Origin of the sequence: Haladaptatus sp. QDMS2 (genome assembly GCF_029338295.1) — an archaeon.
Lineage (GTDB): Archaea > Halobacteriota > Halobacteria > Halobacteriales > Halococcaceae > QDMS2.
In genome coordinates, this window is sequence record NZ_CP119791.1 from 1,705,784 (window position 1) to 1,758,549 (window position 52,766).

66 protein-coding genes, 1 tRNA gene and 1 other RNA gene (2 of these 68 running past the window's edge) are annotated in these 52,766 nt (G+C 62.2%); 33 read left to right on the forward strand and 35 right to left on the reverse strand.

The window, feature by feature from the left end:
• The 4 genes in view from P1M51_RS09265 to mnhG are tightly spaced (each overlapping or abutting the next) and all read left to right on the forward strand, a layout consistent with a single transcriptional unit that may run on beyond the window.
• On the forward strand, positions 1-1,383 hold the 3' portion of the coding sequence (locus tag P1M51_RS09265) for a complex I subunit 5 family protein (protein ID WP_276274403.1). Its footprint begins 189 nt before the window's first position; 1,383 of the gene's 1,572 nt are visible here — the last part of the coding sequence; its start codon lies beyond the left edge, outside the window; the stop codon is at positions 1,381-1,383.
• Entirely contained in the window at positions 1,380-1,940 is a 561-nt protein-coding gene (locus P1M51_RS09270; RefSeq protein WP_276274404.1) for a Na+/H+ antiporter subunit E, read from the forward strand. Before P1M51_RS09265 ends, P1M51_RS09270 begins: the two co-directional genes overlap by 4 nt.
• On the forward strand, positions 1,930-2,229 hold the full coding sequence (locus P1M51_RS09275; RefSeq protein ID WP_276247920.1) for a monovalent cation/H+ antiporter complex subunit F: 300 nt from the start codon (positions 1,930-1,932) through the stop codon (positions 2,227-2,229). The genes P1M51_RS09270 and P1M51_RS09275 overlap by 11 nt, the downstream gene beginning before the upstream one ends.
• Positions 2,226-2,567 carry a monovalent cation/H(+) antiporter subunit G gene (mnhG, locus tag P1M51_RS09280; RefSeq protein WP_276274405.1) on the forward strand — a complete coding sequence of 114 codons (342 nt, stop codon included), beginning with the start codon at positions 2,226-2,228 and terminating at the stop codon, positions 2,565-2,567. The genes P1M51_RS09275 and mnhG overlap by 4 nt, the downstream gene beginning before the upstream one ends.
• Here mnhG and coaBC read toward each other — a convergent pair.
• Together coaBC and P1M51_RS09290 are read right to left on the reverse strand one after the other, a co-directional pair.
• Positions 2,564-3,718 carry a bifunctional phosphopantothenoylcysteine decarboxylase/phosphopantothenate--cysteine ligase CoaBC gene (coaBC, locus tag P1M51_RS09285; protein ID WP_276247922.1) on the reverse strand — a complete coding sequence of 385 codons (1,155 nt, stop codon included), beginning with the start codon at positions 3,716-3,718 and terminating at the stop codon, positions 2,564-2,566. The two genes, mnhG and coaBC, sit on opposite strands and share 4 nt — an antisense overlap.
• Positions 3,719-3,769: 51 nt before the next feature.
• Positions 3,770-4,522, reverse strand: a complete 753-nt coding sequence (locus tag P1M51_RS09290; protein ID WP_276274406.1) for an FAD-dependent oxidoreductase — start codon at positions 4,520-4,522, stop codon at positions 3,770-3,772.
• Between the two features lie 79 nt (positions 4,523-4,601).
• Here P1M51_RS09290 and P1M51_RS09295 point away from each other — a divergent pair, with 79 nt between their 5' ends.
• On the forward strand, positions 4,602-5,126 hold the full coding sequence (locus tag P1M51_RS09295) for an SRPBCC family protein (RefSeq protein WP_276274407.1): 525 nt from the start codon (positions 4,602-4,604) through the stop codon (positions 5,124-5,126).
• Here P1M51_RS09295 and P1M51_RS09300 read toward each other — a convergent pair whose 3' ends face one another.
• From P1M51_RS09300 to P1M51_RS09310, 3 genes are all read right to left on the reverse strand, one after another.
• A complete protein-coding gene (locus P1M51_RS09300) occupies positions 5,127-5,726 on the reverse strand; it encodes a plastocyanin/azurin family copper-binding protein (protein WP_276247925.1) in 600 nt (199 codons plus the stop codon). It abuts the gene before it with no gap.
• 90 nt (positions 5,727-5,816) lie between these two features.
• Positions 5,817-6,881 (reverse strand): M42 family metallopeptidase, encoded by a 1,065-nt coding sequence (locus P1M51_RS09305; RefSeq protein WP_276274408.1) that lies wholly within the window; start codon positions 6,879-6,881, stop codon positions 5,817-5,819.
• 32 nt (positions 6,882-6,913) lie between these two features.
• Positions 6,914-7,978, reverse strand: a complete 1,065-nt coding sequence (locus P1M51_RS09310) for a polyprenyl synthetase family protein (protein WP_276274409.1) — start codon at positions 7,976-7,978, stop codon at positions 6,914-6,916.
• 86 nt (positions 7,979-8,064) lie between these two features.
• Between P1M51_RS09310 and P1M51_RS09315 the strand changes: the two genes are divergently transcribed.
• The 3 genes from P1M51_RS09315 to P1M51_RS09325 all read left to right on the forward strand — a co-directional run bounded on the left by P1M51_RS09315 (position 8,065) and on the right by P1M51_RS09325 (position 10,684).
• Positions 8,065-9,369: a M28 family peptidase gene (locus P1M51_RS09315; protein ID WP_276274410.1), complete on the forward strand. Its 1,305-nt coding sequence runs from the start codon at positions 8,065-8,067 to the stop codon at positions 9,367-9,369.
• A gap of 96 nt (positions 9,370-9,465) precedes the next feature.
• A complete protein-coding gene (locus P1M51_RS09320; RefSeq protein ID WP_276274411.1) occupies positions 9,466-10,203 on the forward strand; it encodes an ATP-NAD kinase in 738 nt (245 codons plus the stop codon).
• Positions 10,204-10,243: 40 nt separating this feature from the next.
• Positions 10,244-10,684, forward strand: a complete 441-nt coding sequence (locus P1M51_RS09325) for a hypothetical protein (RefSeq protein WP_276247930.1) — start codon at positions 10,244-10,246, stop codon at positions 10,682-10,684.
• Positions 10,685-11,049: 365 nt separating this feature from the next.
• On the opposite strand, the gene P1M51_RS09330 is transcribed toward P1M51_RS09325, so the two are convergent.
• From P1M51_RS09330 to P1M51_RS09365, 8 genes are all read right to left on the reverse strand, one after another.
• Positions 11,050-11,322: a hypothetical protein gene (locus P1M51_RS09330; protein ID WP_276274412.1), complete on the reverse strand. Its 273-nt coding sequence runs from the start codon at positions 11,320-11,322 to the stop codon at positions 11,050-11,052.
• Positions 11,315-11,641, reverse strand: a complete 327-nt coding sequence (locus tag P1M51_RS09335) for a hypothetical protein (RefSeq protein ID WP_276274413.1) — start codon at positions 11,639-11,641, stop codon at positions 11,315-11,317. The genes P1M51_RS09330 and P1M51_RS09335 overlap by 8 nt, the downstream gene beginning before the upstream one ends.
• Positions 11,642-11,664: 23 nt before the next feature.
• Positions 11,665-12,423 carry a cytochrome bc complex cytochrome b subunit gene (locus P1M51_RS09340; RefSeq protein ID WP_276247933.1) on the reverse strand — a complete coding sequence of 253 codons (759 nt, stop codon included), beginning with the start codon at positions 12,421-12,423 and terminating at the stop codon, positions 11,665-11,667.
• 4 nt (positions 12,424-12,427) lie between these two features.
• A complete protein-coding gene (locus tag P1M51_RS09345; RefSeq protein ID WP_276247934.1) occupies positions 12,428-13,222 on the reverse strand; it encodes a cytochrome bc complex cytochrome b subunit in 795 nt (264 codons plus the stop codon).
• A 2-nt stretch (positions 13,223-13,224) separates the two neighbouring features.
• Positions 13,225-14,088 (reverse strand): ubiquinol-cytochrome c reductase iron-sulfur subunit, encoded by an 864-nt coding sequence (locus tag P1M51_RS09350; protein WP_276274414.1) that lies wholly within the window; start codon positions 14,086-14,088, stop codon positions 13,225-13,227.
• Between the two features lie 3 nt (positions 14,089-14,091).
• Positions 14,092-14,490, reverse strand: coding sequence for a hypothetical protein (locus tag P1M51_RS09355; protein ID WP_276247936.1), 399 nt, complete (start codon positions 14,488-14,490; stop codon positions 14,092-14,094).
• A gap of 3 nt (positions 14,491-14,493) precedes the next feature.
• Entirely contained in the window at positions 14,494-15,147 is a 654-nt protein-coding gene (locus P1M51_RS09360) for a plastocyanin/azurin family copper-binding protein (RefSeq protein ID WP_276247937.1), read from the reverse strand.
• A gap of 145 nt (positions 15,148-15,292) precedes the next feature.
• A complete protein-coding gene (locus P1M51_RS09365) occupies positions 15,293-16,231 on the reverse strand; it encodes a hypothetical protein (RefSeq protein WP_276247938.1) in 939 nt (312 codons plus the stop codon).
• Between the two features lie 100 nt (positions 16,232-16,331).
• On the opposite strand from P1M51_RS09365, the gene P1M51_RS09370 reads away from it, so the two are divergent.
• Positions 16,332-16,823: a hypothetical protein gene (locus P1M51_RS09370; protein WP_276247939.1), complete on the forward strand. Its 492-nt coding sequence runs from the start codon at positions 16,332-16,334 to the stop codon at positions 16,821-16,823.
• 10 nt (positions 16,824-16,833) lie between these two features.
• On the opposite strand, the gene P1M51_RS09375 is transcribed toward P1M51_RS09370, so the two are convergent.
• From P1M51_RS09375 to P1M51_RS09390, 4 genes are all read right to left on the reverse strand, one after another.
• Complete coding sequence (locus P1M51_RS09375) at positions 16,834-17,040, reverse strand: hypothetical protein (protein WP_276247940.1); 207 nt, start codon at positions 17,038-17,040, stop codon at positions 16,834-16,836.
• Between the two features lie 47 nt (positions 17,041-17,087).
• On the reverse strand, positions 17,088-17,771 hold the full coding sequence (nth, locus tag P1M51_RS09380; protein ID WP_276247941.1) for an endonuclease III: 684 nt from the start codon (positions 17,769-17,771) through the stop codon (positions 17,088-17,090).
• Between the two features lie 43 nt (positions 17,772-17,814).
• On the reverse strand, positions 17,815-19,380 hold the full coding sequence (locus P1M51_RS09385) for a DASS family sodium-coupled anion symporter (protein ID WP_276247942.1): 1,566 nt from the start codon (positions 19,378-19,380) through the stop codon (positions 17,815-17,817).
• 117 nt (positions 19,381-19,497) lie between these two features.
• Positions 19,498-19,749, reverse strand: a complete 252-nt coding sequence (locus P1M51_RS09390; RefSeq protein ID WP_276247943.1) for a hypothetical protein — start codon at positions 19,747-19,749, stop codon at positions 19,498-19,500.
• Between the two features lie 103 nt (positions 19,750-19,852).
• Here P1M51_RS09390 and mvaD point away from each other — a divergent pair, with 103 nt between their 5' ends.
• Together mvaD and P1M51_RS09400 are read left to right on the forward strand one after the other, a co-directional pair.
• A complete protein-coding gene (mvaD, locus tag P1M51_RS09395) occupies positions 19,853-20,824 on the forward strand; it encodes a phosphomevalonate decarboxylase MvaD (protein WP_276274415.1) in 972 nt (323 codons plus the stop codon).
• A 31-nt stretch (positions 20,825-20,855) separates the two neighbouring features.
• On the forward strand, positions 20,856-21,980 hold the full coding sequence (locus P1M51_RS09400; RefSeq protein ID WP_276247945.1) for an NAD(P)/FAD-dependent oxidoreductase: 1,125 nt from the start codon (positions 20,856-20,858) through the stop codon (positions 21,978-21,980).
• An 11-nt stretch (positions 21,981-21,991) separates the two neighbouring features.
• Here P1M51_RS09400 and P1M51_RS09405 read toward each other — a convergent pair whose 3' ends face one another.
• The gene (locus P1M51_RS09405; RefSeq protein WP_276247946.1) at positions 21,992-22,339 is read right to left on the reverse strand and encodes a hypothetical protein; all 348 of its coding nucleotides are present in this window, start codon (positions 22,337-22,339) and stop codon (positions 21,992-21,994) included.
• Positions 22,340-22,454: 115 nt separating this feature from the next.
• Between P1M51_RS09405 and P1M51_RS09410 the strand changes: the two genes are divergently transcribed.
• Positions 22,455-23,480, forward strand: a complete 1,026-nt coding sequence (locus tag P1M51_RS09410; protein WP_276247947.1) for an NADP-dependent oxidoreductase — start codon at positions 22,455-22,457, stop codon at positions 23,478-23,480.
• A gap of 87 nt (positions 23,481-23,567) precedes the next feature.
• Here P1M51_RS09410 and P1M51_RS09415 read toward each other — a convergent pair whose 3' ends face one another.
• The 4 genes from P1M51_RS09415 to P1M51_RS09430 all read right to left on the reverse strand — a co-directional run bounded on the left by P1M51_RS09415 (position 23,568) and on the right by P1M51_RS09430 (position 26,042).
• Positions 23,568-24,203 (reverse strand): hypothetical protein, encoded by a 636-nt coding sequence (locus P1M51_RS09415; protein WP_276274416.1) that lies wholly within the window; start codon positions 24,201-24,203, stop codon positions 23,568-23,570.
• A 305-nt stretch (positions 24,204-24,508) separates the two neighbouring features.
• Positions 24,509-24,853 carry a hypothetical protein gene (locus P1M51_RS09420; protein ID WP_276247949.1) on the reverse strand — a complete coding sequence of 115 codons (345 nt, stop codon included), beginning with the start codon at positions 24,851-24,853 and terminating at the stop codon, positions 24,509-24,511.
• Between the two features lie 117 nt (positions 24,854-24,970).
• Positions 24,971-25,249: a hypothetical protein gene (locus tag P1M51_RS09425; RefSeq protein ID WP_276274417.1), complete on the reverse strand. Its 279-nt coding sequence runs from the start codon at positions 25,247-25,249 to the stop codon at positions 24,971-24,973.
• A 1-nt stretch (position 25,250) separates the two neighbouring features.
• Positions 25,251-26,042 carry a succinylglutamate desuccinylase/aspartoacylase family protein gene (locus tag P1M51_RS09430; protein ID WP_276274418.1) on the reverse strand — a complete coding sequence of 264 codons (792 nt, stop codon included), beginning with the start codon at positions 26,040-26,042 and terminating at the stop codon, positions 25,251-25,253.
• A gap of 106 nt (positions 26,043-26,148) precedes the next feature.
• On the opposite strand from P1M51_RS09430, the gene P1M51_RS09435 reads away from it, so the two are divergent.
• Positions 26,149-26,475, forward strand: coding sequence for a hypothetical protein (locus P1M51_RS09435; RefSeq protein ID WP_276274419.1), 327 nt, complete (start codon positions 26,149-26,151; stop codon positions 26,473-26,475).
• On the opposite strand, the gene P1M51_RS09440 is transcribed toward P1M51_RS09435, so the two are convergent.
• Together P1M51_RS09440 and P1M51_RS09445 are read right to left on the reverse strand one after the other, a co-directional pair.
• The gene (locus P1M51_RS09440) at positions 26,472-26,840 is read right to left on the reverse strand and encodes a VOC family protein (protein ID WP_276274420.1); all 369 of its coding nucleotides are present in this window, start codon (positions 26,838-26,840) and stop codon (positions 26,472-26,474) included. The two genes, P1M51_RS09435 and P1M51_RS09440, sit on opposite strands and share 4 nt — an antisense overlap.
• A 114-nt stretch (positions 26,841-26,954) precedes the next feature.
• A tRNA-Arg gene (locus tag P1M51_RS09445) sits at positions 26,955-27,029 on the reverse strand.
• Positions 27,030-27,121: 92 nt separating this feature from the next.
• Between P1M51_RS09445 and P1M51_RS09450 the strand changes: the two genes are divergently transcribed.
• The 3 genes from P1M51_RS09450 (at position 27,122) to P1M51_RS09460 (ending at position 29,191) form a co-directional block, all read left to right on the forward strand.
• The gene (locus P1M51_RS09450) at positions 27,122-27,967 is read left to right on the forward strand and encodes a geranylgeranylglycerol-phosphate geranylgeranyltransferase (protein WP_276247954.1); all 846 of its coding nucleotides are present in this window, start codon (positions 27,122-27,124) and stop codon (positions 27,965-27,967) included.
• A 125-nt stretch (positions 27,968-28,092) separates the two neighbouring features.
• A complete protein-coding gene (locus P1M51_RS09455; protein WP_276274421.1) occupies positions 28,093-28,713 on the forward strand; it encodes a recombinase RecA in 621 nt (206 codons plus the stop codon).
• A gap of 70 nt (positions 28,714-28,783) precedes the next feature.
• Positions 28,784-29,191, forward strand: coding sequence for a CoA-binding protein (locus P1M51_RS09460; RefSeq protein WP_276247956.1), 408 nt, complete (start codon positions 28,784-28,786; stop codon positions 29,189-29,191).
• A 13-nt stretch (positions 29,192-29,204) separates the two neighbouring features.
• On the opposite strand, the gene P1M51_RS09465 is transcribed toward P1M51_RS09460, so the two are convergent.
• The 4 genes from P1M51_RS09465 to P1M51_RS09480 are packed head-to-tail and all read right to left on the reverse strand — an operon-like array spanning position 29,205 to position 31,273.
• Positions 29,205-30,185: a PLP-dependent cysteine synthase family protein gene (locus P1M51_RS09465; RefSeq protein ID WP_276274422.1), complete on the reverse strand. Its 981-nt coding sequence runs from the start codon at positions 30,183-30,185 to the stop codon at positions 29,205-29,207.
• Between the two features lie 46 nt (positions 30,186-30,231).
• Positions 30,232-30,552: a DUF5798 family protein gene (locus P1M51_RS09470; RefSeq protein WP_276247958.1), complete on the reverse strand. Its 321-nt coding sequence runs from the start codon at positions 30,550-30,552 to the stop codon at positions 30,232-30,234.
• A 49-nt stretch (positions 30,553-30,601) separates the two neighbouring features.
• The gene (locus P1M51_RS09475; RefSeq protein WP_276247959.1) at positions 30,602-31,003 is read right to left on the reverse strand and encodes a PIN domain-containing protein; all 402 of its coding nucleotides are present in this window, start codon (positions 31,001-31,003) and stop codon (positions 30,602-30,604) included.
• 3 nt (positions 31,004-31,006) lie between these two features.
• Positions 31,007-31,273: an AbrB/MazE/SpoVT family DNA-binding domain-containing protein gene (locus tag P1M51_RS09480; protein WP_276247960.1), complete on the reverse strand. Its 267-nt coding sequence runs from the start codon at positions 31,271-31,273 to the stop codon at positions 31,007-31,009.
• A gap of 172 nt (positions 31,274-31,445) precedes the next feature.
• On the opposite strand from P1M51_RS09480, the gene P1M51_RS09485 reads away from it, so the two are divergent.
• Together P1M51_RS09485 and ffs are read left to right on the forward strand one after the other, a co-directional pair.
• The gene (locus P1M51_RS09485; RefSeq protein ID WP_276247961.1) at positions 31,446-31,895 is read left to right on the forward strand and encodes a hypothetical protein; all 450 of its coding nucleotides are present in this window, start codon (positions 31,446-31,448) and stop codon (positions 31,893-31,895) included.
• 45 nt (positions 31,896-31,940) lie between these two features.
• An RNA gene (gene ffs, locus P1M51_RS09490) (signal recognition particle sRNA) lies at positions 31,941-32,253 on the forward strand.
• A 149-nt stretch (positions 32,254-32,402) separates the two neighbouring features.
• Here ffs and P1M51_RS09495 read toward each other — a convergent pair.
• The 3 genes from P1M51_RS09495 to P1M51_RS09505 all read right to left on the reverse strand — a co-directional run bounded on the left by P1M51_RS09495 (position 32,403) and on the right by P1M51_RS09505 (position 33,895).
• On the reverse strand, positions 32,403-33,275 hold the full coding sequence (locus tag P1M51_RS09495) for a mechanosensitive ion channel family protein (protein WP_276247962.1): 873 nt from the start codon (positions 33,273-33,275) through the stop codon (positions 32,403-32,405).
• Positions 33,276-33,521, reverse strand: coding sequence for a YhbY family RNA-binding protein (locus P1M51_RS09500; RefSeq protein WP_276247963.1), 246 nt, complete (start codon positions 33,519-33,521; stop codon positions 33,276-33,278).
• A 98-nt stretch (positions 33,522-33,619) separates the two neighbouring features.
• Positions 33,620-33,895: a ribonuclease P protein component 4 gene (locus tag P1M51_RS09505; RefSeq protein WP_276274423.1), complete on the reverse strand. Its 276-nt coding sequence runs from the start codon at positions 33,893-33,895 to the stop codon at positions 33,620-33,622.
• 176 nt (positions 33,896-34,071) lie between these two features.
• Between P1M51_RS09505 and P1M51_RS09510 the strand changes: the two genes are divergently transcribed.
• Positions 34,072-35,124, forward strand: a complete 1,053-nt coding sequence (locus P1M51_RS09510; protein WP_276247965.1) for a glycosyltransferase family 4 protein — start codon at positions 34,072-34,074, stop codon at positions 35,122-35,124.
• 27 nt (positions 35,125-35,151) lie between these two features.
• Complete coding sequence (locus tag P1M51_RS09515) at positions 35,152-36,273, forward strand: glycosyltransferase (protein WP_369685100.1); 1,122 nt, start codon at positions 35,152-35,154, stop codon at positions 36,271-36,273.
• Here P1M51_RS09515 and P1M51_RS09520 read toward each other — a convergent pair.
• Positions 36,261-37,118: a 3-hydroxyacyl-CoA dehydrogenase family protein gene (locus P1M51_RS09520; protein ID WP_276247967.1), complete on the reverse strand. Its 858-nt coding sequence runs from the start codon at positions 37,116-37,118 to the stop codon at positions 36,261-36,263. The two genes, P1M51_RS09515 and P1M51_RS09520, sit on opposite strands and share 13 nt — an antisense overlap.
• 122 nt (positions 37,119-37,240) lie before the next feature.
• Here P1M51_RS09520 and P1M51_RS09525 point away from each other — a divergent pair, with 122 nt between their 5' ends.
• The 5 genes from P1M51_RS09525 (at position 37,241) to P1M51_RS09545 (ending at position 41,650) form a co-directional block, all read left to right on the forward strand.
• Entirely contained in the window at positions 37,241-37,555 is a 315-nt protein-coding gene (locus tag P1M51_RS09525; RefSeq protein ID WP_276274424.1) for a hypothetical protein, read from the forward strand.
• A 74-nt stretch (positions 37,556-37,629) separates the two neighbouring features.
• Positions 37,630-38,415, forward strand: coding sequence for a class I fructose-bisphosphate aldolase (locus tag P1M51_RS09530; protein WP_276247969.1), 786 nt, complete (start codon positions 37,630-37,632; stop codon positions 38,413-38,415).
• Entirely contained in the window at positions 38,412-39,263 is an 852-nt protein-coding gene (locus tag P1M51_RS09535) for a class 1 fructose-bisphosphatase (protein WP_276274425.1), read from the forward strand. The genes P1M51_RS09530 and P1M51_RS09535 overlap by 4 nt, the downstream gene beginning before the upstream one ends.
• A 66-nt stretch (positions 39,264-39,329) precedes the next feature.
• The gene (locus P1M51_RS09540) at positions 39,330-41,048 is read left to right on the forward strand and encodes an acyl-CoA carboxylase subunit beta (protein WP_276274426.1); all 1,719 of its coding nucleotides are present in this window, start codon (positions 39,330-39,332) and stop codon (positions 41,046-41,048) included.
• Positions 41,049-41,254: 206 nt separating this feature from the next.
• Positions 41,255-41,650, forward strand: a complete 396-nt coding sequence (locus P1M51_RS09545) for a DUF5658 family protein (protein ID WP_276247972.1) — start codon at positions 41,255-41,257, stop codon at positions 41,648-41,650.
• Positions 41,651-41,654: 4 nt separating this feature from the next.
• On the opposite strand, the gene P1M51_RS09550 is transcribed toward P1M51_RS09545, so the two are convergent.
• Positions 41,655-42,107: a MaoC family dehydratase gene (locus tag P1M51_RS09550; RefSeq protein WP_276247973.1), complete on the reverse strand. Its 453-nt coding sequence runs from the start codon at positions 42,105-42,107 to the stop codon at positions 41,655-41,657.
• Between the two features lie 187 nt (positions 42,108-42,294).
• On the opposite strand from P1M51_RS09550, the gene P1M51_RS09555 reads away from it, so the two are divergent.
• The 7 genes from P1M51_RS09555 (at position 42,295) to P1M51_RS09585 (ending at position 48,690) form a co-directional block, all read left to right on the forward strand.
• Positions 42,295-42,735, forward strand: a complete 441-nt coding sequence (locus P1M51_RS09555; RefSeq protein ID WP_276274427.1) for a hypothetical protein — start codon at positions 42,295-42,297, stop codon at positions 42,733-42,735.
• Positions 42,736-42,746: 11 nt separating this feature from the next.
• The gene (locus P1M51_RS09560) at positions 42,747-43,373 is read left to right on the forward strand and encodes an IS607 family transposase (RefSeq protein ID WP_276247975.1); all 627 of its coding nucleotides are present in this window, start codon (positions 42,747-42,749) and stop codon (positions 43,371-43,373) included.
• Entirely contained in the window at positions 43,366-45,150 is a 1,785-nt protein-coding gene (locus P1M51_RS09565) for a transposase (RefSeq protein WP_276247976.1), read from the forward strand. The genes P1M51_RS09560 and P1M51_RS09565 overlap by 8 nt, the downstream gene beginning before the upstream one ends.
• A 39-nt stretch (positions 45,151-45,189) precedes the next feature.
• On the forward strand, positions 45,190-46,041 hold the full coding sequence (locus P1M51_RS09570) for a CoA ester lyase (RefSeq protein WP_276247977.1): 852 nt from the start codon (positions 45,190-45,192) through the stop codon (positions 46,039-46,041).
• A gap of 63 nt (positions 46,042-46,104) precedes the next feature.
• A complete protein-coding gene (locus P1M51_RS09575; RefSeq protein WP_276247978.1) occupies positions 46,105-47,361 on the forward strand; it encodes a Glu/Leu/Phe/Val dehydrogenase in 1,257 nt (418 codons plus the stop codon).
• A gap of 65 nt (positions 47,362-47,426) precedes the next feature.
• Positions 47,427-48,008, forward strand: a complete 582-nt coding sequence (locus P1M51_RS09580) for a hypothetical protein (RefSeq protein ID WP_276274428.1) — start codon at positions 47,427-47,429, stop codon at positions 48,006-48,008.
• Between the two features lie 115 nt (positions 48,009-48,123).
• Positions 48,124-48,690, forward strand: coding sequence for a hypothetical protein (locus tag P1M51_RS09585; protein ID WP_276274429.1), 567 nt, complete (start codon positions 48,124-48,126; stop codon positions 48,688-48,690).
• Here P1M51_RS09585 and P1M51_RS09590 read toward each other — a convergent pair.
• Both P1M51_RS09590 and P1M51_RS09595 read right to left on the reverse strand, forming a co-directional pair.
• Positions 48,684-51,092, reverse strand: coding sequence for a DUF4350 domain-containing protein (locus tag P1M51_RS09590; RefSeq protein WP_276247981.1), 2,409 nt, complete (start codon positions 51,090-51,092; stop codon positions 48,684-48,686). The two genes, P1M51_RS09585 and P1M51_RS09590, sit on opposite strands and share 7 nt — an antisense overlap.
• Before the next feature lie 99 nt (positions 51,093-51,191).
• Positions 51,192-52,334, reverse strand: coding sequence for an acyl-CoA dehydrogenase family protein (locus P1M51_RS09595; protein WP_276274430.1), 1,143 nt, complete (start codon positions 52,332-52,334; stop codon positions 51,192-51,194).
• A 150-nt stretch (positions 52,335-52,484) separates the two neighbouring features.
• Between P1M51_RS09595 and P1M51_RS09600 the strand changes: the two genes are divergently transcribed.
• On the forward strand, positions 52,485-52,766 hold the 5' portion of the coding sequence (locus P1M51_RS09600) for an RIO1 family regulatory kinase/ATPase (protein WP_276247983.1). Its footprint extends 516 nt past the window's final position; only the first 282 of its 798 coding nucleotides appear in the window; the start codon lies at positions 52,485-52,487; its stop codon lies off the right edge, out of view.

Sequence of the window (52,766 nt, forward strand, 5' to 3'; positions counted from 1 at the left end):
CAGCTTTCTGACTGGGCTGCACCGTTCGGTATCACGCTCGTCGCGGACGCGCTCTCCGTGTTCATGCTGGGGCTCGCCGCGCTCGTCAGCCTCGCCGCGCTCGCCTTCTCCGTGCGCTTCATCAGCGATTACGGCCAGCGCGTCTCGTATCACCCACTGTACCACCTCATGATGGTGGGCGTGACCGGGTCGTTCCTCACGGGCGACATCTTCAACCTGTTCGTCTGGTTCGAAGTGATGCTCATGTCGAGTTACGTCCTCGTCGCGTTCTACAGCGGGAAACAACACACCCGTGCGGCGCTCACCTACGTCGTGCTCAACCTGCTCGGCAGCGCGGTCATGTTGCTCGCCATCGGCGGCCTCTACGCCACGACGGGCACGCTGAACATGGCAGACATGGCGCGTCGCCTCGCAGACCACACGGCCTACGGCATCGACCCCGCACCCGTCCTCGGCCTCTCGGCGATTCTGTTCACCGTCTTCGCGCTGAAGGCGGGGATTGCCCCGTTCCAGTTCTGGGTGCCTGCCGCGTATCGCGCCGCACCCGCGCCGGTCGCCGCGATGCTCGCAGGCGTCGTGAAGAAAGTCGGCGTGTACGCCATCATTCGACTCTACTTCACCATCTTCGCCGCGGCCACCCTGCCTGCAGGCCTCTCGTTGCCCGGCCTCTCGGGGACCGCGTTCCTCGACTTCTTCGGGCCGGTGTTCTTCATCATGGCCGCCGCGAGCATCCTGCTCGGCGGCTACGGCGCAGTCGGTCGCAGAACCTTAGACGGGATGCTCGCCTACTCCTCGATCGGCCAGGTGGGCTTCATCCTGCTCCCACTCGCGGTGGCGGCGACCGTCCCCGAGGTGCGCACCCTCGGCATCGCCGCCGCGCTCATCTACTCGCTCAACCACGGCTTCGCGAAGGCACTCCTGTTCCTCGCGAGCGGTGTGATAGAGCGCATGACGGGCACCCTCGAATTCGCGAACCTCGGCGGCCTGACCGAACGCGCACCCGTCCTCTCGGGTGGCTTCTTCCTCGGCGCGCTCGCCCTCATCGGCATCCCGCCGCTGACGGGCTTCTTCGGGAAGTTGCTGGTGTTCGACACGGCCGCACGCGCCGGGGCTGACCTCGCGCTCGCCGTCGCGCTCGCCGGGGCAATCCTGACCATCGCCTACTTCTCTCGCGCGTGGAACCGCGGCTTCTGGGGCGACCCGGTCGAAATTCTCGAACAGCCCTCGGGCACACTGACCGTTGCCGTCGCCGCCCTCGCCCTTGGCGTGGTCGTCCTCGGCATCGGCTTCGACCCCGTCATGGACGCCGCGAACGCCGCGGCGGGCGCCGCCTTAGACCGGGCGGGCTACGTCGAGGCTGTCGCGCCGGAGGTGGTCCAATGAAGCGTTGGCCAGTTCTCGGCGTCGCACTCGCCGTCCTCTGGCTGTTCGTCCGCGGCGCACCGTTGTTCGAACCCGTCGCGCTGCTCGGCGAGTTCCTGCTCGGTCTCGCGCTTGGCGTCCCAATCGCGTTCGCATTCCGTCGGTTTTACGCCGACGACGTGAAACTGGGTCGCGCCACCCGGGCCGTCCCGTACGCGTTGCTCTACCTGCTCGTGTTCGTCCGCGAGTTGGTGACGGCGAACGTGGACGTCGCCTATCGGGTGCTCTCGCCGTCGATGCCCATCCACCCGGGCGTCGTAGAGGTGCCCCTGCGCGTCACGTCCGACCTCGGCATCACCACCATCGCAAACAGCATCACCCTGACACCGGGGACACTCACCATGGATTACGACGAGGAGAAAAACGCCCTCTACGTCCACGCCATCGACGCCCGCGACCCCGCGGCCATCGTGGCACCCATCCGGACGTGGGAGGACTACGCACTGGTCATCTTCGACGAAGAACTGAGCCCGGACGACCCCGTCCCGAAACTGGGAGGTGAGCCAGATGGCAACTGAGGCCGCGACCGTGCCCGGCTTCGTCACGCTCGCGTTGCAGGCTGGCCTGATCGTCGCAAGCGGCGTCACGCTGCTCGCGGGCTACCGCGTCATCCGTGGACCGACGACGCCAGACCGCGTCGTCGCCCTTGACACTATCGGAACGAACGTCGTCGCCATCGCCGTGTTGTTCGCACTGCTCTCTGCAGAAGGCCTGTTCATCGACGTGGCGCTGGTGCTCGCCATCATCGGGTTCATCAGCACGATTGCCGTGGCGCGCTACGTCACGGAGGGGGATATCATAGAATGACCGCCGCTATCTCCACCCTGCAGGGCGTCGTCATCGTCGCGCTCGTGGCCGTCGGCGCGTTCTTCCTCACCGTCGGGACGGTGGGGCTGATTCGCCTGCCGAACGTCTACAACCGGATGCACTCGACGAGTAAGGCGTCCACGCTCGGCGCGGTTTCGTTGTTCCTCGCCACGTTCGTCTACTTCGGACCGCGGGCGGAGGGACTGACCGCACTCGTCGGGATTGGCTTCCTCTTCCTGACCGCACCCACAGGTGCGCACATGATTTCGCGGGCGGCCCAGAAGATGGGCATCCCCTTCTTAAACGACATCGCCTGGCCGGGCGACGAAGAGAACTAGCGTTCGCCGGCCACTTCTTCTGCGACCCGCATTCCGAGGTCGAGTTTCGACCCCTCGAACACGCGTGCGCTGTGCTCTCGGACGATGAGCGCTCGCGTCTCGTCTTGTCCCATCACGCTCGCGTCGTTCGCGACAACGAAGGAGAGATCCGCGCGGGCGAGAATCTCGCGAGCCTTCTCGATGAGCGCGGCGTCGTCCCCGTTCGATTCGGCTTTGAAGCCGACGATGGTGAGGTCGGGGAACTCCTCGCGGATGGTGTCGATGAGTTTCGGCGTGGGAACGAGCGAGAGCGAGAGGTCGTCCTGGCGGGAGCGAATCTTCTCGTCGCTCGACTCGACGGTGTAGTCGCTGATGGCGGCCACCGAGACGAGCGCATCTGCACTACCCGCAACCGCGCGGACGGCGTCGAGCATTTCCGCGGCCGACTCGACCTGTTCGACGTCGGCGTAGGGCACGTCCGGGCCGTCGTGGACGAGCGTCACGTCCGCCCCGAGGACGAACAGCGCGCGGGCGACGGCCCGCCCGGTCTTTCCTGAGGAACGATTCGCGATGACGCGCACGGGGTCGACGGCCTCCGACGTGCCTCCACTGGTCACGACGACGTGCTTGCCAGCGAGGGGGCTGTCGGTCGTGTACCGGGCGACGTCGAGGACGATGGCTTCCTCGCTCGCGATTTTCGCCTTCCCCTCCGCTATGCGCGGTGCGACGAAGTGGACGCCCCACGATTCGACCTTCTCGATGGCTTCTAAGACGCCCGGGTGGTCGTACATCGGTTCGTGCATGGCCGGGGCGACGATGACGGGAATGCCCGAACCGAGGGCCGTCGTCGCGCACGTCGTGACGGGCGTGTCGTCTACGGCGTGGGCGATTTTCCCCACCGAGTTGGCCGTCGCGGGCGCGATGAGGAGCACGTCTGCCCACCCATCGTAGCCACACAACTCGACGTGTTCGACCGCGCCCGTGATTTCGGTGACCACGGGGTTGTCGGTGGCGTATTCGAGCGACCACGGGTGGATGATACCCTGTGCGCTGCCCGTCATCACCCCCCGAACGTTCGCGCCCTGCCTGCGCAACTCGTGGGCGAGTTCCACCGTCTTGACCGCCGCGATGCTCCCTGTCACGCCCAGCGCGACGTTCACTCCCTGTAGCATTGCTCGTATCTCCGTCACCCGGGGGTAAAAATGTGGGACTGTCGCGGGTGGTTACTCGTCTGTCTCGCGGCGCTTCGCGACGACGCTCGGATGCATCGTCGGTTCGTCGGGGTGTGGCTCCTCGAAATACGACTGCATCAGTTCGAGCGATTGGCGCTCGCGGCGCTCGCGTTCGTCTTCCGAGATCTCCTCACAACCGGGTGGCACCTCGCGGCCGCGCTCGGTGAAGTAGCCTTCCGGGGCCACCCAGTCGTTGTAAAAGGGCACGTCCGAGTCGTGGATGAGCGTCAGCGCGACCTCTGCGCCGTGGCCAGCGGAGACCACCGTCTGGTGGTACTTGGCGGCGATGCGACCGGCGGCGTACAAGCCCTCCTCGTCGGTGCGCCCCTTCTCGTCTACGCCGACGTACTGCTTGCTCCCGCGTTTGTCGAGTTCCACGTCGAGCCCGTCGAGGTACGTGCTGTCCGGCCACGAGGCGACGATGACGTACGTCGTCTTCAGGATGCCCTCGTCGGTGTTCACGACGAAGCCTGCATCGTCGCGTTCTACGGCGAGAACTTGCTCGTCGGTGAAGACACAGCCGTTTCGCGCGGCCTGTGCGCGGGTCATGTCGAGAAAGAGCCGTGAGTTGACGCCCGCCGGGAAGCCGGGGACGTTTTCGAGGTGGGAATTGCGGTTCAGAATCGACTCGCCGTGATTGACGACGAGCGTGTCCAGATTCGCGCGGGCGGTGAAGATGCCTGCCGTCAGGCCGGCGACCCCACCGCCGACGACGAGCACGTCGTGTCGGGGTGCTTCGGTCATTGCCACAGACTTCGTGGGTCGGGGTAAAAACGACTGTGTTCGGGCACACCTTCATAGCCCCGCAACCCGAATCGAGCGTGTGGACGAAATCGAAGTCAGCACGGTGGTCTACCTGCCTCCAGCGGAAGTCTACGACTTTCTTATCGACTTTCCGCGATACACCCGCTACTCGAAGCACCTTCAGGACGTCCGGCGACACGGCGACGGCACCCCGGGCACGGAGTACGACCTGCAATTTTCGTGGTGGAAACTCTCCTACACCGCCCGCTCGCGGGTGACCGAGGTGGACCCACCGAACGAGATTCAGTGGGACATCGTCAAAGACATCGAGGCGACGGGCTACTGGCGTATCGACGAAATCGACCCACCCGATGGCGAAGACCACGCCTGCCGGGTCTGGCTCTACGTCGAGTACGACCCCCACTCCGCCCACGTCGGCGCGCTCAACCTGCCCAGATTCGTCTCGTTCGACTGGGTCGTCAGAAAGGTCAAACCGCTCATCCTCAAAGAAGCAGAACGCGTCGTCGAACGAATCGTCGCCGACATCGAAGGCCGACGTCGCGAGGTCGAACTGACGATTCACCAACCGCCCGACGCTATCTGATCACTCGTCGATTTCGTAGTTGCCGCCGTACTTCATGAAGAAGTAGACGAACCCGAGCACCGTAGAGAGGCCGATGGTCGTCGCGATGCCGATGGCCTTCGCGCTGTCGGGAATCGGTGAGACCGCTCCACCGCCTGCGGGGGCCGCACCGGACTCGTTGATGACGATTTCGCCGACCATGCCGGAGGCCTTGTGTGGCTGGCAGTGGTACGCGTAGGTGCCGAGTTCCTCGAAGGTGAACTCCGTCTCGAAGCCCTCGTTTTCGAGCGATTCGTGGCCCTCCCAGCTGGAGCCGGGCTGGCTGTCGACGACGATGTTGTGGTTGTCCGATTCCCAGACGAATTTCACGGTCGTCCCGGGCGATGCGTAGAGTGGCTCTTCGGTGCCGGGGCTGAACACGAGGTCGCCACCGGGGCCGACGGCAACCTCTTTGCTCCCGCCGCCACCGCCACCACCACCGCCCGAGGAACTGTTGTTCCCGGAACCGCCTTCTTCCTGTGCGCTTGCGTTCCCCGCAGCGCCGGCGACCGCTGCGGACCCTGCGGCGGCCTGCAGGAAGCCCCGACGGCTCACCGCCTTGTCAGATTTGTCACTGCTCATGCGCGGGGCTAAGAACCAGCCCGTACTCAATACTTTGGTTCGCGTTCGCCATCCCTTATAAATGACCGGGCGGAACGACGGACAGTCAGTCTATAGTGAGTAGTCGTGGTCGCCAGTTTCCGAATCGAGGAATGCGACAAGCAGGTCGATGGTCGCGGCGACGTCCCCGTGGTGGGCGCACTCGGCGACGGTGTGCAGATAGCGCGTCGGAATCGAGAGCGCGCCGACCGGCTTCGCACCGTGGGAGTTCTGTAGGCCACCGGTGTCCGTGCCGCCCGCGGGCAGGATTTCCAGCTGGAAGTCGATGTCTGCGTCCTCGGCCACGCGGCGCATGCGACGGTGGACCTTCGGGTTCGTGATGACGCTTGAATCTTTGAGTTTGATAGCCGCACCCTCGCCGAGCGTCGTGACGTAGTCGCCGGGCTCGAAGCCGGGAACGTCGTTCGCGACGGTCACATCGATGGCGAGCGCGAGGTCCGGGTCTAAGTCCACGCCGAGGGCCGTCGCCCCGCGCAGGCCGACCTCTTCCTGGACCGTCGCCGCGAAGTGGATCGTCACGGCGGGGTTCTCGATGCGGCGGGCGGCTTCGAGCATCGCGAACAGGCAGACGCGGTCGTCGAGCGCTTTGCCCGTGATGTTGTTGCCGACCACCGTCGTCGTCTGTTCCATCGAGACGAGGTCGCCGACGTTCACGCGCTCGCCGGCCTCTTCGCCCGAGAGCCCGAGGTCGACGTACACGTCCTCGACTTTCGCCTCCTTTTCCTTCTGGGCGTCCGTGAGCGTGTGTGGCGGCACAGAGCCGATGACGCCCGTCAGGTCGCCGTCCTCGGTGTGGACGGCCACGCGCTGGGCCTTGAGCACGGAAGCGTCCCAGCCACCGAGGGCGTCCAACTGGAGGAAGCCCTCGTCGGTGACGTGGCGGACGATGAATCCGATTTCGTCCATGTGCGCGGCGACGACGACTTCGTAGTCCGTCTCACCTTCGATGGTCCCGACGACGTTGCCCATCGCGTCGGTCTGGATGCGGTCGACGCTCGCCTCGAATTCCCGACGGACGATGTCACGAACCTCGTCCTCGTAGCCGGGCACGCCGTGGGCCTCGGTGAGTTCTTTCAGGAGCGGGTAGTCGAACGGAAAATCCGGAGTTGCGGTCATGCCTACTCGTCAGGGCCGACCGACTATAAGGCCTAGACGTTTCGCTCGACGACGAACCGGGTGAAGTCAGCGAGCAACTGCCCCGTCTCGGGGTCTACGTCAACCTTCGCCAGTTCCTCGCGGGCGGCTTCAGAAAGCGCGAGTGCCTGTTCGCGTGCGTACTCGACGCTCCCCGTTTCGAGGAAGATGTCGAGCACTTCGGCGATTTCCGCCTCGGTGTTCTCCTCGGCCCAGAGAATCTCTTCGAGGCGGGCGACGGCTTCGGGGTCTGCCGTCTCCGCTGCGTGAATCACCAGCAGCGTCTTCTTGCCTTCGCGGATGTCGTTGCCGAACTCCTTGCCGAAGTCGCCGCCGTCTTCTAAGGCGTTTTCGGCGTCGAGGATGTCGTCGCCAATCTGGAAAGAGATACTCATGCGCTCTGCGTAGGCGGCGAGGTGGCGTTCGACCTCGGCGGACTGACCCGTCACGATGGCCGCGAGGCGGGCGACGATGCGCCCGAGACACCCCGTCTTGCACGCACACATCTCCAAATACTCGGGTTCGCCGACGCGAATCTCCTGTTCGTTGTGCCAGTGAATGTCCATCCCCTGACCCAGATGCGTGCGGTTGAGTTCGTACATCAGCATCTCGTAGGCGGCGAGTCGTCGCTCGGCGTCGAGGTCGGCCGGATTGTGGGTGAGAATCTTCAGCGGCAGGAAGTACATCGCGTTGCCCGCGTTGAGTGCGATGTCTTCGCCATAGACGTGGTGGAGGGCAGGCCCGTCGCGGCGCAGTGTTGCGCCGTCTTCGACGTCGTCGACGATGATGGTCCCGTTGTGGAGAATCTCCGGAATCACCGCGTAGGGGAGGTACGGCTCCGGGTCCTCGCCGAGTGCCTGGACGAGCAGTACGAAGATGACCGCACGCCAGCGTTTGCCACCGCGGTCGAGCAGCTCCCAGAGCGGCGTCGAAAGCGCCTGCTGGAGGGCGACCGAGTCGTAGCGGTAGGTCGGTTCGCCGAAGAACTCCTCGAGGTAGGCTTCGTCTACGTCGCGGGGGAGGTGTCGGGCAATCTCGTCGTCGATAATCGGGCGCCACTCCTCGAGTACATCCCGCATACTGTGGTCAGTGGCAGTCGCGGAATAAAGTTCTATTCCCAGGGGAACCCGATGCCCCTATGGCCCTGTGCTGTGTGATGACCAGTATGACTGACTGGATCGGCGAGACCTTCACCAGCACCGTCGGCTGGGACCATCTGGAAACGCTCGTAGACATCGGCAACCGACAGGCCGGCAGCGTCGGCGAGCGCGAGGCTGCAACAGCCACGCGCGACGCCCTCGAAGCCGCTGGCGCACGCGACGCCCACCTCGAGGACTTCCCGATTCAGGGCTGGACGCGCGGGTCGAGCAGCATCGAAGCCGGCGACACCACCCAGCGGTGTATCGCCCTCCCACGCAGCCCGAGCGGCGAGGAAACCGCAGAACTCGTGGACCTCGGTTACGGCCTCCCCGAGGACTTCGAAGACGCCGACGTCGAGGGGAAAGTCGTCATGGTGTCGACGAACGTCCCGAGTTGGTATGAGCGGTTCCCCCACCGTCGCGAGAAGTACTACCACGCCGTCGAGGGCGGCGCGGCGGCCTTCGTCTTTAGAAATCACGTCGAAGGCGGCCTCGCACCGACTGGCAGCGTCGGCATGGACGCCGCGCCCATCGGCGAGATTCCCGCCGTCGGCGTCTCGAAAGAGGTCGGCGCACGCCTCGCCCGCCGGTTCGACGGCGAGGAAGTGACCGTCTCCGTCGAGGCAGACATCCACGAGGCGACGAGTCAGAACATCCACGCAGACCTCGGCCCGGACACCGAGGAGGCAATCCTCATCACGAGTCACGTCGACGCCCACGACATCTGTGAGGGCGCGATGGACAACGGCGCGGGCACGGCGATGGCCGTCGAACTCGCCCGGACGCTCGCAGCCCGCGAGGGCGAACTCGACACCCGCGTCCACTTCCTCATCTTCGGCGCGGAGGAAGTCGGCCTCGTCGGTGCGAGTTACGCCGCAGAGCGCATGGACCACGACCACATCAAAGCCATCCTCAACAACGACGGCGTCGTCCGCGGGCGCGACCTCAAGTTCTACACCCACGGCTTCCCCGAACTGAAAGAAGCGGTGAACACGATTTCCGAGCGATTCGAGCACCCGATGACCGTGACCCCGCGCCTCGGGCCACACTCTGACCACTGGGAGTTCGTCCAGTGGGGCGTGCCAGGCTACCACGTCACCTCGGAGACAGGCGAAGCGGGCCGCGGCTGGGGTCACACTCGCGCCGATTCACTCGACAAACTCGAAGTGCGAAATTTCCGCGAGAGCACGATTCTCCTCACCGAACTCGCCGTCCACCTCGCGGCAGACGAGTTCAGCGTCGCACACCGAGACCCCGAGGCCATCGCAGCAGACCTCGAAGCCGAGAATCTGGACACCGCCCTCAAACTCACCGGCGACTGGCCGTACTGAGTCCGATTCGTTGTCGAATCCCGCAGTCTTTTGGCAGCCCGGTGCGTGATTTCAGTCAATGACTGGTCGCAGGCGTCCGTGTCTGGAGGTGGCGGTGTGAAAATTGGCGTGCTCACACAGCCGGCGGTCGACGACACGCTCGCCGAGGCCATCGCCGCAGCCGGCGGCGACCCCGTCTCCGTGACCCCAGATACCCTCTCTGCGGTGGACGCAGTCGTGACCGTCGGGGAAGCCCAACTGCTCGCACTCGCCACCGAGTCGCGGTCGGTTCCCATTCTCCCGATAGACGCGGCCCCAGGCGTCCAGACCGTAGACCGGACAGACGCGACAGCCGCCCTCGAACGACTCGTGACTGGCGAGTTCGAAACCCAGCCCGTTCCACTGCTCGAAGTCACCGTCGGTGAGCGAACTGTGTGCGCGCTGCGCGACGTGATGCTCGTGACGACCGAACCGGCCCGTATCTCGGAGTACGCCATCGACAGCCACGGCGAGCGCGTCGCGGCGTTTCGCGCAGACGGCGTCGTCGTCGCCACGCCCGCGGGCAGCCACGGCTACGCGCGCGCTGCGGGCGGGTCGGTGCTCGCACCCGGCGAACAGGTGAGCGTCGTCCCCGTCTCGCCGTTCGCCATCGACATGGACCAGTGGGTGCTCCCGATGGCCGGCCTCTCGCTCTCGGTGGTGCGCGACGAGGCAGAAGTCGAATTACTCGCCGATACACGCCGTGAGATGGTGGTTCCGCCCGGGACGACGGTTTCTATCGCCCCGAACGGCACGCTTCCGGTCGCGGTCGTCACAGAAAGCCGCCCCGCGCTGACCGCCTCATCGGCCCGGTAGATTGGAAAACTTCTAATGGGTAACGGACTGAATGACGCGTATGCAAACCCTAGCGATGTTTGGTCCGCTTGACACCATCCTCGCTCCCATCATCCCGTTCGTCGTGCTCGGGCTCCTGGTGGCGAACATGGTGACGCGGGTTCTCGCACACCGTTCCTACGTCAAACAGAACAACGAGGGCGGCGCAGAGTCCATCACCCGCTCTACGGTACACACCGCGACGACGTTCCTGCTCATCCTCGCGACGTTCTACTACCTGACCGTCGATTCCTACGCCGGCCTCGTCTCCGGCGTCCTCATCCTCGGGATGGTCGTGAGCGACTTCTTCGAGTTCGAGGCACGGCTGGTCGAAGCCCGCCGCGAAGTCCCACTCGACACGCCAAAGAGCGCGATTGCCGCGTCCGTCCTCGCGCTGCTGTACGTCGCCTTCCAGACGCTGTTCTTCATCGTCGAACCGTTCTGGCAAGCAATCGTCGGCTAATCGGGTACCCGCTTTTTCGTTTCTCACTACCCTGAGCGACGGCGCTGTGTTACTCCGACGGCGCGGTTGGTACGAGTAGCTCCCGATTGCCTCCCGCAGACAGCGCTCTAGCGTCAGCTCCCCCCGTCACACCACTCGACGCAAACCCCATACTGGCTGCCCGTCTGAGCTACTCGCCGTGTGGCCGAGGAGAGTCTGCCTCGTGAGAAGAGATCCGTGAGACAGCCACTGTGAGCGTCCGGCAGCTCGCTCGTGACCACGTGGTGCGCGTAGTCGCCATCACGAGCCACCGCGCTGCAGAACCAGTCCCCATCGCTCGACGAGCCGATGGCTCACCGGACGAGCACAAAGAGAGAAAGACCGTGTTAATCTGCCTTCGCGCGCTCTGCGCGAGAGGCGCGATACTGGTTCACTGCCGGGATGATGACCCAGAAGGTGAGCGCGCCGAGGATTGCGAACCAGAAGAACGCGTCTCGGAGGTAGACGGCCATCGTTCCGTACAGGTCGAGTTCCTCCGGGGTTGGTCCAACAAGTTGGGCACCCTCGAAGTGGGGCGTGTTGTACCACCCTGCGAGCACCATCCAGAGGAGGCCAGCACCCGTGAAGATGCCAAGCCCCTTCGCGAATTCGTCAGCCATTATCTGCAGGTTCGTCGGCGTCGTCTTTAGACTTTCCCATTCCCTGAGCGCGAAACCGCGTCGAGAAGGCGTAGACGACGGCCCCGAGTGCAATCAATCCGATACCCGCGAGCGCGATGGGGACGTTCACCTCCTCTGCCGACAGCGACGACTGCTGCGTCGCCACGTCGAGGACGAGAAATCCCCCGACGACGGCGAGTACCGCGAACAGCGTCGAGAACACGGTGACGGTCTTGTACAGGCGAATCGGGACCTCGATGTCCCGTGCGCGTCGCTCTTCGGACGCTGACTCCGGCGATGGCTCATCGGTTGGTGGCATTGACAGAATGTGAGAAAACCGGGTTACCGCGGCGGCCGCAGGCGGTAGTACCGGCGATTGAGTTCGAACATGTAGCCCTCTCGCATGGCCTTCAACACCGCGTAGGTGATGAAGCCGGCGACGAACGGCACGAGGAACGTCAGGTCGAACAGCAGGTTCGCGTCCATCGGGACGAGGTTCTTCACGGAGAGGACGCTCACCGTAAACGCGAACACGACGCCGAATACACCGACGGCAGCCCAGAAGGGCTCCTCGACGGGACGGCGTGCGCTGCCTTTGTTCAGGAACGGGACGATGGCGATTACTCCGACCACGACCAGGTTCGCGACCACACCGTAGGTGCGGTCTGCCATCAACTTCGTCCCACCGAGGATGGCGAGGTCAGGGTTGAGCGGACCGAGCTTCAGCAGCCCGAACGACCAGTAGAGATACCAGTCGGGCAGGATAATCGCCGGCGTGGTACTCGGGTTGGCCGGCGGGCCGATGTGTGGTGGGAGCGTCGCCGAGAGGAACAGCAACATCCCGCTGAAGAACGCGACCAGCGAGAGGTTCCGAATCATCTCGTGGGGCCACGCGGGGAAGCCGAGCACGTCGCGTTCGACGTAACTCGACGCCATGCGCAGGTCCTGGTCCTCGCGGCGGGCGCGCTCGAAGTATTCGTAGGTCAGCCGGGAGAGACCCTCGGTGCGCTGTTTGCGCTCCAGCCACGTTGGCGTCTCATCGTCCGGCGGGACGATGCCAGTGCCGTCGGTTCTGACTTCCGTGTCGTTGTTGTCGCTCATGGTCTTAGTGTGGCTCTGCGATACCCTGCATCCAGACGATGCCGATGTGGAGCGCGATGACCGCGGTCACCACGAACGGCAACAGGAAGACGTGCAGGATGTACATTCGCTGGAGCGTTGCCTGCCCGAGGGTGAACCCACCGAACAGGAGCTGTGCGGCCCACTCGCCGACGAGCGGGATGGACAGGGCCATCTCCACACCGATCTGGCCGGCCCAGAAGGCAAGCTGGTCCCACGGGAGGAGGTAGCCGGTGTACCCGAACACCAGCGTCAGGCTGATGAGGATGATGCCGATAATCCAGTTGAGTTCACGCGGTTCCTTGTACGCGCCCGTGAAGTAGACACGGAGCATGTGCAGGAACACGGCGGCCACCATCACCTGGGCGGACCATCGGTGAATCGACCGCAGCATGAACCCGAAGTTCAGGTCCTGCATGATGAACACGATGGAGTTGTACGCCGTCGAGGGGTCGCCCGCCGTCGCGGGGGCGTAGTAGAACCCGAGCAGCGCGCCGCTTATCGCGGCGGCCACGTACGCCAACGTCGAGAAACTCCCGAGGGCGTACAGCGGGTACCAGTACCAGAATTTGTTGTCCAGATTGTACTGCTCGGTGTGGGACTTTGGCATCTGCATGTTGACCTTGTAGTACAGGTCTTCGAGCAGTTCCAGGTAGTCCACGAGCCGCAGGCGCTGGTCGAGCCAGATGAGTACCGTGAGGTACGTCTGCTCGACCGTCGTCAGGTCGCGTTCGCGCATCCACGCGCCGTGGTCCATTTCGTCTTTACGTTCGAGACTCATCGTTAGTTATCCGGGCGTGGCAGTGCCACGAATGATTTCTTGATCGTGCTGAACGGGTCGTACACCGACTGGTGGCACTGACAGTACACGCGGTCCTCTGCGCCGAACTTCGAACTGTCGCCGAACGCCTTGAACGCGGGCACACAGCAGAAGTGCGTACACTTGTCGAGCCAGGCGATGAAGCCCTCGGCGGTGGAGGCACGCAGCCACTCTGCGAACTCGCCCTCGCCGCTCTCGACTTTGTCGAGGATGCGCTTGCTGCGGAGTACCTGAATCGGAATCTGCTCCTGGGGCGAGACGCCCTCGGAGCGCCACGTCCCCATGGCCGGTTTGCCGAGGCCGCTCGCACCGATGCCATTGCCCCACGATTCGTAGTCCTGGAAGTCGTCGATGTGGATTTTGTCGCCGCCAGAGTAGGTGCTCGATTGCCACTCGTACGGGGGCGATCCCGTCGAGCGGAAGAAGTTGTCCTGGTCTGCCGCTGGTTGGATGCCGGGCAGTGACTGGGCTCCGCAGTACTGGAACCACTCAGAGGAGTACGTCTCCCCACCAAGTTCCATCTCCGCGACCGTGATTTCTCGACCCTGCACCGTTCGCGTCTCTGGCTCCGGCCAGACTCCCTTGATGAAGCCTTCGGAGTCGATTTCGATGGGTATCTGCGGCATGCCACGAGGCGCGGGGCCGTCCGTGTTCTCGATGCCGAGATACTGTATGATACCACCACCGGCACCGGTCGGCGCGGTCGCCGAGTTGAGTGCCGCGACCCCGCCGGTTCCGACGCTGGCGAGAGTCGCACTCCCGACGACGCCCTTGACGAAGCGCCGTCGGCCTGATTCAGTTGGATATTTGTCGTCGTCTACTGGCATAGGTTACCTCTTGTAGTATGGATAGACTGCGCGTTTGATGCTCTCCCACGGACCTTCGTCGGAGAAACCGGAGCCATACATGTCCTCTTCTTTGATGTAGAGGTCCTCCCACTTCCGACGCCGTTTCTTCACAATCATGACGTCAGGGAGAAACTCCTTGCGGTAGAGCATGAGAATGAACGCGAGGTCGATGAAGATGACCGACAACACGCCCCCAAGGAACATGCTCCCGAGCCCGGTCTGGTCTGCCGACGACCAGCCGGTAAGCAAGCCAAACACGAACAGGCCGACGAACGCGACTTCGATGACCGTCAGCAGGACGATTGCGATTGCTGCGGCGGTGCTCTCGCGGGCTGGTTCGTAGCGGTGGATGTCACCGTAACTGCTCTCTGATGAACTCATGGGTTAGTTACCTCCCTTCGCGTGTGGCGATTCGCCGTATTTGAGCAGGAAGAACGTGTAGATGAGCGAAACGACGAGCATCAGAATCGTCGCGATACCCACGAAGTGCGCCTGAATCGGCACACCCATCTCTTCTGCGTCGATTTCGACTTCACCGCCCGTTGGCGGTGCACCCGACTCGTTGACGATGATTTCGCCGACCATGCCGGAGGCCTGGTGGGGCTGGCAGTGGTACGCGTAGGTACCGGTCGTCTCGAAGGTATGTTCGTATTCGAACCCCGAGTTTTCGAGTGGTTCGTGGCCTCCCCAGTTCGCGCCGTCGGGTTGGCTGTCGACGACGATGTTGTGGTTGTCCGACTCCCAGACGAACGTCACGGTCGTCCCGGGCGAGGCGTAGAGCGGTTCGTCGGTGCCGGGGGTGAACACGAGGTCACCACCGGGGCCGACGGTGACGGTTTTCGAGCCGCCACCGCCGCCACCGCCGCCGCTGCCTCCGTCCGTGCTGTTGTTGCCCGCTCCTGGCGTCGTCGTTCCCTCGCCAGAGGAGCTATTGTTGGAGGATGTGGGCTCCTCCTGGGCCACAGCGGGGGCAGCGCCGACGACGGCGGTACCGCCTGCAACACCGCTGGCGGTCAGTAGAAAGTCCCGTCGCTTCATGTACGGTTGGGACTCAGTACCCGGTTTGTATAAACCCACCGAATACGGGTGTCGGGGCCTATACATCGGGGTGTAACATTGGCGCAGAAACACCACCATGAGGCGCCGGAACAGTCAACCATTCGACAATAGCGTGTGAGTCCCCTCACGAGGAGGTGTTCTCTGAGCGTTCCGGTTCGGTGGTTCCGTCCAGTTCTCGCGCCCGGCGCGCTGCCTGCAAGCGGTCCCGCCATTCTGCTGGCAGCGATTCGGGGTAGGACCCCGATTCGACGTCGAGCGACCGCAACCGCTCGCGATACTCCTCGGCCCGGAACCGGTCTGAGAGGCGGGCGTTCGCCACGATAACCGAGAGGAAGAAGCCGAAGGCGACGAAGCCGAGGCCGACGATGATGGTGAGCAGGATGGCCCGACCGACGGGGAACAGCGTCAGTTCGCCGACTGGCGTCCCGCAGACGAACCCGTCACCGCCCGGAGCGGGCGAACAGAATCGTGGGAGCAGCGGGTCGTAGATGAACGGCCCGACGAGGAGGACGAGCCCCGCGAGCAGGTTCAACCCGCCGACGGTGAGCAGTATCGTGTTACCGAGTTTGCCGGACCCCTCGCGGACGTCCTCGGGTCGGGGAAGTGCTCGTCCCTCAGGAGCGACGTGCGGCTCGTAGTCGTCCATCGCACAGAGGGCGACGGTGGGCTTTACGTCCCGGAGCACCGTCCCGCTCCCCTCGACGCTGCCGTCCGAGTAGACGACGGCGTATCCCTCGTCAGAATAGGCGAGCAGGCACTCTTGCCCGTCGTCGCGGACGCGCTGGACGCGGGCGAACACCTCGCGGACGGCGATTTGCCAGCGAAGGTCTGACTCTACGCGGGCGAGGAGCTCTTCGCCCGTAATCCACGAATCTGCGTCGAAGGCAACGTCCCACTCCTCGGGCGTCATCTTCGCCATGTCCGCGGGCCCGAAGTTCTCGAAGTCGTACTTCGCTTCGACCCGTCTGCGGAGTTCCTCTACTGACGGTGCCTCCTCGTCCGCCGACGAGGAGTCCTGCGTCTCGTCGGGTTCGTCGGCGCCCGTGGAACGAGCATCTCCCATTTCCGTGAAAGTTAGGCGTCGACCGGTAAACGCTTTCCGAACCCCCGTTCCAGCGGCTGGTTTCGCCACGTTTTAGCGCGTCGCGTCGCTACGAACGGTAATGCTCGGCCTGCCGGATGCCACGATTGCGGCCGTGGCTGCCCTCCTCGTGACGCTCAGTTTTCCGTTCTACCTCTACGGCGCGTGGATAATGATCGACGCAGAAGAGGTGACGTGGGGCGTTCTCACCTACCACCTCAAATTCATCTTCGTCGGGCTTACGCTGAACACCGTCCCCGTCGTGTTCTGGATGGTTCCCCGCCTGTTCGAACAGTTCGACGGCTTCGCCGCGTTTCACGCCTTTCTCGGCCTGCAAGCCTACGCGATGCTTCTCTTTGCGCTCACGGGTATCGTCCGCATCTTCCAGGCGAAGTACAAACACAACCTCTACCACGACTACGACGAGAACGTGTTGCTCTCTGAAATCGGCTCGGAGAAGATGGACTTCTGGCGTAAACGCCTTCGAATCGGCGTCTTCGGCTACGTGATATTCTGGATTTTCGCGTGGGTTGTCGGGATGGCTCGGTTCGTCACGAAGTACCAGTTCTTCTGAGTGGTCCGGTTCACACCCCGTCCGCGAGCGTCAATCCGAGGTAGGAACCGGCGACCATGATGAGAAACTGCTCTACAGCCTCACGCGGCGTTCCGATTGGAAAAATTTCGAAGAGAGTGAGGTCCACGACGAGCGCCACGAGTGAGACGACACAGACGAACCCGAACCGCCGCAGGCTGACCCACTCGGAGGCGAGCACCCGCGCTGGTACTGACATGGATGAGTAGTTAGCCGGTTGACATGGACCGGGAAAACGGTTCTGACTTACCAGGGTTCGCCCTTTGCCAAATCGACTTCCCGATCGATTTTCGAGGATGGACAGATGTCTTCGAGCACACACTCCTCACAGTCCGGATTGATGGCCGTACACGTTGCCCGGCCGTGACTGATGAGCAGGTGGGTGAAGTTCTGCCAGTCCTCGCGGGGGATGATGGGCATGAGGTCCTGTTCGATGTTCTTCGGACTCTTTTCCTCGGTGAGGCCGAGACGTCGTGAGATGCGCTGGACGTGGGTGTCCACGACGATGCCCTCCACGATGTCGTGGCCGTGCTGGAGGACGACGTTCGCGGTTTTCCGCCCGACGCCTGCCAGGTCGGTCAGTTCCGACATCGTGTCTGGAACCTTCCCGTCGTGAAGTTCCAGAATGTCCGCACACGCACTGCGGATGTACTTCGCCTTGTTGTTGTAGTAGGTGATAGAGGAGATGTCGTCTGCGAGTTCTTCCTGGTCTGCGTTGGCGTAGTCCTCGGCGGAATCGTACTTTGCGAACAACTCGCGGGTGACCTTGTTCACCCGTTCGTCGGTACACTGCGCAGAGAGCATGACCGCAATCAGGAGTTCGAGTCGGTTCGAGTAGCGAAGCGAAATCGTCGTGTCGGGGAACTCCTCGTAGAGGCGGTCTAAGACCTCTTCGGCCTGTTCCTCGCGCGACGAAAGCGGCGTTCCCATGCCCGAGGAGAACGCCCAAAAACAATTGAGTGATTCGGTTTTGTCACCAGAGCACCGCCGGCCAGACGAACATGAACAGGAGCATGATGAGCCCCGTAAGGACCGCCGTCATCACGACGTTCAACACGATGCCGGCTTTCATCATGTGTTCTTGTTTCATGTGCCCCGACCCGAACACGATGGCGTTCGGCGGGGTGGCCACCGGGAGCGCGAACGCGAACGAGGCTGCGATGGCCCCGCTCACCGCGAGGAAGATGGCTGCCTCCGGTTTCGCCACGCCGAGCGTCCCCGCGAATACGCCCCCGAGGGCGATGAGGATGGGGACGATGATGGCGGAAGTGGCGGTGTTCGAGGTCATCTCCGTGAGGAAAATGACGAGCAAGACGATGGCCCCGATGACGATGAGGATGTTCGTGCCGACGAGTTCGTTGAAGATGCCGCTGACAATCCACTCCGTTGCGCCCGTGTCTGCGAACGCCCCAGCGAGCGCAATCCCGCCGCCGAACAGGAGGATGGTCCCCCAGTCGATGTCCACGATGTCGTCCCAGTCGACGGTGTCCGCGAGGACGAGCGCCGGGATGGCGTAGAGACCGACCATCACGTAGTAGAGCAGCCCCTGGTGGCCCTCGACGCCGAAGATGGTCATGCCCTCACCGCCGAAGAGCGTGGTGAACACGGCCGGTGGCAGGAGGGGTTCGAACAGCAGGTCGAGGCCGCCGAGCACCCACAGGAACGCCGTTGTGCCGAAAATCCACGCGACGCGGCGGCCGCGAGTCGAGAGTGCGCCTTCCTCTGCGAGATACTCCGCTGCCTTGCGGCGTGCGGCGCTCACGTCTTCGACTTCCGGCGGATAGAGATGGAAGGTGAGGAGGTACCAGACGAGCGGCAGCGTCACGAAGACGATTGGAATGCCGATGACGAGCCAGTCGAAGAAGGTGATTTCGTAGCCGAGCAGTTCCTTCAATTGCCCGGCGACGATGGCGTTCGGCGGCGTGCCGATAAGGGTGCCAACCCCGCCGACGCTGGCGGCGTAAGCCGTCCCGAGCAGCGTGGAAATTTGCATATTTGAGAAGGCCTTCGCGTCGTCGGTCTGCTCCTGAATCTCCTCGCGGCCGATGACCTGGGTGAGGACACCGACCGCGATTGGCGTCATCATCGCCGTCGTCGCCGTGTTCGACACCCACATCGAGAGGAATGCCGTGGCGAGCATGATGGCGAGAATCAACAACCGGGCAGAAGAGCCCATCTTCGCCATGAGCCAGAGCGCGATGCGCCGGTCGATATTGTACTTCTGGAGCGCGTTCGCGAGCATGAACCCGGCGATGAACAGGAAGATGAGGTGGTCTGCGAAGCCTTCCAGTGCCGGGTCGATGTCGTTGTAGACGCCGAAGGCGGTGAGCAACACCGGAATCGACAGCGCCGTCACGGGGAGTGGCAGCGCCCCAGTAATCCAGAGCGATCCCGCGAAGAACATGGTCGCGATGGCGTATTGCCCGCGGATGGTCAGCCCTTCGGGATTCGGGGCGAGCGCGATGAGCGCCGTCCCGAGGACAGCGATGCCAAACAACGTGACGCGTCTGCGCGAGGCGTTAGCACCCGATTGTATCATTGATACACCGCCTCATACCAAACAATGATATTTAACAATTGTCTTACGGAGTTACACGATAGTCGTAAAACTAACTAATCGCTGCTGATACGTCAACAAATGTGTGGAGAAAAACAATCAGAAGTTCGACGTGAGTGCGCGAATCTGATCTGCGGACAATTCCGTGCTGTACAGCGAAAACAGGGCTTCGCGCCGAGAGCACGAGAGTCCTCGACTCCCGCCTTCGAGCATCGAGACGTGCGCCTGGAGCAGGTCGTCTACGCGCCGCTCCACCTCGCGTTGCTCGAATCCCGCCGCCGTCCGCAGGAGTCGCCACGCCAGTGGCGAGATTTCGTCGACATCGACGCCGCCCTCCTCGGCCCCTCGCATTGGTGGAACTCGCACAACCTGACGCAAAACAGTTACGTATCAGTCAGGTCACCGCGGACGACAGAGCGGAGGAATTAAGCGCGCTTCTCCCACCTCACGAAGTATGAAAGCGACGGCGAAAGCCCACCCGATTCAGGGGCTCGTCAAGTACCACGGGATGCGAGACGAGGAACTCAGACTCCCGTATCACGACAGTATCAGCCTCTGTACCGCCCCGAGCCACACGAAGACGACCGTCGAATTCGACGACTCGTTAGACGCGGATCGCTTCCGCGTGGACGGCGAGGACATCACCGGGCGCGGCGCAGAGCGCATCGAACAGGTCGTAGACCACGTTCGGTCGCTCGCCGGTATCGACACCCGCGTGCGCTTCGAGAGCGAGAACAACTTCCCGAGCAACGTCGGCTTTGGCTCCTCCTCTTCGGGATTTGCCGCCGCCGCGCTCGCCGCCTGCGAAGCTGCCGGCCTCGACATGACCCTCCCCGAAATTTCGGCAGTCGCCCGCCGTGGCTCCTCCTCCGCTGCCCGCGCCGTCACGGGCGGCTTCTCCCACCTCCGGACGGGCCTCAACGACGAGGACTGTCGCTCAGAGCGCATCGAATCCGACTTAGAAGGCGAAGTGGCCATCATCGCCGCGCTCGTCCCGGCCTATAAGGAGACCGAAGAAGCGCACAAGGAAGCCGCAGACAGCCACATGTTCGACGCGCGGATGGCCCACATCCACGGCCAAATCGCCGAGATGCGCGACGCCCTGCGCGCGGCTGACTTCGACCGCGTGTTCGAGACGGCAGAACACGACTCGCTGTCGCTCACCGCGACGACGATGACCGGCCCCGCGGGCTGGGTCTACTGGAAGCCGGACACACTCCGCGTGTTCGAAACCGTCCGCGAACTTCGCGACGACGGCGTCCCCGTCTACTTCTCGACCGACACGGGCGCGAGCGTCTACGTGAACACCAAACCCGAATACGCAGACCGCGTCGAGGAGGCCATCGCCGCCCTCGACATCGAGACGCACGTCTGGGAAATCGGCGGCCCGGCCCGCATTCTCGACGAATCCGAAGCCCTGTTCTAGCATTTTTGCGTCTGGGGGTTCTACAGGACGTATGCGCGTCCTCGTCCTCGGCGCCGGCTACGCCGGCCTGACCCTCGCCTATCGTCTCGAGCGCTCACTGCCCGACCACGCGGAGCTTGCGCTCGTAGACGACACTGGCACCCACCTCATCCAGCACGAACTCCACCGCGTGATTCGTCGCCCCGCGCTCGCGGAAGCCATAACCATCGACCTCGCCGACATCTTCGACCGTGCGACGGTCGTCACCGACCGCGTGTCCCACGTCGATACCGAGGCAAAGCGCGTCGAACTCGAAGCCGGAGAGAGCCTCGACTACGACCTGTGTGCCGTCTGTCTCGGCGCGGAGACTGCCTACTACGGCCTTCCGGGGCTCGAAGAACACGCGACGCCGCTCAAAACCGTCGGCGACGCGACGACGATTCACGACACGTTCGTCGAAAGCGCCGACGACGACGGCCACGTCCTCGTCTGTGGGGCGGGTCTCTCGGGGATTCAGGCGGCGGGTGAACTCGCCGCGCTCGCCGCAGAACGCGGCTGGGAGCCGAAGATTCGACTGCTCGAACAGGCCCACAGCATTGCTCCCGGTTTCCCCGAGAACTTCCGGGTGGCGGTTCGAGACGCGCTCACGAGCGAGGGCGTCATCATCGAAACCGAGACCACGGTCACGAGCGCGGACGACGACGAGGTTCATCTGGAAGACGGGTCGATGGCCTACGACCAGTTGCTCTGGACCGGCGGTATCGCGGGTCCCGAGGCGCTTTCGGGCGAGCGTCGCCGCGTCCGAAGTACGATGGAAGTCGCAGACGGGACCTTCGTGGTCGGCGATGCGGCGGACGTTATCGACGCGGACGGCCAGCAGGTGCCCGCGAGCGCTCAGTCGGCTATCCGCGAGGCGCGCGCCGTCGCAAAGAGCATCGAACGACTGGCGACCCGCGACACCGCAGACGGATTCGCGCCGCGACTTGAGGCGTTTCGCTTCGACTCACCGGGGTGGATCGTCACCGTCGGCGAACAGACCGTCGCGCAGGTTGGACCGACAATTTTCACGGGAACGCCGGCCCTCGCGCTCAAGGCGTCGATTGGCGCGGGCTACCTGACGCAGGTCGGCGCGGTACAGTCGGCAATCGACCTCGTCCGGTCGGAATTTGCCGACTAAAAAGGGGCCGCTCAGACGCCGGGAATGCCGATGGCGCTGAGCGAGATGATATTAAGCGTGCCGAGGATGAACAGCACGACGGTGGCGGTCACCCAGGCGACGAGCGCGATGGCGATTGCGTTCACCCAGCCGCCCGGATACCGCCAGTTGACCACGGCGATGTAGGCAATGAGCGCGAGCAACGTCCCGATAAGCGGGAGGAAACTCAAAACCGCCCACACGACGGCCCCGATGAGCGCCGTGATGACCGCTTGGCCGTAGTCGTCTACGTCGGTAATGACCCTCGCACCGACGTAAATGCCAAATCCACCGACGAGCAGGCTGACGACGAACAGGATGACCGAATCGATGAGCGCCATACGTATCGTACGTTCGTCGCAGCAGTATATATTCATTGGCCAACTGACGTATCCTCTCGCCGATGGTCGGTTCCGCCATCCCAACCGTAAACTGCGTGGCGACCACAGGGCCTGTATGTCCGAAATCAACAGACAGTTTCGCCTCGCGAGTCGACCGACCGGAGAACCCGACCTGGACGACTTCGACCTCGTCGAATCCGAGGTTCCGACGCCCGAGCACGGCGAAGTGCTCGTCAAAACCTGTTATCTCTCCGTCGACCCGTACATGCGCGGTCGAATGCGTGACGCAGACTCGTATGCCGAACCGTGGGACGTCGGCGACGTGATGAAAGCCGGCGTCGTCGGCGAAGTCGTCGAATCGAACCACGACCAGTTCGCGGAAGGCGACATCGTCGCTGGGAACCTCAACTGGGCCGAGTACGCCACCGCAAAGGGCCACCAGCTTACCGCCGTGAATCCCGAGCACGCGCCAATCTCGACGGCCCTCGGCGTCCTCGGGATGCCCGGTCGGACCGCCTACTTCGGCCTCCTCGAAGTCGCAGAGCCAAAACCCGGCGACACCGTCGTCGTCTCCGGCGCAGCAGGCGCGGTGGGTTCGGTCGTCGGCCAACTGGCGCAACTCGCCGGCTGTCGCGTCGTCGGCTTCGCTGGCAGCGACGAAAAGACGGCGTGGCTCACCGAAGACCTCGGGTTCGACGCCGCCATCAACTACAAAACGACCGATTCGCTCGACGCGGCGCTCACAGAAGCGGCTCCCGAGGGTGTGGACGTGTACTACGACAACGTCGGCGGCCCGATTACGGACGCCGTGATGCGCCAGTTGAACGTCGATGCACGCGTCGCTGTCTGCGGCCAGATTTCGCAGTACAACGCGACCGAGCCACCGCAGGGACCGCGAAAGTTCGGCCAACTCATCGTGAGTCGGGCGCGCGTTGAAGGCTTCCTCGTCCGCGACTTCGAATCCCAGTACGAAGAAGCGACCGAGCGCCTCGCCTCCTGGGTTGCTTCGGGCGACATCGAATACCGCGAGTCCGTCGTCGAGGGCTTCGAAAACGCACCCGAGGCCTTCCTCGGGCTGTTCTCGGGTGACAACATCGGAAAACAGCTCGTGAAGGTCGCAGAGCCGTCACTCACAGCGTGAAAACAGGTGAGGACGGAGTGAGTCAGTCGGAGGGTGCGACCGGAGGAAGTCGCAGGCTGACACTCGCCGTAATGGACGCTTTCTTTTTCAGAGGAACCGCTGGCCGAGAGCCGTGATGCCGAAGGCGGCGACCGTGAGGACGCTCAGCAGGTAGCTCGACAGGAGCGCCGCTGGAACGAGGCTCAGGGAAATCGCGCCGAGGAGGAGGGCGCTCACGGACGAGAGGCCGAGGTAGTAGTTCGACCACGCGAGGTCGTCGTCGTTCGCGTCGGCCTCTGCGTCCTCGGCCTCGCCTACGTGTTCCGAACGGTCCTGCGTTGCCGGAGTCTCGGTCGGATTCGCCGTTTCGATGAACGGGTACAGCTGGTCTGCGTGGTTCGTCGGGGTGACGATCCCGCGGCTCTGGTTGTACTCGATGACGCCGGAGTCGTCAAGCTTGGGGAGGTGGGTCTGGTAGAGCGCGATGTACACGCGCTGGCGCTCGTCAGAGTGGAGCTGCTGGACCGTCGTGTCGTTCTCCCACGCGGCCACCTGCTCTGCCACGTCACGCATGCGGACGCTGTCCTCGTCCGATTGCGCGAGGTACCGGAGTACCGCACGTCGGCGTTCGTTCTGCAGTAGGTGGAAGATGTCATCCTGCGTGAGTGGTTCGACTGTGGGTTCCGAGTCCGCGTGGGGTTCGGATTGCACGTTCGCGGTTGGGGAGTCGGTGCTTGCCGTCATCACAACTTCGAGAAGAGAGGGGGAGACAATAAAGGGGGCCTGTGGTTTCGACCCGTTTCGAGAAGTTTCAGACCGTTTCAATCGGTTCACGTATTGCGGTTAAACGGAATTGAACGATCCGTGCGTGGTGCTGTCAAACAGGTTCGGAATCCGGAGTCACACCGATTTAATTTCGATTCAGTTACATTTGAACACAGTCGGGATTGCGGCGGCATCTTAGGTCCCTATATTGTGTCTTATCCACACCGGTGTTGTTCGTGTATGCACCCCTCCACCTAGGGTGTATAAAGACAGGAACGTGGGGGTTACCGCGACGCGGTAACTCCCCGCTGGGCTGCTCCGATGAGGAGCAGGGCGAAGAACGCCACGACGAGCCACTGGCCTGTCTGTGAGCTGAGCGCTTCCGCGACCATGCCCAGCAGATTCGCACCAACGGCTTGACCCAAGGCGAACAGGAGCAGGACGAAACCGATGAGGACGACGCCTACGCGGATCGCGGTGTTCGCGAACCACGACGCCTGCGACGTCTGGGCCGGTTGCTGGCCCTGCTGGCCTGCACCCTGCTGGGTGCCGCCCTGTTGTGTTGCACTCTGCTGATTCGAGCGCTGTTGTCCGGAATTATGCCGGGAGTTTGTTCCTGATTGGGGCATTGTGGGTCACCCCAGATAGCCCATAGAACAGTACCCTTGTTATTATACGGCGGCTAAGCGGCGAGAAATCAACGGCTTAGAGCAGTTTAGGGGGCCAACACGCCGCGCGGGGGTCGGTTACCCACCACCGAGCCCAGAGAGCGCCCACCGGTAGACGAACCCGACGCCGACGGAGATGGCGTAACTCGCGAGAACGAACGGTGCCCAGAACACGTAGAACTCGAACGTCGGGAACAGCGCCTTGCCGAGCGCAGACCCGATAGTGAGAATGAGATAGCCGGGAAGCGCGAGCGGCGTCATCCACTCGGTGTTCCACGCGCCGAGCGCGAGTGGCACGACGAGGAAGAAGAACACAGCCAGGACTACCGGACCGGCGAACACGCGTTTTAGTTCCATCTCAATCACCGTTAATCCGTTCGATACCGTGTCGTTCGAGTAGTTCCGCCGCCGCGCGCGTCGTCCACGCGGTGCGCGTGGGCAGGTCGAGCAGGAAACTCGTCGATTCGACGACGTACGCGGGCGTGCCCAGGTCCTGACCGACCTTATTCGCGATGAGGGGGCCGGATTCGGGCATCGGACCGCCCGAGTGATATTTGTGGAGGGGCATGTACCACGGAACCACCTCGTCGTTCAATAGCTCTGCGACCGCCCGTGCGTGTTGCTGGGCGTCGCCCGCCGCCGACGGGAAGATAGCCTGCCCGACGTAGCCGGGCTGGACGCCGTAGATGCCGAGCGAGCGGTGGAGGTCCATGAACACGTCCGGGTCGTGGCGCTCGATTTCGGCCCAGAGTCCGCGTGCCAGTTTGGATTCGGGTTCCTCCCCGGGCGGAAACAGGCGGTTCAGGTCGCCGCCGGTTCCCTCACGGGTTCCTCGCTCGATCGCGACGACGTTCACACGCGGGACGACGACGAGCGTCCCACGGGCGATGTCCCAGGACGCGACGTTCTCGGCCGCCCGAAGCCCGGAAGTTTCGTCCCCGTGGACACCTCCGGTGACCATCGCCGTCGGGCCCGGTTCGGAGCCCTCGATGACGTGAACGGTCGTGGCGTGGTCCGTGTCCGGCAGGAGGGTGTACGTTTCACGGGTTGCCGTAGCAAAATCACTGTGCTCGCCGGTCGCTGGCGCGCTGCCCGCGACTGCAAGCGCAAGAGCAGCGACTGACCGGGAGAGCACGGTGCGACGTTTCATCGGTGTCTGGTTTGCACGTGACGACTAAACTTATGTGGCCGGTAAGCGGTGGAACACGCACGAACTTGCATAGTAAATATAAATCCCTGGGGTGACAATTAATTCCATGGACGAGTGGGTTGAAAACCGGACAATCGGTGAGGGGCGCCAGTATCGCGTCGCAATCGTCGAATCTCCAGACGCCTTCGGTATCGCGATACAGACCCGTGACGACCCGGCTGACGCGTTCAGCGAACGCATCGTCCTCAACCCCGCAGAAACGGAATCGTTCATGGAGTTTTTAGAACAGGGCGTCGGCGTCGCCCGATATCGCGCTCTCGCAGAAGTCGTCGGCCCCGACGCTCTCGACCTCTACAAACGCGGTGAGATAACCGCCGACGAACTGGTCGAGAACTTCGGCAACGAAGTTCAACGAGAAGTAAACGACAGCTAACTCGTCCGTTCTATCACCTCGATTCGATTCCCGAACGGGTCGCGGAAGGAAAACCGCTCGCGGCCCGGAATCGGCGTCTCTTCTTGAATGACCACGTCGTGTGCTTCGAGTCCCTCCCGCACCGCCAGGAGGTTCGCAACTTCGAGCGCGACGTGCTGTTTCGAGCGCTGGTCGTGGGAGGCTTCGACGCCGAGGTGGAGTTCTATCTCGCCCGCACGAAACCAACACCCACCGTTTTGCTGGAGGGAGGCTGGCTTCGGAATCTGTTCGAATCCGAGGATGCCGCCGTAGAATTTTCGGGCTTCGGGTTCTGTGCCCGGTGGAATCGGAAGCTGAACGTGGTCAATGCGAGACCAGGAAATCATTGGTCACTGAGGGTGCTGATGGCTGAAAACGGTGGCTGTTCGTGAATGGAGGATTTCGACGTGTAACGCGAGACGAGTCCTGCGGCTCACGTGTTTGTGAGCCGCAAAAAATGACGAGCGCTGAGAGATTTGAACTCCCGACAACTTGGTCCGAAGCCAAGCACTCTGTCCAGGCTGAGCTAAGCGCCCTCATCCGATTATTCCATGCGGTCTATGTTAAACCCCGCGATTTTCCCCGCGGGATTCGCGCCTTTTATCCTCCCCCCGACGACAGTTTGCCCATGTCGATGGGAGACCGCGTCCGTGGCCTGCTGGAACTCACTCGCCCGGTCAACGCCGTCGCAGCGGGTGTGCTGACGTTCATCGGTGCGTTCGTCGCGGGCGGCGCGTTCGACCTGCCGGTTCCCACGGCCGCAGCGGTAGGAGCGACCATCTTCGCCACGGGCGCGGGCAACGCCATCAACGACTACTTCGACCGGGAAATCGACCGCATCAACCAGCCCGAGCGGGCCATTCCCCGTGGAGCCGTCACGCCGCGTGAGGCACTCGTCTTCAGCGTCGCGCTGTTCGCGGCCGCGGTCGTCCTCGCGCTGTTGCTCCCGGTTGCGGCAATCACCATCGCGGTGGTGAACCTCGTCGCGCTCGTCGCGTACACGAAGTTGTTCAAAGGACTCCCCGGCGCGGGCAATCTGGTCGTGGCGTATCTCGGCGGGAGCACGTTCCTGTTCGGCGGCGCAGCAGTCGGCGTCCTCAACGAGGCCGTCATCGTCCTGTTCGCGCTCGCGGCCATCTCGACGCTGACCCGGGAAATCGTAAAGGACGTAGAGGACATCGCCGGAGACCGCGAAGAGGGATTACACACGCTCCCGATTGCGATTGGAGAACGAAACGCGCTCGTCCTCGGCGTCGCGCTGCTGGTGGTCGCCGTCGCTGCGAGTCCCGCGCCGTATCTCCAGCAAACCTTCGGCCTCGCCTACCTGCTCGTTGTCGTCCCGGCTGACCTCGTAATGCTCTACGCCGGATACGAGAGTTTTCACGACCCGACCGCCAGCCAGTCACACCTGAAAGTGGGCATGTTCCTCGCCGCGTTCGCCTTCATCGCCGGGCGAATCGGTGTCATTCTCTGACTGTCGTGGCAGTATATGGGTTTATGAGGGTGTATCGCATTGACCTGTGTAGATGCGCAGGTGTGAACGGGACGTTCACGGACCGCGTTCATCGACGATAGTTTCTCGTGGGTTCGGGGGCGACGATGTATAATCTCGGACCACGACTTGACGGGCACTCGGTGAACCCGGGCTCGAACATCCTCATTACAGGGCCGCCACTCTCCGGAAAGCGACAGCTCGCGCTCAACATCCTCAGTCAGGGCATCGAAGACGAGGAGGGCGCAATCGTCGTCTCCACGAAGGAGAGCGGCGAACGAATCAAACAGGAGTACGAGGCGACCCACGGGCCCGTCGGCGACCGCCCGCTCGGCATCGTCGATTGCGTGACCAAACATCAGGGCCTTGGCCCTGCGACCGAGAGTCAGACGCTCAAATTCGCCTCCTCACCCGGAGACATGACCGGCATCGGAATCAAGCTCTCAGAGATTCTCGAACACTTCTACCGCGACCGGAACGTCCAGCACAATCGGGTGTTGCTTCACTCGCTTTCGACGCTGGTCATCTACTCGAACCTCCAGACTGTGTTTCGCTTCCTGCACGTGTTCACCGGGCGAACCCAGAGCGCGGACGCCCTCGGAATCTACATCCTCGAATCGACGGCCCACGACGAGAAGGCGCTGAGCACGCTCGCCCAGTTGTTCGACGGAGTCATCGAAACCACCCAGGAGGCGGAGACGGTTCGGCTCAAGGGGTCGGTTGCTTAATCCGCCACTGAATGCAGGCAAATCGCACACCTGCGGTACGCTTTTCCGACGCGATTTCATCTGTAGCGGTATGCCAGTCGAGACGGACGCGGAGCTCCGTGAGATACTCGGACTCGAGACGATCGCCGTCGTCGGGTGTTCATCTACACCCGGCAAAGACGCCCACAACATCCCTCGCTACATGCTGAACCACGGGTACACCATCATTCCGGTGAACCCGTACGCCGAGGAAATCTTCGGCATGGAACCCTACGATTCACTCGCCGAGGTCGAAGAAGAAATCGACATGGTGGACGTGTTTCGCCCCTCGGACGAGGTTGCCGGCATCGTCGATGCCGCCATCGAACGCGGCGACGTGAAGGTCATCTGGACGCAACTCGGCATCCGCGACGACGAGGCGGCAAAAAGGGCAGAAGAGTCGGGAATGCGAGTCGTACAGGACCGCTGTCTGAAAGTCGAACACGCCCGGTTGCTCTAGGACGCTCGCGCGGTCAGTTTTCCCACTCGTCGAAGGACCGATAGATACCCTTCGAGAGGTAGCGCTCGCTCGAATCGGGGAAGATAGTGACGACCGAGTTGTGGGGTGCATCGACGTCACCAAACTCGATTTTTCGCGCGAGTCGGAGTGACGCGACGCTCGCCGCGCCCGCACTCGACGCCACGAGGTGGCCCTCCTCGCGGGCGAGACGTTTGAGTTCGTCGTGGGCGTCCCGGTCTGCAACCTGCTCGACGCTGTCGACGATGTCCGGGTCGAACAGTTCGTTCGTCGCGACGTTGTGCGTCCCGATACCCTCGATTTTGTACTCGGCCTCTGGGACGTCCTTGCCCTTCGTCGTCGAGTAGAGCGACCCCTCCGGTTCGACGGCGCAGATGTGCGTGTCGGGATTCTGTTCGAGCGCGTAGCGGGCGATGCCCATGAGCGTCCCGGCGGTTCCACACCCGGCGACGATTGCGCCGACCGCACCGTCCAGCGCGTCGAAGATTTCCGGGGCGGTCAACTCGTAGTGCGCCTCGGCGTTGAGCGGGTTCGCGAACTGCTGGGGGACGACGGCATCGTCGAGTTCGTCAGCAAGTTCGTGAGCGCGGTCGATGGCTCCACCCATGCCGTCCTCCGTCGGCGTGTTGATGATTTCTGCGCCAAGGGCGGTCATGAGCTGCTGTTTCTCGACACTGAAGCGTTCGGGGACGACGAAAATCGCGTCCAGTCCGAGTTGTCCCGCGGCGATGGCAAGGCCGATGCCCGTGTTCCCGGCTGTCGGTTCGATGACCGTCCCGCCTGGCGAGAGTTCGCCGCGTTCGAGCATCTGCTCTAACATGTAGAGCCCGATGCGGTCTTTCACGCTCGCGCCCGGGTTGAACGATTCGAGTTTCGCGTAGACGGGAACCGTATCGGGCGAGGCGTGGACACGGACGAGCGGGGTTTCGCCGATGGTGTCAAGAACCGAGTCGAGGGGTTCTCGGTGCGAGGTCATACCCGGTGGTTCGCGGCCCACCAGTTAAAGCGGCAGGTTTTACCAGTCAGTTCGTGCCGTCGGTCGGCGTTTCGGCGGCCGGTTCTGCATCCGATGCCGCCGATTCAGCGACCGTCTTCTCTTCCTCTTCGACGGCGGCCTCCGCGAGCAGTTCGTCCACGTCGAGGCCCTGTTTCTCCGCCAACGCGGCGAGAATGACCTGCTGGCGCTCGATAGTCGCTTCCATCGAATCGACCTTCTCGCCGGTCGTCTCGACCTGCGCCCGGAGCGCCTGAATCTGCTCGCGCAATTCGTTCAGCCGTCGGTAGAGTTCCTCTGCTGTGTCCGCAACCTTCTGGAGTTTCTTTGCAGTTCCGCCAAGTCCCATGCCCGGGCGTTTGGGGCGAGGCTACGTGTGCGTTGCGGCTTTCGCTGGCTTACTCGTCGGGGTAGGACTCAAGCGGAAGCCGGTCGAGACCAACTGTGTCGTAGTCTTTTTCACTGGACAATACTGCTCCACCTCCGGTCGCAGCCATCCCGGCGTGAAGTGCATCGAACGGCGTCATGTGGTGCTCCTCAAGAAAGCTTGCAGCGGCGAGAACCGCTTCTTCGTGTTCCACAGGTCGAATCGGTACCAATTCGAGAAGGTTTGCGATTGCACGTGGGGCATCAATCTCGTAGGCTGACTGTTCCCGGTCGTAGAAGAGCACCAGTACCTCTGCATAGGCTAAGATTGACGTGTGAATGTCTTCTCGGTCATCGAGCGCTTGAAGAGCCGACGCTTGGAGCCAGTCTTCGTCCTTGATGAGTGCCGTCAGAAAATCCGTTTCGACGTACACTGGTCAGTCCTTTCGCCCTTTGGAACGCGTTTTTTCCTCTGCTTGTACCTCTTCGTCGATGCACTTTCGCGCAGTCTTTTTCAATTGACCCGCATCCTCGCCTTCGAAGGCGTCACCGACCGCCTCGCGGATCCCTTGAAGTGGGTCGTCATCGACAGGGAACAGCGCGACGTGGCTTGGGAGTTCGACAATGCGGTACTTGTCTCCGAATCGTTCGCGCACGGCTTTTGGGAGGTAGATGCGACCGCGCTCGTCGGTGGATTTCGACATCCTTGTACAGAGTACTACGGGAAAATATTAAAAATTTCCCACGGGTTCGAAAATACTCCCGTACCAATCTGTTTTCGGTCAGGGACACTTCGAAGTGCGTATCAATTTGCCCAAATCGAACGCGTGTCGCTAGAACGGGGCGTTTAATTCGATTCCCCGACAACTCCCGGCAATGGCAGAGGAACCGACCGTCAGTACCCCCGCCCCCGTGCTCGGTATCGTGGCAGATGTCGCCGTCCTCGTGGCGATAGTTGTCCCCTATCTCATCGTCCCGGAGAGCGCCTACTCCGGACTCACAGTGTACTACACGAGCGGCCTCGCCGGGGTGTTCGGCGCGGCCGGGTTCGCACTCGTCACGCTCATCGCGTTCGCTGCGGGCTACAAGAACCGCACCGAGCCGGTGACCGTCGCCGGGGCGACCATCGCGCTCGGCGTGTTCATGGTCGTGCTCACGTTGCTGTGGGCGCTCGCGGTTCCCGCGGACGTGATTGGAAGCATCGCCACGCTCGAGAGTTCGCTTGCAGCCACGTTGATGGAGAATCATCGTTGGCTCATCCTCCTGTTCTCGCTCGGCGTCCCCGCGAGCGGGGTGTGGTATGCCCGCGCCCTCAAGTTGTTTTAACGCAGGGGAGTCGAAAGGCCCTTAAGCCGCAACCGGATATCTGGTAACTGGACTAGGTCGGGCAGTTAGGCCCTGCTCGTCACCCACGCTATGGTCTTTAGTGGGGACCGAACAGCGGGCGCGTCCGGTCAGACCGGCACGGGCCCCGGGAGCCAACGTAGAAGCCTCGTCCTTCGGGGACAGCGGTCCACCGGCGAACGTCTGCAGGGACGTCACGCCGTGGTTAATCGCGAGCAACCCGTCAGGCGCGGAAGCGAGCAGCGAACTCGCGGACACCTGTCGCTCGAAGGGGTGCGGGGTGGAGGCGGCAACCGGGATTCCCCGTGCCGGAACGCCGGGCAAGCCCGTCCGTCCGCATTCATATCTCATTCACGTTTTTGAGCCGTGGCTGTGGTCCTGCTTTCCAATATCTGCACAGCGCAACCGCTCATCACGCGATAAACCGAAAGAACTAGTCGGTTACAGAGATTCGAGGAGAAAGCCCACGACTTCAGTCGTTGGAGGAAGTCAGTGTTCGACTGCGCCGAAGTCAGAGCCGTCCTGGAGCATGACCGTTCCAGAGAGGTCGCGCTGTGGGTACGGAATCTCGATTCCCTCGGCGTCGAACCGTTTCTTGACGTTCGTGACGTACTCCCCACGCGTCTTCACGAAGTCGGCGCGACTCGGATTGTCGATCCAGATGCGCGACTGGAGGCCGACGTAGGAGTCCGCGAGTTCCGTGAGCCGGACGGATGGCTCCGGGTTGGCCATGATACCCTCGTGTTTCTCTGCTTCCTCCATGATAATCTTCGTCGCGAGGTCAATGTCGTCGTCGTAGCCGATGCCGAAGACGAACTTGAGGCGGAGTTTGCTCTTCGCGACGGGGTTCTTGATGACCCCGTCGGTCAGCGTTGAGTTCGGGACGGTGAGCAGTTCGTTGTCGAAGGTGCGCACTCGGCTGACCCGGAGGCTGATGTCTTCGACGATGCCCGAATAGCTGTCCCACTCGATCCAGTCGCCGATGCGGAACGGCTTGTCCGTGTAGATGAAGATGCCCGCGACGAAGTTCTTGATGACGTCCTGCATCGCGAACCCGATGGCGAGCGTCGCGGCCGCCGCGATGGTTGCGAGCGAGGTGAGCAGGTTTCCGAACCCAGCTGCCGCGAACGCCGCAAAGAGCGCGAGGAAGAAGATGAGAATTGCCACAACGCGGGCGAGTGGCTTTCTCGCGTGGTCGTCGAGACCCCGGCGCTTTACCAGTCGCTCGAAAATCGGGGTGAGGATGACCTGCCCGATGAGGAAGACGACGAGGAACGCGCCGATGAAGAAAACGATTTGTGCCGCATACTGGCCGTAGGTGTTCCCAAGTAGTTCGTTAAAAATTGGAATCTCTGGTGCCATCTAGTGGAACACCGCTGTGTTCCCGCGCGTGTCTACCACCTCAGCGCCTGCTTGTTCGGCGAGTGCCGCTGCCATCTCTTCGACGGTCGTCCCCGCTTGCGAAGAGCGGTGGAACTTCACCTTCACCAGTTTGCGGTCCTGGAGCTGGTCTTTCAGTTCTTCTAAGACGGCGTTCGGGCCGGCCTTGCCGACCCACACGGTTACGTCCACGTCGTGAGCTTCTTTCCGCAGTTCGTGATTGCTCATTAGCTTATGGGCTCTATTGACCGAAGCTATGTGAATATTGAGGTATGAAAGTCGCTTACCGGTACGCTACACCGGGACACACTCACCTAAGAAAGTTGTCAGTACGGGTAGCGTCCGATGTGGCCACAGTCACACGCGATGACGACGTGGCCGTCCCGTAATCTCACGCGCGCGTTGCGCCCGGGGACAAGATACGTATCACACGCGGGACAGGTGTAGCGTTTGAACTCCCGAGGGAGTCGGAGGCGATTTCGCTCTGCGATGCGACGAGCGAGGCGCACGTATTCGCGCGCTCGGTCCTCGTGACCTGCTTTGACGGCGTCTCTCGAAAGGTCGTGCAAGCGCGCAATCCGCTCTTCGGCAATCGATGTCATGTACGGAAACGAGGGGTGGGGTGGGGGGTTTCCGGGGCCGAACACAAAGGAAAGAAAAGCTCCTGTGTTGCCCCAAGCGAAGAAATTCCGTGTTATGTATAAATAGATTCCGATTGAGAGAGGAATCGACAGTCACGACCGCAACAGTTAATCGACTTCCGTGGGTCGGTTTTGCTGTGCGCGCGCTCAACTATCTCGAACTGGAGTCCGCCCTCGCCCGAAGCGGCATCGGGACGGCGACCGACCAGCAACGCGCAGCCCTCGCAGAGACCGAGGTCGAGGTCATCACCAGCCCCTGGGTCGGTGGCGACCTCGCGCGCGGGGTGCGGAGCGCGCTCTACGGTGGGCCGCTGCTCGAATCGGTGGACCTCGTCCACTTGAACACCATCGGCCCCGTCTCGCTCGCGCTCGCGAGGCGCGCGAAGTCCCAGGGTGTACCGCTCATCCTCCACGCCCACACGACGGGCGAAGACTTCGCGGAGAGTTTCCGCGGCTCGACGCTCGCCGCCCCAGTGCTCGCGCGGTACCTCAAGTGGTATTACTCACAAGCTGACCTCGTGCTCTGCCCGAGTGAGTTCACGAGAGGAATCCTCGAATCGTACCCCGTGAACGCCCCAATTCGGCCGGTCACGAACGGGGTGGACATCGACGCGCTCTCGGGTCACGACCAGCTTCGTGAGGAATACCGCGACCGCTACGACCTGGAGGGGATGGTCGTCTTCGCCGTCGGCAGCGTCTTCGAGCGAAAGGGCCTGACCACCTTCTGTGAACTCGCCCAGGAGACCGACTACGACTTCGCCTGGTTCGGCACCTACGACACTGGCCCGCAGGCGAGCGAAACCGTCACGCGGTGGGTGACCGACCCACCTGAAAACGTCACTTTCACCGGGTGGGTGGACGACATTCGCGGCGCGTACGGCGCGGGCGACGTCTACCTGTTCCCGACCAAAAACGAGAATCAGGGCATCGCCGTCTTAGAAGCGATGGCCTGTGGGAAGGTCGTCGTCCTCAGTGACATTCCCGTGTTCAACGAGTTCTACACCGACGGCGAGGACTGCCTCATGTGCTCGACACAGGCGGAGTTCCGCGAGGCTCTTGACAGGTTGTCGAACAACCCCGAACTCAGAGAAAAACTCGGTGAGAACGCCAGACAGACCGCTGCGGAGCACGGTCTGGACCGCGTCGGAGACGAGCTGCTTTCAATCTACCGTGATGTCACAAACCATTAAGTCTCGCCTGAACAAGGGTGTCGAATGATGCCCCGGGTCGCCGCGTTCACCGACACCTACCTGCCGACGGTAAATGGTGTCACCTACACCGTAAAGACGTGGCGTGAGCGGTGGCAAGCACGGGGCGGTCGAATGGACATCGTCTTCCCGCGTGCGAGTGGCTACAGCCCCGAACAGGGCGAGTACGCGGTTCGGAGCCTCCCGTTTCCGTTTTACGACGGCTTCTACCTCGGTACGCCGTCGGTTCCGGCGGCCGTCGAAGACGTGGATATCGTCCACGCGCACACGCCGTTCGCACTCGGCCTCGGTGCGCTCAGACTGGCCCGCGACCTCGAGGCCCCGTTCATCACGTCCTATCACACGCCGACGAGCGAGTACGCAGAGTATCTCGCCCAGCGTGAGTTTCTCTCGAACGGTCTCGGCCGAATCGCCGAATCCTACGAACGCTGGTTCTTCGGGCAGGCGAACACCGTCCTCGTCCCGAGCAAGGACACCAAACGTCACCTCACTGACGGAGTGGGCATCGAGACGCGCGTCGAAGTCGTGCCGAACGGCGTGGACATCGAAACCTTCCGTCCCACCGATGGCGAGGAGTTTCGCCGAAAACACGACATCGACGAGGACCGCCTGCTCGTCGGCTACACCGGTCGCCACGGCTTCGAGAAGTCGCTCGGTTCGATTCTCGACGCAGTTGCGGACCTCGACTACGACGTGACGGTGGTGTTCGGCGGCGACGGCCCCGCCCGCGAGACGCTCGAAGCGCGCGCCGCGGACATGGCCATGGACATTCGATTCCTCGGCTTCCTCGACCGTGAGGACCTGCCCGCCTTCTACGCGGCCCTCGACGTGTTCGCCTTCCCGAGTCCGGTCGAGACGCAGGGCATCGTCGCACTCGAAGCCAACGCCGCAGGAACACCAGTGGTGGCGGTGAACGCCGGTGCACTCGCGGACACCGTCGTCGACGGCGAGAACGGCTACCACTTCGAACCGGGGGACATCGCGGGGTTCAGAGACGGCATCGAGCGCGCACTCGCGAACCGCGAGGCGCTGAGCAAAAATTGTGTTGCTCGCCGCGACGAGATTAGCGTCGAGGCGGCGGTCGACCAACTGCTAGATATCTACGAGCGCGAACTCGCTCAGTACTCGTAGAAGCCCTTCCCCGTCTTCTTGCCGAGGTCGCCGGCGTCGACTTTGCGCTTCAGGAGATACGCCGGCTTGTAGCGTTCGCCGAGTTCCTCGAACAGCGTCTCGGTCGCGTGCAGGCAGATGTCGAGGCCGATGTGGTCTGCGAGTTCGAGGGGGCCCATCGGGACGTTCGTCCCGAGTTTCATTCCCTTGTCGATGTCTTCTTTCGTGCCGACACCCTCGTCGTAAGCCCGAATACCCTCGTTGAGCCACGGCATGAGAATGCGGTTGGTGACGAAGCCGGGTTTGTCGTCGGATTCCCACGTTTCCTTGCCAAGTTTTTCGGAGAGGTCGTGGGCGAGTTGGCCAACGTCGGGGGCGGTCTTCTCACCGATGACGACCTCGACGCCCTTCATGATGGGGACGGGGTTCATGAAGTGGAGGCCGACGACCATCTCTGGGCGTTCGGTCGCGCTCGCGATGGTCGTAATCGAGAGCGTACTCGTGTTCGTCGCGAGGACGACGTCTTCGGGCATGAGGTCGTCTAAGTCGGCGAAGATGTCCTGTTTGACCTCCATGTTCTCGACGGCGGCCTCGACGATGAGGTCACACGCAGCGAGGTCGTCGAACTCGGTGGTGCCGGTGATGCGTTCGAGTGTGGCCGTCTTCTCGTCTTCGCTGAGTTTCTCCTTCGAGACGAAGCGACTGAGCGAGTCGTCGATGGCCCCCATGCCACGTTCGACGAACTCGTCTTTGATATCGCGCATCACGACGTCGTACCCGGCCGCCGCGGCGACCTGTGCGATGCCGTTGCCCATCGTTCCCGCGCCAATCACGCCAATCGTGTCGATGTCGTCCATGCCGCGCATACGAGAACGACTCTCGGGAGGGGGTGTAAACGTGCCGGAGTCACAGGGGGTGACTCGCCTGAGCCGGCAGCAATCTCCCCGAATGACATGGTTTATAACACCGGGATGGACTACGATAACTCATGGCAATGCGAGGGTCGCGCGACCAGTTTCCCGTCCATCGGCAGGTGCCGTTCGACACCGAAACCGCCCATCGATTGAGCTGTGAACTCGGCGAATATCTCACGACACAGCCGCCTGCAGAACCCCTCGCTACCGTTCGCGACGATGCGGGCCGCGCCGTGACGGTGTACGCCCTGACCGAACACTCGTGTGTGGTCAGGTTCAGAACGTCCGTTGGGCATCTGCGATTTTTCGAGGTGCCGCGAGCGGACGTTTCGACCACCATCGACCAGCTTCGACAGCGTGGCTGGCAGCCAGTCGATTCCGGCGCGTAGGGGTGTGGGTCGTGGACATACGGCACAATCCGACCCAATAGACTATTAAGCAAAGTCGCCACAGTCTTAGGCGTATGATTCCGGTTGACGACTCCCCAATTACCCGGGATGGAAAGTCACTCATTCTCGCGTACGACCACGGTCTCGAACACGGTCCGGTGGACTTCACCGACGTTCCAGAGCGGATGGACCCAGAGACGGTGTTCGACATCGCGACCCACGACGCAGTAAGTGCCTTCGCCGTCCAGAAAGGTCTCGCAGAAGCCTACTACCCATCGTACGAGGACGACGTGAACCTTCTCGTCAAGATGAACGGGACGTCCAACCTCTGGATGGGCGAGCCAGACTCGCCGGTTAACTGCTCTGTGGACTACGCCGCAGAAATCGGCGCAGACGCCGTTGGCTTTACCGTCTACAGTGGTTCGAACCACGAAGTCGAGATGTTCGAAGAGTTCCGCGACGTTCAGGAGAAGGCCCGCGAGTACGACCTCCCGGTCGTCATGTGGTCCTACCCACGCGGTCAGGGGCTCAAAAACGACACCTCGCCGAACACCATCGCCTACGCCGCCCGCATCGCCCACGAAATCGGCGCGGACATTGCGAAGGTCAAGTACCCCGGCAGTCAAGACGCCATGGAACTCGCCGTCACGGCCGCAGGCGCGACGAAAGTCGTCATGAGCGGCGGGTCGAAGACCTCCGACGAGGAGTTCCTGAACACGGTCAACTCCGCGATGAACGCCGGCGCGACGGGGCTCGCCGTGGGCCGCAACGTCTGGCAGCGCGAAGAACCAGAACACATCTTAGACGCCCTTGGCGACCTCATCTACGAAGGCAAGTCGGTCGACGCCGCACTCGAATGAGCACGCTCGACCGCATCATCGACACCGTCGCCGAGACGGCCCCCGACATCCGCGAGGGGCTGACCGGGCGGCGCACCTACGAAGAAGAGGAAAATCCGTCCGGGGAGGCCCAACTCGCGGCCGACCTCTACGCGGACGAACTCCTCAGTGAGCGGCTGCTCTCACTCGACGGTGTCGCGACCTACGCCTCGGAAGAACGCGACGACATCGACGGGAACCCAGACGACGACGACGGCTTCCACCTCGCGTGTGACCCGCTCGACGGGTCCTCGAACCTGAAGTCCAACAACTCGATGGGGACGATTCTCGGCGTCTACGACGCACCCATCCCCGCGAGCGGACGGGACCTCGTCGCGGCCGCCTACGTCCTCTTTGGGCCCATCACGACGATGGTCGTCGCCCGTGACGGCGCGGTGACCGAGTACGTCATCGAAGACGGTGGCAAGCGCGTCGTCAAAGACGACCTGACGCTACCCGACGACCCCGTCACCTACGGCTTTGGCGGGCGCGTCCCCGAGTGGACGCCCGCGTTCACCGAGTTCGCCCGAGAAATCGAGCAGGAACTCAAACTGCGCTACGGCGGCGCGATGATCGGCGACGTGAATCAGGTGCTCACCTACGGGGGCATCTTCGCCTACCCGAGCCTGCAGTCGCGTCCCGAGGGGAAACTTCGCCTCCAGTTCGAGGGGAACCCCATTGCCTACATCGTCGAAGCTGCGGGTGGCCGCTCATCCGATGGCAGCCAGTCGCTGCTCGACGTGGAAGCGACCGAACTCCACCAGCGAGTGCCGGTTCACGTCGGCAATTCTCGCCTCATCGACCGGCTCGAAGCCGCACTCGCCGACTGAGGGGCGTATAACCCTCATCAATTTTCAAGGGAAACGGTTTCAATCCCCTACCGCCTCTGCTTTTTCATGAAGGTCACCATCGCGAAGGGTGCGAGCGAGGAGGAGGCCGCCGCCATTGCGGAGGCACTCGCCCAGAACTTCCGAAACGAAGTCGAGGTGTACGTTCGCGGGGCAGAGGAACCCGCCGCCACGGCAGACGGCAGCGACCTGCCCAAACCGGAGTCGGAACCCGAAGCAGACGACTTCGGCCCGACCGAGCGCGAGGGGGAACTGTGGGCGGAAATCGAGGAAATCGAACTCGGCGGCCCAGAGAAGTACAAACAACGCCTGCCAGACCAGGGGAAACTGTTCGTCCGCGACCGGATGGACCTCTGGTTCGACGACGGCTTGCTGTTCGAAGATGGCAAGTTCGCCCAGTTCGACGCGGACGACCAGTTGCCAGCAGACGGCCTCATCACCGGCGCGGCGGAGTTCGAAGGACGGGAAGTCCACTTCATGGCCAACGACTTCACGGTGAAAGCCGGGTCGATGGCCCGCCACGGCGTCGAGAAGTTCCTGCGGATGCAACAGCGTGCGCTCAAAAGTGGCAAGCCAGTCCTCTACCTGATGGACTCCTCGGGCGGGCGCATCGACCAGCAGACCGGCTTCTTCGCCAACCGCGAGGGTATCGGCAAATACTACTACAACCACTCGATGCTCTCGGGTCGCGTCCCGCAGATTTGCGTGCTCTACGGCCCGTGCATCGCTGGGGCGGCGTACACGCCAGTGTTCGCCGACTTCACCATCATGGTCGAGAAAATGAGCGCGATGGCCATCGCCTCCCCACGGATGGTCCAGATGGTCACCGGCGAGGACATCTCGATGCAGGACCTCGGCGGCCCAGAGGTTCACGCAAAGGACACGGGGAGCGCAGACCTCGTCGCCCGCGACGAGGAACACGCCCGCGAACTCGGCGCGAAACTCATCTCCTACCTGCCCGACAACGCAGACGAGAAACCGCCGCGCGCTGAGCCAAAGCCGCCGGCGAAGTCGCCAGAGGGCATCGACGGCATGATTCCACGAGAGCCAAATCGCGGCTACGACATGGTCGAACTTATCGAGCGCCTCGTGGACGCCGATTCCTTCTTCGAGTTGCAAGCCGAGTACGGCAAAGAAATCGTCACTGGCTTCGCCCGACTCGACGGTCGGCCAGTCGGCATCATCGCGAACCAGCCAGCCCACCGCGCGGGAGCCATCTTCCCGAAGGCCGCAGAGAAGGCCGCAGAATTCGTCTGGAAGTGTGACGCCTTCGACGTGCCGCTGCTCTACCTCTGTGACACGCCGGGATTCATGGCCGGGTCGCAGGTCGAAAAGGAGGGCATCTTAGAACAGGGGAAGAAGATGATTTACGCGACGTCTTCTGCGACGGTGCCAAAGCAATCGGTCGTCATCCGGAAGGCGTACGGGGCGGGCATTTACGCCATGTCAGGACCGGCTTACGACCCCGAAAGCGTCATCGGTCTGCCGACGGGTGAAATCGGCATCATGGGGCCGGAGGCTGCCATTAATGCCGTCTATCGCAACCACTTAGACGCCATCGACGACCCAGAGGAACGGGCAAAGCGCACCGAGGAACTCCGCGAGGAGTACCGCCACGACATCGACATCCACCGCATGGCGAGCGAAGTCGTCGTAGACGAAATCGTCCCCCCGAGTACGCTTCGCCAGGAACTCATCAACCGGTTCAACTTCTACGAAAACGTCGAAAAGGACCTGCCGAGCAAGAAGCACGGCACCATCCTCTAAACTGCAAACTGACTGTATAGTTTTCAGAACCCTCTGCCCTTCCTGAGCGTTATGTCGCTGCTACAGCGAATCGTCGCGTGTAAGCGACACGTAACTATGTGAGCGGTTTGCTTACTTGTTGCTGCCGTTGCGGTGCTGCGGAACGCTCCATACGGCCGGTGTGTGAGAACGCACCGGCCGCTCCCGCGGAGCAACGAGTAATCCCTATGTCCCACGCTGATGAGCCACGTCGACTCCCGCCGACGCCAGTCATAGAATCGCCCCACGCGTCTGTCCAATCGGATGGATGGATTAGCCGCGTGCTTGGTCCCGTCCAGTACAAGATGTGGTTCGTCGTGCTCAGTGCGATGATCGCGGACGTACTCTTGACGATGTACGGCCTTCAGCTCGGCCTGACAGAAGTGAACCCCGTGGCGGTGCGCGCTATGGAGCTGTTTGGATACGCAGGACTTGGGTTACTCAAGACGGTGGCAATCGGAATTGGACTGCTGTGCTGGTTCCTCACGCCGCCGCAATACGCGCCTGTGGTCCCGGTTGGACTCGCAGCACCGTCCATCGTGGCGGTGTGCATCAATACGGCACTCGTTTTATACGTGATGTGAGTCGCTATTCGGATGGTTTCTTGAGCGACAGCGCGGTCCGGTCGAACTCACAGACCAGTTCGTCGTCCTGATTCAACACTTCGACGTGCATCGTCACGACGCCGCGTTCACCGTCCGAGGTCTCGCGTTTGTCCGTGACCGTGGTCTGCGCCCGAAGCGTGTCGCCGTGGAACACTGGTTTCGGGTGGCTGACGTTATCGTAGGAGAGGTTCGCCACGATGGTCCCGTCGGTGGTGTCGGGGATGGTGAGGCCGACGGCGAGGCTCATCGTGTAGAGCCCATTTACGAGGCGACGGCCGAACTGCGTCTCTTTGGCGAACTCCTTATCCAGGTGGAGCGGTTGCTGGTTCATCGTCATGTCGCAGAACGTCTGGTTGTCGCTCTCTGAGACGGTGCGATGTTTCTCGTGTTCGATTGTTTCCCCGACCTCGAACTCCTCGTAATATCTGCCAGTCATAGTCCCAGTTGCGTGCAGTGAGGTGAAAAATCCCGTCGATTTTCCAGAAGACTTTACCGATGGTAGATATATGTTGGCACGTCACATGACGGGGCCGTCGTGCGGTGGAGCGGCGCGGCGGTTCCGAACTTGACAGAACAGTTTGAATTCGAACCGTGTACGCACGATTCTCATTGCAGCGCTCGCCATGACGGCCACCTTCGCCGGGGTCGTCACCGCAGAACCATCGGCCGTCGTCGAGGCCGACCCCACCGCGTCGGGCGCGGACGCGAACCACAAGGTGTTCGTCGTCGTCGACGAGCAGACCCAGGGACGCTTTACGAATCTCACCGTCGATTACGGCGACAGCGGCGTCGACGTGAGCAGTATCGAGAAGACAGACATCACGCGGATGAGCATCGACCGGAGGAGTTCGATAGACGGGATTCGGACGAGCGAGCAACTTACCTACAGCGTCGAGGGCGTCTCACCAAGCGCCGAGGGCACGGCGGTTACCATCCAGATGACCGGGCAAAACCAGTTGAGCGCGGGCGACGAGGTAGTGCTCGTCCTCGGCGGCGTGACCAACCCCGAGAAGGGTTGCGCAACTGCTACAAAATTCGGTAGCATTAAGTATCGAACAGTATAATATGGGCGTGTATGCCTCGGTCGTACTCCGTTGGAGAGTTTGCAGACGAGTTAGGAGTACACCGTCAAACCGTCAAGAGCTGGTGTCGTGACGAGAAAATCGACTTCACACGCACACCCGGCGGTCACCGAAGAATCCCTCACCGAGAACTCCTGAGACTCTCAGGAGACACACAACCAACCGATAAAGTCGCCATCTACGGACGTGTTTCAGGCCACGCTCAGACCAAAGACGGCGACCTCGACCGCCAACTCGAATCCCTCACCGAATACGCACACGACCACGGATGGAGCATCGAAAACAAATACTCCGACGTAGGAAGCGGCCTCAACGAGAACCGTCGTGGACTGAACAAACTCTTGGACGACGCTGAAAACGCCGACTACGGGCGCGTTCTCGTGACCTATCAAGACAGGCTCACCCGGTTCGGATTCTCCTACCTCGAACGCCTCCTCGACCAGTACGGTGTCGAAATCACCGTCATCAACGAAGAGACGGACAAGTCTGCACATGAAGAACTCGTTGACGACCTGCTCCAACTCGTCGCCAGTTTCGCAGGAAAACTCTACGGAATGCGTTCCTCGAAATGCAAACGAATCGTTGAAACCGTAGAATCTGAGGTGGCAACCGATGAGTAGCCACCTCTCACTCCCGATTCGACTCTCCTTCGAGGAGCGAGAGCGACATGCTCGGTTAGACACGCTCACGAATAGCGTTGCAAATGCGCTCATCGAGCGATACTGGACGCCTGAACACCTCACCGGGATTGACGACTACTCGTATCAAGCATGGAAATACTTCGATGAGGCCGAAGTGTTCGCAGACGTTGACCTGTATCTCCCGAGCCGGTACAAGCGATGTGTGATGCAGAAAGTCGGAGAAACACTCCGAAGTCACGCAGACAAACGCAAAGCGTTCCAATCCATCCACGCGGTTCTCCCCGACCACAAGATTCGACGCATCCACACCCGCCGAATCAAAGAACGACTCTGGAACTCAGAGAAATACATCAAATCTGGATACGTTGATTTGCTCATCGGCCAACTTAACTCGTATTACGACCGCCACGGGCGGTTTCCAGAGTCGTATTTTGAGATGCAAGAGTGTCCCTCGTACTCGAAAGGTGTGCTTCCGTACTCCGCTGACGATGGGCCGACATCAGGGCAGGCTGTCAAATACGCATACGACGAAGATACACAAATACTCACAGTCAATCTCAAAACTCCTGATACAGTCGAACCTGAGACTCGTGGCGATTGGACGTGGACGGAACACGAACTTGGGGGATACGAAGCGTTCCACGAACTGCTCGAACACGGTAGCCTCTCCGCACCTTCGTTCCACCCCACCCAAACGAAAACCGGGGACGAATACTACGAATTAGTGTTCCCAATCGAGGTCGAACACCAATCGAAACCAGAGGACGTGGAAACCGTCTTGGCAATTGACGGAGGCCTCAGAAAAGACGCTACTGCCGTTGTCGTGAACACAGACGAAGAGCAAATATCCACTCCGTATTTCATACAGAACACGGAGCGCGAACGGATGCGAAACCTCGCTCGTGAACGAAACCACCTCAACTCCAAGTTAGCATATTTGCGTCGAGAAGGACGCGACCACACGAACTCGTTCAAACACGTGCAGGCAGAGTACGAGCGAGTGAACAACAAAATTCGGCATAAGCGTGAGCAGTTAGTTCACGACGTGGCGAACCAAGTCCTCGCCATCGCGCTCGTGTACGACGTTGATGGGATTGTTCACGAAGACTTACGCAGCCTGTCACCGCCGCGTGGTGAGGGACAGTTGTCGTGGGAACTTAGTTCGTGGGCACGTCGTGAAATCATCTCGAAAATCGAGTACAGGGCGGACATCGCCGGATTGCACGTAGAGAAGGTGCGTCCGGGCAACACGAGCCGGTCGTGCCCCCGGTGCGGCTCCACGGGTCACACTACGAAGTCGCCTGACCACGCATTCGAGGTGTGGTGGGGCGGTCACTTCCGGTGTGACAACGCCCGGTGTGGCTTTCAGGCCGACCGGGACTACGGTGGCGCGGTCAACGTAGCTCGCGTGTTCTTCAGCGATTCAGCAACACTGGACCACGATTTCACGTCTTCCTATACGGGGGGTTCTGAAATCGTGCCAGTTAGCCGTTCTGCTGGTGAGCGAAGCTGCGCTTCGCGATCCTCGGCAGCGTTCGATGCTGCCGGTGGCCCGCGTCTCGCGTTCGGTACTGCTCCTGTAGCGTATATCGGACAGTCGAAAGTGGTGACTGCTGGTGGTGGGTCGTGCTTGATAGCGCCCGCTGTCACCCCGACAGAGACGAAAAACAATAGTAGCAAACCTTCCGCGTCAAGCCCAGCGATGCTTGGAACGACCCGTTTTGCACGAGTCACTACCAATTGCTGCCGAAAATAGGCACGGTACGTTCAACATCCCCGCGCCCGACGAACCCGTATGGCACGCAGAAGCGTTCTGTTCTCCCCGGGCGACCGCCCGGAAATGATGCGGAAAGCACCCGGTATCGGCGCTGACGTGGTCATCTTCGACTTGGAAGACGCGGTAGCACCGGAGCGCAAAGCCGAGGCACGCGACGCCGTCTCCGCCGTCCTTACCGACGACGAGTTCGACCCCGATTGCGAAGTCTGTGTTCGCGTGAACCCCATCGGCACCGTCACCGAGGACGACCTCGACGGGATTCTGCAGGGGGACTCACGACTCGACGCTATCATGCTGCCGAAGGCGACGGGAGCTGGCGACGTGGACACGCTCGATGAGCTGCTACAGGACCGTGGGTACGACCTCCCGGTGTTTTCGCTGGTCGAATCGGCCGCAGGCGTCCTGAACGCAGCCGACATCGCCGCCGCGAGCGCGACTTCGGCGCTCGTCTTCGGCGCAGAAGACCTGGCCGCAGACCTCGGCGCGACCCGGACCGAGGAGGGGACCGAAGTGCTCTACGCCCGTGAACACGCCGTCCTCGCGGCGAGCGCCGCGGGTGTCGATGCCATCGACACGGTCCACACGGCGATTCGCGACACGGAAGGACTCAGAGCGGAGACGGAGTTCGCCATCCAGCTCGGCTACGACGGGAAGATGGCCATCCATCCCTCGCAGGTGACGGTCATCAACGAAGCGTTCACGCCCGAACCCGAGCGCGTCGAGTGGGCAAAAACCGTACTCACTGCGCGCGACGAGGCCGCCGTGGAGGGCCGAGGGGTGTTCCGTGTCAACGACGAGATGATAGACGCGCCACTCATCGCGCAGGCAGAGCGGATTGTCGAGCGAGCGCGGGCCGCAAATCTGCTCTAGGGGAGGCTACTGTCGGCAGATTTGCCGGTACGCTTAACCGTCGCGTGTTCCATTCTAACAGGTATGACAGAAGAGGCGAACCCATTCGAAAGTCTTCAGCGGCAAATCGACAACGCGTCTCAGTTTCTCGACGTTCGCAAAGACGTTCTCGAACGACTCAAACACCCCGAACGAGTTCTCGAAACGAACTTGAGTGTGAAGATGGACGACGGGAGCATCGGCGTTTTCAAAGCGTTCCGGTCGCAGTTCAACGGCGACCGTGGCCCCTACAAGGGTGGCATTCGGTACCACCCGGGCGTCACCCGCGACGAAGTAAAGGCCCTCTCCGGGTGGATGGTGTACAAGTGTGCGGTCGTGGACATCCCCTACGGCGGCGGCAAGGGCGGCATCGTCATCGACCCGAAAGCATACTCAGAAGGTGAACTAGAACGCATCACGCGGTCGTTCGCGAAGGAACTGCGCCCGCTCATCGGAGAGGACCGCGACATCCCCGCACCGGACGTGAACACGGGCCAGCGGGAGATGAACTGGATTAAGGACACCTACGAGACCTTAGAGAACACGACCGCGCCGGGCGTCGTGACGGGGAAAGCCCTCGAAAGCGGCGGCAGCGAGGGGCGCGTCGAGGCGACCGGCCGCTCGACCATGCTCACCGCCCGCGAGGCGTTCGACTACCTCGACATGGACATGAAAGGCGCGACGGTTGCGGTCCAGGGCTACGGGAACGCCGGGTCCATCGCCGCCTACCTCATCGAGGACCTCGGCGCAAACATCGTCGCCGTGAGCGACTCCTCGGGTGCGGTGTACAACCCCGACGGCCTAGACGCCCGCGCCGTCAAGGACTTCAAGAACGACACGGGGTCGGTCACCGGGTACGACGAAGCCACCGAGGAGCTGTCGAACGAGGACCTCCTCACGCTCGACGTGGACCTGCTCGTCCCCGCGGCGCTCGAAAACGCCATCGACGGCGACCTCGCGAAAGACGTGAAGGCGGACGTCATCGTCGAGGCCGCGAACGGGCCGCTCACGCCGGAGGCAGACGACATTCTCACTGAAGCCGACGTCCACGTCTTCCCCGACATCCTCGCGAACGCGGGCGGCGTCACCGTCTCCTACTTCGAGTGGGTCCAGAACCGCCAGCGGTTCTACTGGGCAGAAGAGCGCGTGAACGACGAACTGGAAACGGTCATCGTGAAGGCGTTCGACGACCTCGTGTCCGCCTACGAGAAACACGACCTGCCAAACTTCCGGACGGCGGCGTACGTCGTCGCCATCCGCCGGGTCGTGAAGGCGTTCGAAGAAGGCGGCACCTTCCCATAACCGCGCGGCATCCACGTTCTTGTCACCGCTAAGTCTATTATTCTAGACACTGAAACTGTTCGAACGTGCCGAGACAGAGGAGTCCCTTCAGGTTCATTTATCCCGAGCGAGGATTCGTCGTCGTCGCACTCCTGCTCTTGCTCGGATACGTCCTCGTTAATCACACGACGGGGCCGCTCTCTCGCACTCTGCACCCCACCTATCCATCGCTGTTTCCTGAACCGGTCCACACGCTCGCGCTGTTCGTGTTGGCGTTCACGTCGATAATGGCGCTCGTCGGTGAGGGATACCGCCAGTACAAGGCGAATCCACGCATCTTCATGAGCCGAGAGGAGGTCCGGGCGTTTCACTCCCACGAACGATTCGACGAGCAACAGTACCGCAATACCCTCGCCATGCTCGTCGTCGTCGCGCTCGTCGTGGTACTCGGCTGGAGCAAGTTCATCGTCTCGTACGCGGGGACGGTGCGCGTCGTCGCTCAGTTCCATGTCACGGGGACGATTGGAGCGATAAATCCGCTGAACGTCGGCTGGGGCATCGTGTTTCTCGCGGGATTTTTCACCTTCGCAATCGGCCTCGACTGGCTGGTCGTCGCGCTGTGGCGAGACCTTCGGTTCAAACTGTTCAAGGATCGCGTTGAGGCCTGATAAGAAACAGAAAACTGGGGCATAAATGTTTTATCAGGAACAGGTTAGATACAGCTATTATCCTTCAGGCTGTAAGAATTTCATCGTGAAGCGGGGGAAGGGGACGTTCAGATTCGTGTATCCTAAACGCGGGACAGTCGCGCTGTTGCTCGCAATCGGGCTTGGCTACTTTCTCGTCGAGCACGCAGCGACGTCTCTCGCGGAGACGATGGGACCCGCACATCCCGGACTCTTCCTCGAGCCGATGCGCACGCTCGCGCTTGGCTTCCTCGCGTGGATTGGAATTACTGCGATTTTCGTCGAACTGTATCGGCAGTACGAAGCGAATCCACGGACGTTCAAGAGCGTCCACGAGATTCGAAATTTCCACGTCGCAAAGCGGTTCGACAGCGAACAGTACATGACGAACAGTTCCATCGCGATTCTCGGGGCCGTGATGGTTCTCTACGGGTGGCCCGAGTTCATCAGCATCTTCGAAGAGACGGTCCATCAGTTCATCCTCATGTACGTCGTGGGTGGGCGCGGCGAGATTCCGCCGCTGCACTTCTTCTGGCAGGTCATCTACCTCGGTGGGTTCGCCGCGTTCGCGCTCAGCCTGGACCGCGTCATCGTCGCCTTCCTGCGCGACCTACGAATCAAACTGCTCCAGCGACAGTTGATTCGCAAGTTGCGGGCTCAGTAGCTGTGCTGTTCTGCGAGACTGCCGGCGTCGTCGTAGACGAACACCGTATCACCTGAGTTGTTCCAGACGGCCTGCGTTTTGCCCCAGTAGAGGTCAGACGAGGTGTCCGTCCCGCTGCCGGTGTGGAGCGTGACGGTTGCGCCCGCGGCGAGCGAGAAGCCACTCGGGAAGGCGTAGGTCTTGCCCACCTCGTCTTCGACGGTCCAGCCGGTCAGGTCGAGCGACCCTGAGCCGACGTTCTCGAACACGACGTACTCGTCGTTCAGATTGTCGTTGTCGTTGCCTGCGGCATCTTCGTGCACCTGCGCGACGTCTATTTGCCCGCCACTCGACCCGCCGCTGCCGTAGGCGGCGAACAGCGGGAAGGACGTGTCGAAGTTCGTCGTCTCGGGTACCTCGGCGTCGGAATCGACGTTGTTCGTGCCGTCGGTGACGAGGTCCTCGTTCAGGCGCAGGTCCGTGCCGAGGTCCCCGGCGAGTGCGTTGAGGTTCGCGCGTGCGTCGGCGGTCACTTTCCCGTCGCCCATCAGAATGACCGCGCCGCCGTCCGCAACGAAGGTGTCGAGTGCGCTGACTTCCGCGGACGTGAACGACCGTTCCGGCGTCGTGACGACGAGCGCACGCGCCTCGGAGAGGTTCGCGTCCGTGATATCGTTGACTCCGGCGAGTCCGATGTCCTGTCCTTCGAGGAAGCGCATGTAGTAGGCCGTGTCCTCGGCAGAGAGGCCGAAGGTCGTCCCGAACTGGCCGTGGCCGCCGTCTACGAGCACGTCACCGGAGTTCGTCCCGAGGTAATCGATGAGATTCGTGAGGAAGACGAAGTTCTCGTAGTTCGAGGTGTCCACCGCGTACCCCTCGTCGAGTTCGTACCCTTCGTCGACGAACGGGCCGCCGACCACGGCCACGCTGTTCGTCTCGTCTACGGCGACGAGCGGGATGTCGCCTGAGTAGTCGTGACCGCCATCGAGGTCTTGCGAAGCAGACGATTCTGCGAACACCGGGACGCGGGCCGGGTCCACTGCGCCCGAGGTGGTTCTGACGCTCGCCGTCGTCGGGAAGAAGAGGTCGTCTACGTCGCGGTTGCGAATCTCGGTGCTGTTGTTCGGGTCGCTCTGTCCCCAGACACCTGTCGCGCCGTCACGGGCGTTCGTTTCGGCGGTGATGAACGAGTCGTGGTTCGCGAATCCGGAGTCGTAGACACGGGCGTAGCCGTCTGCGACGGCCTGCTCGTTGTAGAGCGTGTCGCGCGTTCCGCTGCCGGCGTCGTAGGTGATGTAGCCGAGGACGCGCCCGAAGGCGTCGCGGACGGGTTCGTTTGCGTCGAAGTGCAGGTCCACCGTCTGGTTCGAGAGTTCGGCCGTCGCGTAGTCGGTGGCGTTCGCACCCCACGTTTCGAGGTACGAGGAGTCCTCGATTCCCTCCCACTCCTGGACGCGCTCGTACTGGCTGTTCGCGGACGTTTCGGGCGTGTCGATGCCGAGGATGCGGATGCTCTCGGTCGTGCCATCGTCGAACTGGACGTCCACGGTGTCACCGTCGGTGACCGCCGTCACGTCCACCGTGTACGTCGCCGTCGGGTCGAGGCCAAGTCCTGCACGGTCGTCGAAGTACGGGAAGGTGGCGTCGTTGAACTCGTCGGTGACGGGCTTGTAGTTCTCGCCCGCGTTCACGATGTCGTCCTGTAACTGGTCGTCGTTGAAGCGATAGGCGAGTTCGAGGTAGCCCGCGATGTCGTTCAGATTTTGGGTCTCGTCGAAGTTCGAGTAGTCGGATTCGTTGTGGAGGAACACCCAGCCACCGCCGGAGACGAAGGATCCGAGGTCCGAAAGTTCCTGCTGAGTGAACGCCGTGCCGGGTGCCGTGATGACGACGGCGTCCGCCGAGGCGAGGTCGGCAGAGAGGTTCTGCGTGGCCGTGACGGTGTACCCGTTGGACTCGGCGTAGTCCTCGAACTCGCTCGCGCTCGCGAGGTCGTAGTACTGGCCGTGTCCCTCGTCCCAGAGGACGGTCCCGCTGCCGCCGAGGGCGTCGTCCCAGACGTTCAGGACGAACTCCTCGTTGCCGTACTGCCAGTTGACGCTGTCGTTGACGAAGATGCCACCGAACCCGACGGTGTTCCAGTCGGTCGCGACGACGGGAATCTGGGAGTTCTCGCCGTAGGTGGTGGCGTCACCGTTTCCGTCTGCGTCCACGTTCTCGGTCGTGCCCTCCGCCCAGACGGAGACGACCGACCCGTCTGCGAGTTCGTTGTACTGGTAGTCGAGCAGACTACAACTGGAGTCGAGGACGAGGTCTTCGATGGTCCCGGAGACGGCCACCGCGTCCCGACTGAAGGAGGCGGTGCCCAGTGTGGTTGCCGCGGTTGCCGTTGCGAGTGTGCTTACGAATTGACGACGACGCATGTACTGGCCACTTTTTTCCACCCCTATAGTTTGTTATATTATCTTCGCGGTGGCGTACATTGACACGGGGAACTGCCAGCCGAAAGAAGGAGAGCCGCGTTACAGGCCGAGCTGGCGGCCGATGACGAGGTGCTGGATTTCGGAGGTTCCCTCGCCGATTTCCATGAGTTTCGCGTCGCGGTACATCCGCTGTGGGGCGAAGTCAGTGGTGTAGCCATAGCCGCCGAGCACCTGCACGGCGTCCTCGGAGACTTCGCGGGCAATCTCGCTCGCGTCGAGTTTGGCGAGCGCGGAGGACTTCGTGACGTCCATGCCCTGGTCGTACTGCCACGCCGACTTGTGGGTCAGTAGGCGAGCACGCTCGATTTTGCGGTCCATCGAAACGATTTTGTCGCGGATGGCGTCGAACTTCGAGATTGGCTGGCCGAACTGCTCGCGCTCTTTGGAGTACTGGTGGGCCGCCTCGTAGGCTCCCTGTGCGATACCCACGGAGAGGGCGGCGATGGAGATGCGCCCGCCGTTGAGCGTCTTCATCGTCTGCTTCCAGCCCTCGCCTTCCTCGCCGAGCAGGCGGTCTTCGGGGAGGCGCACGTCGTTGAACTGAATCTCGCAGGTCGGCGAGGCGTTTAGACCCATCTTGTCCCAGATGGTGGTAACCTCGAAGCCGTCGTCGTTGCGCGGGTCCACGATGAACGTCGAGATGCCGTCGTAGCCCTCGCCGGGGTCGGTGACCGCCTTTACGAGGACGGACCCGGCTTCGCTCGCGTTCGTGATGAACTGCTTCGTGCCGTTCAGGACCCACTCGTCACCATCTTTGACGGCCGTGGTGTCCATGTTCGAGGCGTCACTGCCGCTGCCCGGTTCGGTGAGCGCCCACGACCCGATGTACTCACCGGTCGCGAGCGGGCGCAGCCAGCGTTCTTTCTGTGCTTCGGTGCCGAACATCTCGATGGGTTTCGAGGCGAGTGAGATGTGGGCGGCGTAGGAGAGACCGACGGAGCCGGAGGCGCGGCCGATTTCCTCGGTCGTGAGGGCGTACATGAGCTGGTCGCCTCCGAGGCCGCCGTACTCCTCTGCGATGGGGACGCCCATCATGTCGAGGTCGGCGAGGGCGTCAAAGATTTCCGCAGGATACCGGTGTTCGTCCTCGATCTCCTGGGCGATAGGGACGATTTCCTCGTCGCAGAAGTCTCGAACGGTGTCGCGAATCATCCGGTGTTCGCTCGGTAGACTGAAATCCATACCCAAAGATTCGGTCAACGGAAGATAAAAACACCGACAATCATTACAGATTGTGCGACAGCGCCACGTAGGACAGTCCGTGTCACCGCGAACGATTCGGATAAGCGTTCTGGCGAAGACCTATGCCGACGGAACCCCCGTATCTGGGCAATGGCATTCAGGCGGTTCCTCCGCGGGCGCGTCGAATGGGACCGACTCGAGTCGGTCGCGAGAGCCATCGCAGACCGGTACGGGGAAGACGACGTGCACGTCGAATTTCTCGAAGCCGACAACTGGCTCTCTACTCCCTGCGTCGTCAACGAGCGGTGGTTCGTGAAGATAATCACCGAACAGAACTCGCTCGTCCACGCGCTGCTCACGACGGGCCGTAACATCGGTGCGTTCACGAGCGGGACGGAGGGCTTTTTCGACCACTACGGCACCGCCTACGAC

Coding starts and splice junctions, on each gene's coding strand:
- P1M51_RS09270 (WP_276274404.1), top strand. CDS start 1,380: ATGAAGCGTTGGCCAGTTCTCGGCGTCGCACTCGCCGTCCTCTGGCTG.
- P1M51_RS09275 (WP_276247920.1), top strand. CDS start 1,930: ATGGCAACTGAGGCCGCGACCGTGCCCGGCTTCGTCACGCTCGCGTTG.
- mnhG (WP_276274405.1), top strand. CDS start 2,226: ATGACCGCCGCTATCTCCACCCTGCAGGGCGTCGTCATCGTCGCGCTC.
- coaBC (WP_276247922.1), bottom strand. CDS start 3,718: ATGCTACAGGGAGTGAACGTCGCGCTGGGCGTGACAGGGAGCATCGCG.
- P1M51_RS09290 (WP_276274406.1), bottom strand. CDS start 4,522: ATGACCGAAGCACCCCGACACGACGTGCTCGTCGTCGGCGGTGGGGTC.
- P1M51_RS09300 (WP_276247925.1), bottom strand. CDS start 5,726: ATGAGCAGTGACAAATCTGACAAGGCGGTGAGCCGTCGGGGCTTCCTG.
- P1M51_RS09305 (WP_276274408.1), bottom strand. CDS start 6,881: ATGACCGCAACTCCGGATTTTCCGTTCGACTACCCGCTCCTGAAAGAA.
- P1M51_RS09310 (WP_276274409.1), bottom strand. CDS start 7,978: ATGCGGGATGTACTCGAGGAGTGGCGCCCGATTATCGACGACGAGATT.
- P1M51_RS09315 (WP_276274410.1), top strand. CDS start 8,065: ATGACTGACTGGATCGGCGAGACCTTCACCAGCACCGTCGGCTGGGAC.
- P1M51_RS09325 (WP_276247930.1), top strand. CDS start 10,244: ATGCAAACCCTAGCGATGTTTGGTCCGCTTGACACCATCCTCGCTCCC.
- P1M51_RS09330 (WP_276274412.1), bottom strand. CDS start 11,322: ATGGCTGACGAATTCGCGAAGGGGCTTGGCATCTTCACGGGTGCTGGC.
- P1M51_RS09335 (WP_276274413.1), bottom strand. CDS start 11,641: ATGCCACCAACCGATGAGCCATCGCCGGAGTCAGCGTCCGAAGAGCGA.
- P1M51_RS09340 (WP_276247933.1), bottom strand. CDS start 12,423: ATGAGCGACAACAACGACACGGAAGTCAGAACCGACGGCACTGGCATC.
- P1M51_RS09345 (WP_276247934.1), bottom strand. CDS start 13,222: ATGAGTCTCGAACGTAAAGACGAAATGGACCACGGCGCGTGGATGCGC.
- P1M51_RS09350 (WP_276274414.1), bottom strand. CDS start 14,088: ATGCCAGTAGACGACGACAAATATCCAACTGAATCAGGCCGACGGCGC.
- P1M51_RS09355 (WP_276247936.1), bottom strand. CDS start 14,490: ATGAGTTCATCAGAGAGCAGTTACGGTGACATCCACCGCTACGAACCA.
- P1M51_RS09360 (WP_276247937.1), bottom strand. CDS start 15,147: ATGAAGCGACGGGACTTTCTACTGACCGCCAGCGGTGTTGCAGGCGGT.
- P1M51_RS09365 (WP_276247938.1), bottom strand. CDS start 16,231: ATGGGAGATGCTCGTTCCACGGGCGCCGACGAACCCGACGAGACGCAG.
- P1M51_RS09370 (WP_276247939.1), top strand. CDS start 16,332: ATGCTCGGCCTGCCGGATGCCACGATTGCGGCCGTGGCTGCCCTCCTC.
- P1M51_RS09375 (WP_276247940.1), bottom strand. CDS start 17,040: ATGTCAGTACCAGCGCGGGTGCTCGCCTCCGAGTGGGTCAGCCTGCGG.
- nth (WP_276247941.1), bottom strand. CDS start 17,771: ATGGGAACGCCGCTTTCGTCGCGCGAGGAACAGGCCGAAGAGGTCTTA.
- P1M51_RS09385 (WP_276247942.1), bottom strand. CDS start 19,380: ATGATACAATCGGGTGCTAACGCCTCGCGCAGACGCGTCACGTTGTTT.
- P1M51_RS09390 (WP_276247943.1), bottom strand. CDS start 19,749: ATGCGAGGGGCCGAGGAGGGCGGCGTCGATGTCGACGAAATCTCGCCA.
- mvaD (WP_276274415.1), top strand. CDS start 19,853: ATGAAAGCGACGGCGAAAGCCCACCCGATTCAGGGGCTCGTCAAGTAC.
- P1M51_RS09400 (WP_276247945.1), top strand. CDS start 20,856: ATGCGCGTCCTCGTCCTCGGCGCCGGCTACGCCGGCCTGACCCTCGCC.
- P1M51_RS09405 (WP_276247946.1), bottom strand. CDS start 22,339: ATGGCGCTCATCGATTCGGTCATCCTGTTCGTCGTCAGCCTGCTCGTC.
- P1M51_RS09410 (WP_276247947.1), top strand. CDS start 22,455: ATGTCCGAAATCAACAGACAGTTTCGCCTCGCGAGTCGACCGACCGGA.
- P1M51_RS09415 (WP_276274416.1), bottom strand. CDS start 24,203: ATGACGGCAAGCACCGACTCCCCAACCGCGAACGTGCAATCCGAACCC.
- P1M51_RS09420 (WP_276247949.1), bottom strand. CDS start 24,853: ATGCCCCAATCAGGAACAAACTCCCGGCATAATTCCGGACAACAGCGC.
- P1M51_RS09425 (WP_276274417.1), bottom strand. CDS start 25,249: ATGGAACTAAAACGCGTGTTCGCCGGTCCGGTAGTCCTGGCTGTGTTC.
- P1M51_RS09430 (WP_276274418.1), bottom strand. CDS start 26,042: ATGAAACGTCGCACCGTGCTCTCCCGGTCAGTCGCTGCTCTTGCGCTT.
- P1M51_RS09435 (WP_276274419.1), top strand. CDS start 26,149: ATGGACGAGTGGGTTGAAAACCGGACAATCGGTGAGGGGCGCCAGTAT.
- P1M51_RS09440 (WP_276274420.1), bottom strand. CDS start 26,840: ATGATTTCCTGGTCTCGCATTGACCACGTTCAGCTTCCGATTCCACCG.
- P1M51_RS09450 (WP_276247954.1), top strand. CDS start 27,122: ATGTCGATGGGAGACCGCGTCCGTGGCCTGCTGGAACTCACTCGCCCG.
- P1M51_RS09455 (WP_276274421.1), top strand. CDS start 28,093: ATGTATAATCTCGGACCACGACTTGACGGGCACTCGGTGAACCCGGGC.
- P1M51_RS09460 (WP_276247956.1), top strand. CDS start 28,784: ATGCCAGTCGAGACGGACGCGGAGCTCCGTGAGATACTCGGACTCGAG.
- P1M51_RS09465 (WP_276274422.1), bottom strand. CDS start 30,185: ATGACCTCGCACCGAGAACCCCTCGACTCGGTTCTTGACACCATCGGC.
- P1M51_RS09470 (WP_276247958.1), bottom strand. CDS start 30,552: ATGGGACTTGGCGGAACTGCAAAGAAACTCCAGAAGGTTGCGGACACA.
- P1M51_RS09480 (WP_276247960.1), bottom strand. CDS start 31,273: ATGTCGAAATCCACCGACGAGCGCGGTCGCATCTACCTCCCAAAAGCC.
- P1M51_RS09485 (WP_276247961.1), top strand. CDS start 31,446: ATGGCAGAGGAACCGACCGTCAGTACCCCCGCCCCCGTGCTCGGTATC.
- P1M51_RS09495 (WP_276247962.1), bottom strand. CDS start 33,275: ATGGCACCAGAGATTCCAATTTTTAACGAACTACTTGGGAACACCTAC.
- P1M51_RS09500 (WP_276247963.1), bottom strand. CDS start 33,521: ATGAGCAATCACGAACTGCGGAAAGAAGCTCACGACGTGGACGTAACC.
- P1M51_RS09505 (WP_276274423.1), bottom strand. CDS start 33,895: ATGACATCGATTGCCGAAGAGCGGATTGCGCGCTTGCACGACCTTTCG.
- P1M51_RS09515 (WP_369685100.1), top strand. CDS start 35,152: ATGCCCCGGGTCGCCGCGTTCACCGACACCTACCTGCCGACGGTAAAT.
- P1M51_RS09520 (WP_276247967.1), bottom strand. CDS start 37,118: ATGCGCGGCATGGACGACATCGACACGATTGGCGTGATTGGCGCGGGA.
- P1M51_RS09525 (WP_276274424.1), top strand. CDS start 37,241: ATGGCAATGCGAGGGTCGCGCGACCAGTTTCCCGTCCATCGGCAGGTG.
- P1M51_RS09530 (WP_276247969.1), top strand. CDS start 37,630: ATGATTCCGGTTGACGACTCCCCAATTACCCGGGATGGAAAGTCACTC.
- P1M51_RS09535 (WP_276274425.1), top strand. CDS start 38,412: ATGAGCACGCTCGACCGCATCATCGACACCGTCGCCGAGACGGCCCCC.
- P1M51_RS09540 (WP_276274426.1), top strand. CDS start 39,330: ATGAAGGTCACCATCGCGAAGGGTGCGAGCGAGGAGGAGGCCGCCGCC.
- P1M51_RS09545 (WP_276247972.1), top strand. CDS start 41,255: ATGTCCCACGCTGATGAGCCACGTCGACTCCCGCCGACGCCAGTCATA.
- P1M51_RS09550 (WP_276247973.1), bottom strand. CDS start 42,107: ATGACTGGCAGATATTACGAGGAGTTCGAGGTCGGGGAAACAATCGAA.
- P1M51_RS09555 (WP_276274427.1), top strand. CDS start 42,295: ATGACGGCCACCTTCGCCGGGGTCGTCACCGCAGAACCATCGGCCGTC.
- P1M51_RS09560 (WP_276247975.1), top strand. CDS start 42,747: ATGCCTCGGTCGTACTCCGTTGGAGAGTTTGCAGACGAGTTAGGAGTA.
- P1M51_RS09565 (WP_276247976.1), top strand. CDS start 43,366: ATGAGTAGCCACCTCTCACTCCCGATTCGACTCTCCTTCGAGGAGCGA.
- P1M51_RS09570 (WP_276247977.1), top strand. CDS start 45,190: ATGGCACGCAGAAGCGTTCTGTTCTCCCCGGGCGACCGCCCGGAAATG.
- P1M51_RS09575 (WP_276247978.1), top strand. CDS start 46,105: ATGACAGAAGAGGCGAACCCATTCGAAAGTCTTCAGCGGCAAATCGAC.
- P1M51_RS09590 (WP_276247981.1), bottom strand. CDS start 51,092: ATGCGTCGTCGTCAATTCGTAAGCACACTCGCAACGGCAACCGCGGCA.
- P1M51_RS09595 (WP_276274430.1), bottom strand. CDS start 52,334: ATGGATTTCAGTCTACCGAGCGAACACCGGATGATTCGCGACACCGTT.